Origin of the sequence: Zhihengliuella halotolerans (assembly GCF_004217565.1) — a bacterium.
GTDB lineage: Bacteria > Actinomycetota > Actinomycetes > Actinomycetales > Micrococcaceae > Zhihengliuella > Zhihengliuella halotolerans.
This window is the reverse complement of sequence record NZ_SHLA01000001.1, coordinates 2,175,252-2,231,994: the sequence shown is the minus strand read 5'-3', so window position 1 is coordinate 2,231,994 and position 56,743 is coordinate 2,175,252. Positions and strand designations below refer to the sequence as shown.

The window sequence follows — 56,743 nt, the reverse complement described above, 5'->3', positions numbered from 1 at the left end:
GTGTTCGCAGCGTGCACCGTGAGGACGGGCAGCTTGCCCATCTCGATCTGCCACTGATCGAAGAACAGCCAGTCGCGCCCGGTACGCATCAGCCGGAAGTCTGTGTGGTGCTGGCGGCCGCCGACGTTGTACGAGACGCGGACCGTGGCACGGTCGTCCTCCCGGGAAGTCTCCTCGATCGTGTAGTCGCCGAGGGCGGCGGCCGATGCCCGTAGCGGGCCACCGGAGAGCATCAGCCCGTTGCCGTCGGGAGCTTCCAGACCGAGGTGGCCGAGCGCGGTTGCGCCGTCGCCGGCGACGAGCGTTTGCACGTAGTCGTCGACCGCGGGAGTGGGGCCGAACACTCGTGCGTTGGTGACCGCGATCGCCATGGCGCCGGCGACGAGAACGACCATGAGCGCCATGACCCAGATGGCCGCGACTCTGACGAGATCCGAGCCGGTGCGAGACGATTTTTCCACGGATGACACGTTATCAGCGGCGGCGGCGACGGGTGCCGAAGAGCCCGCGCACGATCTCTTTGCCGAGGATCCCGGCGACCTTCACCGCGGCGTCGACCATCGGATTCTCCTGGCTGTTCGTGCGCGAGGCCGGGCGCGAGCCGGTGCCCCGCGGAGCCGGCCGGGAGGCGGCCCGGCCGGTCGACTCCGGACGACGACGGCTGTCGTCGGGGCGCTCGGGGGCGCCCGCCCGGGCCTTGTCTGCGGCGAGTTTCTCGAAGGCCGATTCCCGGTCCTCGGCGGTCCCGTAGGCCTCGAGCAGCGGCGAAGCCGCCACGACCTCGTCGACGACGTCGGCCGCCGAGGCGCCCATGTGCGATCGGGGGGAGAACATGCGCGTCCACGCGACCGGGGTCGGGGCCCCCTTCTCGTTCATGACCGTGATGATCGCCTCGCCGGTGCCGGCGGCCGTGATGGCCTCCTCGAGGTCGTAGTCGGAGAGCGGGAACGTGGAGGCGGTGGCCCGCAGGGCCTTCGCGTCGGCGGGGGTGAACGCGCGCAGCGCGTGCTGGACGCGATTGGCAAGCTGGCCCAGCACCTCGGCCGGCACGTCCTGCGGGGTCTGGGTGACGAAGAAGACCCCGACGCCCTTGGAACGGATCAGCCGCACCGTCGTCGTGATGGAGTCCATGAACGCCTTCGAGGCGTCCTTGAACAGCAGGTGGGCTTCGTCGAGGAAGAAGACCAGCTTGGGTTTGTCGGCATCGCCGACCTCGGGCAGTTCCTCGAAGAGGTCCGCGAGCAGCCACATCAGGAACGTGGAGAAGAGCAGCGGCTGCTGCAGCAGGGTCGGCAGTTCCAGGCACGAGATCACGCCGCGACCGTCGTCGGCAGTGCGCAGCAATTCGGCCGAGTCGAACTCGGGGGCACCGAAGAAGCGGTCCCCGCCCTGCGTCTCGAGGGTGACGAGGTTGCGCAGGATCACACCCGCTGTGGCCTTGTTCAGCCCGCCGAGTTCGGCGAGGTCTGCTTTGCCTGCATCGCTTGTCAGGTGCGTGATGACGGCACGCAGATCCTTGAGGTCGTCGAGCTCGAGGTCTTTCTTGTCCGCGTAGTGGAAGACGAGCAGGAGCGAGGACTCCTGCGTTTCGTTCAGGCCGAGCACGCGCGCGAGCAGGAGCGGTCCGAACGAGGAGAGGGTCGCGCGGACCGGAACGCCGGTCCCGTCGCCGCCCAGGCAGAGGTAGTCGACGGGGTAGGTCCGCGGTTCCCAGTCCATGCCGACCGAAGCCGTGCGTTCGAGCAGCTTGGGTGAGCCGGTTCCCGCAGTGGAGAGGCCGGTGAGATCACCCTTGATGTCGGCGAGGAACGTGGGCACTCCGGCCTCGGAGAGCTGCTCGGCCATGACCTGCAGGGTGATGGTCTTGCCCGTTCCCGTCGCGCCGGCCACGAGTCCGTGACGGTTCATCATCTGCAGCGGGAGCCCCACTCGGGCGTCCGGGAAGACCTCGCCGTCGACGAGTGCCGCCCCCAGATCCAGTGAGCTGCCGTCGAAGGCGTATCCGGCGGCGATCGTTGCTGCGCGTTCAGCGGGTGACTTCTGTGCCATGGCACCACAGTAGTCGGCACAGACGCGCCCGGGGGAGAGCACGCCGTCGTTGCGCTGCGTCATCACCGCGTCTTGTGACGCCCTTGAGTCTTGTGTGACGCGGAAACCCGTGAAACATTCCGCAGCATTCAGTCACCTGCTGTCATGTGCAGCTCTGTGAAGCACCGGAAGTCTGCGCACTTGTGCCCGCGGTGCCGGTGGGCTCACGATGGATATACCAACCCATCAAGAGCGGCCGAGAGATCTGGATCGACGACGCCGCAGCAACCATCCGATGGACCCGGCCTGTGCCGGGGCTCGGAACGGTGCTACCGCCAGAAGCGATGGAGACGCATCCACGTCGTCCACGCCCTCGGTCGTATCCCGGCCGGTCACGGGCGTTTTTCGTGGTGTCCTCCTTCGCGAATCCAGCGAGGAGATGAAATGACAGAACACGCGGCGACAGCGCCAGCGTTGTCCTACGAGCTCTATCCGCCGCGCAACGAGCAGGCCAAGTCGACGATCGTCGACGTCATCGCGGAGCTCGAGGCCAGCGCCCCGGACTACGTGTCCGTGACCTACAACGGGACCCCGGAACGCCGGCGGGCCTCTGTCGAACTGATCGGTCACCTGATCGAGCACACCCGCCTGCGCCCGCTGGCCCACCTGACGTGCGTCGGGGAGACCCGCGAATCGCTCGACCGCCTCGTCAACCACCTCGTGGCGCTGGGTGTCCGCGGTGTCCTGGCGCTGCGCGGCGACAAGCCCGAAGGCGATGATCCGAGCTCGCACGGCGAGTTGCCCTTCGCCCGATACCTCGTGGAACTGATCCGCGATGTCGAGAACCGCCGCTCCGCCTCGCTGGCCGCCGGACGACTCGCGATCGGCGTGGCCGCCTACCCGAAGCGCCACCCGGAATCGCCGTCGTTCCGTCACGACATCGAGGTGCTGCTCGCCAAGGAGCGGGCCGGCGCCAACTTCGCCATCACCCAGATCTACTTCGACCGGACCGACTACGCGAACCTGGTCCGCCAGGCCCGCGCGGCCGGCGTCACGATTCCGATCGTCCCGGGCATCATGCCGGTGAATAACGAGCGCCGACTGCTGCGGCTGTGCGAACTCTCGGGCCTGGCCCCCGACGAGGAGCTGCGCTCACGGCTCGCCGGCGCCTCCACTGACGCCGAGCGTCACCGCATCGGCGTCGGGCACGCGGCAGAGCTGGCGCAGGCCGCGTTCGACGACGGCGCCCCCGGACTGCACCTGTACACGTTCAACGACGCCCGCAGCCCGCTCGACGTCGTCGACGCCCTGCAGCTGACCGGTGCCGGCACGGCCGACGCCCGCGAAGGCGCCGAGTACGGCGACGCCAACGCCCTCCAGGCCGCGGCCCACCTCGCGCACGCCTGAACACCCCCACAGATTTCACGACTCAACGAACCACTGAGGAGCAACACCATGAGCACGACTGATTTCCCGAACGCCACCATTCTCGGTTACCCGCGCATCGGCCCGAACCGCGAACTGAAGAAGGCCGTCGAGTCCTACTGGAAGGGCGCCAGCACCTACGCCGAGCTCAACGCCGCGGCGGAGGCCCTGCAGGACCGCACGATCGACCGCCTCGTCGAGCTGGGCCTCTCGGCCTCGGACTCCTCGATCCCGGCCGACTTCGCCCTCTACGACCAGGTGCTCGACACCACGGCCGCCCTCGGCGCGCTGCCGACGCGCTTCGCCGACCTGGCCGGCACCGACGGCGAGGTCGACACCGACGCCTACTTCACGCTGGCCCGCGGCGACAAGGAGCGCCAGCCGCTCGAGATGACCAAGTGGTTCGACACCAACTACCACTACCTGGTCCCGGAGATCGGCCCGACCACCACGTTCCGCGCCCTCGCCGACCGCCTCGCCGGCATCGTCCAGCGCCAGTCGGCCCGCGGCAACACGCTGCGCCCGGTTCTCGTCGGCCCCGTGACCTACCTGCTGCTGTCCAAGCCGGAGGAGGGGGCGCCGGAGGGCTTCGACCCGCTCGACCGCCTGGACGACGCCGTCGCCGCCTACCGCGGCATCCTCGCGCAGCTGGCCGCCGCCGGCGCCGAGTGGGTCCAGTTCGACGAGCCGGGCCTCGTCACCGAGCGCGGCAGCGCGCTCGTCCCGCTGGCAGAGAAGGCTTACGCCGCCCTCGCCGGCGACAAGGAGTACGACGGCGTCGCACGCCCGTCGCTGCTCGTCACCACGGGCTACGGCACCGCCGGCGACATCGCGGCTCCGGGCTCCGGTCTGGCCGCGCTGGCCGCGGCCGGCGTCGAGGCCGTGCACGCCGACCTGATCCGCGGCGAGGTCCCGGCCGCCGAGCAGCTGGCCGCCCTCGGCGAGACCCGCTTCGTCGCCGGCGTCGTGGACGGCCGCAACATCTGGCGCAACGACCTCGCCGCCTCGCTGCGCACCCTCGTGTCCCTCGAGGCGTCCGTGCCGGGGACCATCTCCGTGGCCACGACCACCTCGCTGCAGCACGTCCCGCACGACGTGGCGCTCGAGCAGAACCTGCCGGAGCACCTGCCGGGCTGGCTCGCTTTCGCCGACCAGAAGGTCGCCGAGGTCCTCACCTTGTCGAAGGGCCTGTCCGCAGGCTCGGCCGCCGTCGAGGCCGAGATCGCCGCCTCCGACGCCGCGATCGAGCACCGCGCCTCGTTCGCCGGCACCCGCGTGGAGTCGGTCCGGCAGCGCCAGGCCGCCCTGACCGAACAGGACTTCACCCGCGCCCCGTCCGCGGTGCGCGACGAGGCCCAGAAGGCGCGCCTGGGCCTGCCGGACCTGCCGACCACGACGATCGGTTCCTTCCCGCAGACCGGTGAGGTCCGCAAGGCCCGAGCCGAGTTCCGCGCCGGCAAGATCACCGCGGACCAGTACGACGAGTTCCTCAAGGCCGAGATCGCCCGCGTGGTCGAACTCCAGGAAGGGCTGGGACTCGACGTGCTCGTGCACGGCGAGCCCGAGCGCAACGACATGGTCCAGTACTTCGCCGAGAACTTCGACGGCTTCTCCGAGACCGTCAACGGCTGGGTCCAGTCCTACGGTTCGCGCTGTACTCGCCCGTCGATCCTCTGGGGCGACGTGACCCGCCCGGAGGCCTTCACGGTGCCGTGGACCAGCTACGCGCAGTCCCTGACCGCGAAGCCGATGAAGGGCATGCTCACGGGCCCGGTGACGATCCTCGCGTGGTCGTTCGTCCGCAACGACCAGCCGCTCGGCGAAACCGCCGACCAGGTGGCTCTGGCCCTGCGCGACGAGATCGCCGACCTGGAGGAGGCCGGCACGGCCATCATCCAGGTGGACGAGCCGGCACTGCGCGAGCTGCTGCCGCTGCGCGCCGCCGATCAGCCGGCGTACCTGAAGTGGTCGGTCGAGTCCTTCCGTCTCGCCACCTCGGGTGTGCGGACCGACACGCAGATCCACACGCACCTGTGCTACTCGGAGTTCGGCGAGGTCATCGCCGGCATCGACGGCCTAGCCGCGGACGTGACGAGCATCGAGGCCGCCCGCTCCAAGATGGAGGTCGCGGCAGACCTCGCCGAGTTCGGCTTCGGTCGCGGCGTTGGCCCGGGCGTCTACGACATCCACTCGCCGCGCGTGCCGTCCGTCGAGGAGGTCGAGTCCCTGATTCAGACCGCCGTGGCCAGCGTCCCGGTCCCGCAGCTCTGGATCAACCCGGACTGCGGTCTGAAGACCCGCGCGTACGAGGAGACCGTCGAGTCGCTGCGCAACGTCGTCACCGCCACCGAATCGGCCCGCGCTGCGCTGCTGGCCGACGTCACGGCCTAACCACGGCCAACGCCGGGGCCTCGTCCCCGGCCCTCCCGGCGGCGGGAGGATCCCGTCCTCCCGCCGCCGGCCGCACCACTACCATCCGCCGATCGCCCGGCACGTCCCGCGCAACGCGTGATCGACAAGGAGCCCGTCCATGAGTTCAACAGCCAACATCCACTCCGGCTACACGCCGCAGGGTCCGCACTACCCGGTGTCCGTCCCGGTCCTGCAGACCACCGCCTACGAGTTCCCGTCCTACGCGGACGCGCAGCAGATGTTCGCCCAGACCAAGCCGGGCTTCACCTACACGCGCACCGGCAACCCGACGGTCGCGGTGCTGGAGGCGCGCGTCGCCGAGCTGGAGGGCGGCGTCGCCGCCGTCGCGACCTCGAGCGGCCAGTCCGCCGTCGCGCTCGCCCTGCTCGCCCTGCTCGGGCGCGGCGACGCCGAACGCGCAGGGGGAGCGGACCACGACGGCGCCGGCCGCCAGATCGTCGCGGCCCACCAGCTGTACGGGGGCACCATGGACCTGCTCACGGACACGTTCGCCGACTTCGGCTACCAGGTGGACTTCGTCGACCACCAGGATCTCGACGCGTGGCGCGCGGCCGTGACGCCGCAGACGAGGGCCGTGCTGCTCGAGTCGATCACCAACCCGCTCGCCGAACTCCCGGACCTGCCCGCGATCGCTCAGATCGCGCACGCCGCCGGGGTGCCCGTCGTCGTCGACAACACGCTGGCGACGCCGGCGCTGTACCGGCCGATCGAGCACGGCGCCGACGTCGTGGTGCACTCCGCCACGAAGTTCCTCGGCGGCCACGGCAGCACGCTGGCCGGGGTCCTCGTCGACGCCGGCACGTTCGACTTCGCCGCCGACCCCGCCAAGTGGCAGCAGCTCGCCGGGGACAAGGAGCGCTACGCCGCCGGCGCCAGCGCAGGCGCCACTCTCGTGGAGCGCTACGGTAAGTGCGCCTTCGCCGCCCTCGTGCGGACCAAGTACCTGCACGACCTGGGCCCGGCCCTCTCGCCGAGCGCCTCCGCCGAGATCCTGCGCGGGGTCGAGACGCTCGAGCTGCGTGTCGCGCGGCACAGGCAGAACGCACGAGCCGTCGCCGCGCACCTTGCGCAGCACCCGGCCGTTTCGCGGGTCCACCACCCGTCCGTCCTGATCGATCATGACCCGGAGGCCATCACCTCGCGCGTGCTCGCCCGGGACTTCCCGGCCGGCGCCGGTTCGGTCTTCGCCTTCGACCTGGCCGCGGACGTGGACGAGGATCCGGGCGCGGTTGAGCGCTTCATCGACGCGCTCGGGGTGTTCAAGCTGGTCGCCAACCTCGGCGACACCCGGTCGCTCGTCTCGCATCCCGCGGCGATGACGCACTGCCGGATGACCCGCGCGCAGCGGGCCGCGGCGGGGATCGCCGAGACGACGATCCGCGTCTCGATCGGCCTCGAGGAGCCGGAGGACCTGATCGAAGACCTGAACCAGGCCCTGCTGACCGTCAGCGACGCGTCGGCCGGGCTGACCATCACGGAAGGAGGCGTGGCCCGATGAGCGACGCCCGCGGTTTCAACACTCTCGCCATTCACGCCGGTCAGGAGCCGGACCCGCTGACCGGGGCCGTCATCCCGCCGATCTACCAGACGTCGACGTTCGTCCAGGACGGCATCAACGTCCTCCGCGGCGGCCACGAGTACTCGCGCGGCTCCAACCCGACGCGCGACGGCTTCCAGACGCAGCTCGCCGCGCTCGAGGGCGGGCACGCCGGTTTCGCTTTCGCCTCCGGCCTGGCGGGAGAGGACGCGCTGCTGCGTGCCGTGCTTGAGCCCGGCGACCACATCGTCCTCGGCGGCGACGGATACGGTGGGACTAATCGACTTGTCAACCAGTTGCTGGGGCGCTGGGGCGTCTCCAACACGGCTGTCGACATCACGGATCCTGACGCCGTGCGCGCTGCTGTGCGCCCGGGGTCGACCCGCGTGCTCTGGCTCGAGACGCCGTCAAACCCGCTGCTGGGCATCGCCGACATCGCGGCGTGGGCGCAGATCGCCCGCGAGGCCGACGCGCTGCTCGTCGTGGACAACACGTTCGCCTCGCCGTATCTGCAGCGGCCGCTGGCCCTCGGGGCGGACGTCGTCGTACATTCGACGACCAAGTACATCGGCGGCCACTCCGACGTGCTCGGTGGTGCGGTGATCGTCTCCGACCGCGAGTTCCGCGGCCAGAGTCTGGCCGGCGCCGTCGGCTTCCAGCAGTTCGCCGGGGGAGCGGTGGCCGGGCCTCAAGACAGCTACCTCGCGGCCCGCGGCCTCAAGACGCTGGGGCTGCGCATGGAGCGGCACAGCTCCAACGCGCAGGAGATCGCCGAGTGGGCGCGCGAGCAGGACGGCGTCGCGCAGGTCCTCTACCCGGGACTGCCCGAACACCCCGGCCACGAGCTGGCCAAGCGGCAGATGAGCGGCTTCGGCGGCATCGTCTCGCTGCGCTTCGGCGACGAGGCGTCGGCCCGGACGTTCGCCGAGTCGACCCGGCTTTTCGCGCTGTCCGTGAGCCTGGGCGGCGTCGAATCACTGGCCTGCTACTGCTCCGAGATGACGCACGCCTCCGTGCGCGGCACCGAGCTGGCGGTTCCGACGGACCTCGTCCGCCTCTCCGTGGGCGTCGAGGACGTCGCCGACCTCAAGGAGGACATCGCGCAGGCGCTGGCCGCGGTCCGTTCCGCCCGTGGGGCCGTGCCCGCCGCGTAGGGAGCCGTCCCGCCCCGCGGCCTGGCATCGACCCCGGTCGCTGGCGCAGCACAATCCGGACGGCCGGTCCCGTCTCAGAACGGGTTGAGCAGGCGGTGCACGAACTGGCGGGTCCGCTCCTGCTGCGGAGCGCGCAGGACCTGGTCCGGGTGTCCGCGTTCGACGACGACGCCGCCGTCCATGAAGACGACCTCGTCGGCGACTTCGCGGGCGAAGGCCAGCTCGTGGGTCACGAGCACCATCGTCCAGCCTTCCTCGGCCAGCTCCTTGATGACGGTCAGCACGTCGCCGACGAGTTCCGGGTCTAGTGCCGACGTCGGCTCGTCGAAGAGCAGGAGGGAGGGCTTCAGCGCGAGCGCCCGGACGATGCCGACGCGCTGCTGTTGGCCACCCGAGAGTTCGTGTGGGTACGCCGACTTCTTGGCCGCCAGCCCGACTCGTTCGAGCAGCCGCTCGGCCTCGGCGACCGCATCGGCGCGCTTGCGCTTCTGCACCGTCACCGGCCCCTCGATGACGTTCTGCAGCACGGTCATGTGGGGGAAGAGGTTGTAGCTCTGGAACACCATGGCGCTGCGCGTGCGGAGGCTGTCGCGCTCACGCTTGGTGGTCTTGGGGGTGAACGTGACCTGCGGGTCCGGGTCGAAAGCGACCGTGCCGCCGTCGGGTTGCTCGAGACCGTTGAGGCAGCGCAGGACGGTGGTCTTGCCGGAGCCCGACGGTCCGATCAGGGCGAGGACCTTGCCGGTCTCGACGGCCAGGTCGATCGACCGGAGGACCTGGTGGTCCCCGAACGACTTCTGCAGGTTCGACACGTTCAACAGCGGAGTTGAATCAGTGGGCGACATAGCGGTCCAGCCTCTTCTCGATTCGGTTCTGACCGGCGGACAGGACGGTGCAGAACACCCAGTACACCAGCGCTGCAGACAGGTAGACCGTGAGGAATTCGCTGGTCGTCGCCGCGATTTCCTTCGCCCGCTGGAAGGTCTCCGGGACCAGGATGATCGACGCCAGCGAGGTGTCCTTGACCAGCGAGATGAACGTGTTGGACAGCGGCGGCACGGAGACCCTGGCCGCCTGGGGGAGGATCAGCCGGCGCAGCGTCGTCGTGCGGGACATGCCGATCGTGTACCCGGCCTCCCACTGCCCCTTCGGGACCGAGAGGATCGCGGCTCGGATGACTTCGGCCGCGTAGCCGCCCACGTTGAGCGAGAACGCGATGATGGCGCTCGGCCACGGGTCGATCGTCATCCCCAGCGACGGCAGGCCGTAGAAGATCACGAAGAGCTGGACCAGCAGGGGCGTGCCGCGGATGATCGAGATGTAGACGCGGGCCGCCGTCGAGACGGCGCGGTTCTTGCTGATGCGCATCAGCGCGACGACCAGCGCGATGGCCAGACCGAGCGTGAAGCTCGCGAGGGTCAGCGGGATCGTGCCCGTGAGCCCCTGGAGAGCGAGCGGGCCCAGCGAGCTGACGAACAGTTCCCAGTCGATGTCGGTGCCCCTTCCGGGTCAGAGCGCACAGCGGCGCCGGGGGATCGGCGCCGCGGCGCGGAGGTTACTTGGAGACGTCGTCGCCGAAGTACTTCTCGGAGATCTCGGCGAGGGTCCCGTCGGCGGCCAGCTCGGCCAGCGCCTCGTTGAACTTCTCGACCGTGCTCTCCGAGCCGGCGGGGAAGACGAACCCGACGGTCGAGGACTCCTCGGTTTCAGCGGCGATCTTGATCGCGTCGTTGCCCTCGGTGGTGAGGTAGTCGAGCACCGTCAGTTTGTCGTTGACGGTCGCGTCCACGCGGCCCTGCTCCAGGAGGGCGACGGACTGGGCCCAACCCTCGACGGGTTCGATCTGCGCGCCCGACTCCTCGGCGAGGGTGCGCCAGTTGCTCGTCGCCGACTGGGCCGTGCGCTTGCCTTCGAGATCCTCGAAGGTGCTGACGGAGTCGTCGTCGGCCAGCGTCACGACGACGCCGGTGCTGACGGTGTAGGGCGTGCTGAAGAGGTACTTCTCCTCGCGCTCGGGCGTCATGGTGACCTGGTTGGCGATCGTGTCGAAGCGGCCCGCATCCAAGCCGGCGAACATGCCATCCCATTCGGTCTTGGAGAACTTCACCTCGATGCCGAGGTTCTTGCCCACGGCCTCCATGACCTCGACGTCGTAGCCGATGAGGTCTCCGCTGCCCTCCTCCGTATAGGAGAACGGCCGGTAGGTGCCCTCGGTGCCGACCTGAAGTTCACCCGCCTCCTCGACGGATTCCCACGTGACGCCCGAGGCGGAGGATCCGCCGTCGTCGTCCGTCCCGGCGGAGCCGCACGCGGCGAGCGTGAGCGCGACGCCGGCGACTGCGGCGGCGCCGAGCGCGCGGCGGGTGAACGGGGTCGTCGAGCGGAAACGGTTCATGTCGGCAATCCTTCTGCTGATTCTTGCGGTCCAGTGATGGCGTGAGACGCTAACACGCTTAAGCGCGCGGGACGGCCTCGATATTCCGTCCTGTTACCGACACCCTAGCCCGGGCCGTGCTATTGCGGCAGCAGGAGCGGCACGAGCATCATCGCCGGGATCGCGATGATGGTCGTCAGCAGGACCGTGTCCTTGGCGATCACGACGCCGCGCTCGTAGCGGGAGGCGGTCACGAACACGTTCTGCGCAGTCGGCAGGGCGGCCATCACGACGACGGCGAAGAGCGCCGCGCCCTCGAGCCGGAACACCAGTGCGCCGATCAGCCACGCGAGGATCGGGTGGAGGAAGAGCTTGAGTGCGGTGGCGATGATCGTGTCCGTGCGCCGTCCGCCCGACTTCGCCAGCGGCCGCGAGTTCACAAGCGAGATTCCGAAGGCCAGGAGCATGGCGGGGATGGCCGCGCCGCCGATGATCTCGATCGGGTCCGCGACCTGTTGCGGCAGCTCCCAGCCGAAGATCGCGAAAAGTAGGCCGATCATGGAGCCGACGATCATGGGGTTTCGCGCCGTTTGCACGAACATCGCCGTCGGAGTGGTGCGGCGCGTCGACGTCGTCGAGTCCAGCATCGCCAGGAAGAAGGGGCTGAAGAGCGCCAGCTGGAAGAGGATGATCGGGGCCGCCTGGGTGATGTCGTCGAGCACGTAGACCGCGATCGGCAGGCCCAGGTTCGCCGAGTTCACGGTGGCCGCACTCATGGCCCCCATCAGGGCCTCGGCCGGTTCGCGGCGCAGCCACCAGCGGGTGATGAGGATGTACGCGGCGGCGACGAGTGAGGCGGAGAGCAGCGCGACCCACAGGGCGGGGCCGAGGACCGTCGAGGGCTCCGAGTCCGCGAGCGTCGTGAAGAGCAGGGCCGGACTCGCGACGAAGAACGTGAGCCGGTTCAGGACGTAGCGGGCCTGCGGCCCGAGCACGCCGGTCCGGCCGACGGCGTAGCCCACGAGGATCACCGTCCAGACGACGGCGAACCCCGACAGGACCCCGAGCAAGGCTTAGAGTGCGGCGCCGCTGGGTGCGGCCAGGGAGTGGGGCGGACGCGAGACGGAGTCCGCCACGGCCTCGGCCGGGTCGGTCCCGAGCTCGATCATCTCGTTGGCCTCATTAACGTGCACGACGCGCGGGGTGTACGTGCGGGCCTCAGCCGTCTCCATCTCGGCGTAGCTGATGAGGATGACGGTGTCGCCCGGGTTGATCAGGTGGGCGGCGGCGCCGTTGATGCCGATCACGCCACTGCCGCGCTCGCCGGCGATCGTGTAGGTCTCCAACCGCGCGCCGTTGGTCACATCGACGATGTGCACGAGTTCGCCGGGCAGGATGTCGGCGGCGTCGAGCAGATCGGAGTCGACCGTCACGGAACCCACGTAGTGCAGGTCGGCCTGCGTGACCGTCGCGCGGTGGATCTTGGACTTGAACATTGTGCGTTTCATGGCGCCTCCCATTCTACGCCCCACCCGCCGGCCGGGCTGTGGCCCGCGGCACAGGCGCTCTCGGTGGATACGAGAAATCGCGGGAGCCGACGTGGCTTCCCGCGATTCATGGAGCGGCTGACGGGAATCGAACCCGCGTCATCTGCTTGGGAAGCAGAGGCTCTACCATTGAGCTACAGCCGCGCGATAGGCCGTCGTCGGCCGGTGCGTGAACAACGCGATTTACTCTACCGCAGGTGGCGAGCCGGATAGAAATCACGTGCCGGGCGCGCCCTACGCGGGCGATCGCCACCCGTCCTTGCGGTAGAACGTGGTGCCGAACAGGAGCACGACGACGGTCATCGCCACCGCCGCCAGCATCACGGCGGCCATCGCGACCGAGCCGCCCCCGAAGACGCCGACCAGCGGGCTGACGAGACCGGCCACACCGGCCTGCAGGGCGCCGATGACGGCGGCCGCGGTCCCGGCCATGTGACCGTAATCGTTGAGGGCCAGGACGGACGCGTTCGGCGGAATCATGCCCTGGGTGCCGAGCACGAGCCACAGCGCGCCGAGCAGGGCGGGCAACCCGCCGATCCCGGTGATCGCGACGAGCAGGAGCAGGGTCGCGCAGACAAGCTGGACCAGGGCCGCGACACGCAGGATGCGAGCGGGGGAGATGCGCCGTACGAGCGACGCGTTGATCTGGGCCGAACCGACCAGTGCGCACCCGTTCAGAGCGAAGAGCAGGGCGAACTGCCCGGGCGTGAGCCCGAACTCCTCCTGGAAGACGAATGGCGATCCGACGACGTAGCTGAGGATCACGGCCATGCCGAGGCCGGGGACGATCGCGAGAGCGATGAAGCGCCGGTCCCTGAGGAGTGCGCCATAGGAGCGCAGCACTCCGGTGGATTCGCGCGTCCGCCGGGCCTTGGGCGGCAGCGTCTCCGGCATCCAGCGCCACACGATCGCGACGAGCACGACGCCGATCAGTGCGAGCGCGTAGAACACCGCGCGCCAGTGCCACGCGCCGGCGATGGCCTGGCCGATGGTGGGCGCGAAGAGCGGGGCCACGCCGATCACCAGCATGAGCCGGGAGAGCAGGCGGGCGGCGTCCGAGCCGACGAACCGGTCGCGGATGACGGCGATCGCGACGACGCCAGCCGCGGCGTTGAAGAAGCCCTGCAGGCAGCGCAGGGCGATGAGCAGTTCGATGCTGCTCGCCAGCGAGCACAGGATGGAGAAAACCACGTGCAGGGAGATGCCGATCAGGAGCGGCAGTCGGCGCCCGAAGCGGTCGGAGAAGGGGCCGATGACCAGCTGCCCGATGCCGCCGCCGAGCAGCATGGCGGAGATGGTGAATTGAACGGCGGCGTGGCTGGCGTGCAGCTCCGCGGCGACCGTCGGCAGCGACGGGAGGTACATGTCCACCGTCACCGCGGGCAGCGCCGCGAGGGCGCCGAGCATCAGAATGTACTTAAAGCTGGGAACGTAGCGCGGGCGCGGGGAAACGGGCGAGTCATCGGTCACCAGATATACAGTATCGAAAACTCGCCCGCCGCCGCGGACTTTGATTAGTTAAATCCCACTATTACGTGGGGCGGGCGTTCAGGCGCCGGTGGCGCCGTTCTCATCCGCGTCGACCGGACGGAAATCGCGGCGGATCGCCTCGACGCCCTCGGCCGGGATCTCGAAGCCGATCTGGTGGCCGGCGTTGAGCACCAGGCCGGCGCCATTGAGGTTCTGCACGACGGCGGCTCCCGTCACCTTGACGCCGTAGGGGGCGGCCTCGAGGTACTGCTCGGGGACGCGGCGCAGGTCGGAGAAGACCGCGATGCGCGGCTCGCCGTCCGGGTTCTGCAGCACGAGCGGGGCGACGTCTTGGGACTCCTCCGTCACCTCTTCGCTGCTGAGGAAGAAAATCTCCGAGTTGAGGAACGTGGCGATGACCTCGCCAGCCTTCTCGGGGTCCTGCTGGCCGGCCAGGAGGGTGGCCTCCAGGTCGTTCTGGGGCTGCTCCGGGGCGAACTCCGTGGTGTCGGCGGTGGGCGTTTCGTTGGTCTCAGGCGTCTCGCTCATGCCTACACCCGACCACGACTGCCGCCTGTGCGCAACATTGTTCCGCCGCTTTCGTGTCGTGCGCGGTCGCCGCGAGCGCCTAAAGTGGTAGGGCGCCCAGTGCCGGGCCGCCACCGCCAAGCATTCGCAAGGAAGCATGATGACCGAATTCCGCTATGAGGACCTGCTGCCGATCGGCGCCGACGAGACGCCGTACCGCCTGCTGACCACCGAGGGGGTCCGCACCGCGGATGGGCCGGGCGGCCGGAAGTTCCTGGAGGTGGAGCCGCACGTGTTGCAGGAGCTGGCGCGGACCGCCCTGCACGACATCTCTCACTACCTGCGCCCGGCGCACCTGCAGCAGCTGCGCAATATCCTCGACGACGAAGAGGCCAGCCCGAACGACAAATTCGTCGCGCTCGACCTGCTGAAGAACGCCAATATCGCTGCCGGCGGAATTCTGCCCATGTGCCAGGACACCGGAACCGCAATCGTCATGGGCAAGCGCGGCCAGCACGTGCTCACCGAGGGGCCGGACGAGAAGGCCCTGTCGAAGGGCATCTACGACGCCTACACCCAGCTGAACCTGCGCTACTCGCAGCTCGCGCCCCTGACGACGTGGGAGGAGAAGCAGACCGGCAACAACCTGCCCGCCCAGGTCGAGATCTACTCCGATACCGAGGAGGGGCACGAGAACCAGTACAAGTTCCTCTTCATGGCCAAGGGCGGCGGCTCGGCCAACAAGTCGTTTCTGTATCAGGAGACGAAGGCGATCCTGAACGAGAACGCCATGCTGAAGTTCCTGGACGAGAAGCTGCGCTCGCTCGGCACGGCGGCCTGCCCGCCGTACCACCTGGCGATCGTCATCGGCGGCACGAGCGCCGAGTTCGCGATGAAGACCGCGAAGTACGCGTCGGCGAAGTACTTGGACACCCTCCCGACCGAGGGCGCGATCACGGGTCGCGGATTCCGAGACATCGAGCTCGAGGAGAAGGTGCACCAGCTGACCCGCGACTTCGGCATCGGCGCCCAGTTCGGCGGCAAGTACTTCTGCCACGACGTGCGCGTCGTCCGGCTGCCCCGCCACGGTGCCTCGCTGCCCGTCGCGATCGCCGTCTCCTGCTCCGCCGACCGCCAGCTCCTGGCGAAGATCACCGCGGACGGCGTGTTCATCGAGCAGCTCGAGACGGACCCGGTCCGCTTCATGCCGGACGAGTCGCACCCGGCCGTCGCCGCGCACGACGAGGACACCGAGGGTGTGACCGGCACGGGCGGCAGCTCCGTGGTGAAGATCGACCTGAACCGTCCGATGGACGAGATCCTCGCCGAGCTGACCAAGCACCCGGTCAAGACCCGCCTGTCCCTGAGCGGCCCGCTCGTCGTCGCCCGCGACATCGCGCACGCCAAGATCAAGGAGCGCCTCGACGCCGGCGAGGAGATGCCGCAGTACATGAAGGACCACCCGGTCTACTACGCGGGACCGGCCAAGACCCCGGACGGCATGGCTTCCGGCTCGTTCGGCCCGACGACGGCAGGGCGTATGGACTCCTACGTCGACCAGTTCCAGGCTGCTGGAGGTTCGAAGGTCATGCTGGCCAAGGGCAACCGCTCCGGCCAGGTCACCGCGGCCTGCGAGGCGCACGGCGGCTTCTACCTCGGTTCGATCGGCGGCCCGGCCGCGCGTCTGGCCCTCGACTGCATCAAGAAGGTCGAGGTGCTCGAGTACGAGGAGCTCGGCATGGAGGCCGTCTGGCGGATCGAAGTCGAGGACTTCCCGGCGTTCATCGTCGTAGACGACAAGGGTGAGGACTTCTTCGCCGCGACCATGAAGCCGACCTTCACGGGAATCCCCGTGCGCGCGGGCAAGTAGGCTTCACCAGTGACTGTCGACAAGAACACGCGCGCCCTCGAGGCGGAGATCGAGACCGACTTCCGCGACAAGATGAGCTACGGCTCATATCTGGGTTTGGACACGCTGCTGAATTCGCAGCACCCCGTGAGCCGCCCCGAGCACCACGACGAGATGCTGTTCATCATCCAGCACCAGACGTCCGAGCTCTGGCTCAAGCTGATGCTGCACGAGCTCAAAGCTATTGTGAGGCGTCTGCGCGAGGACGACCTGCGGTTCGCACTCAAGCACATCGCGCGGGTCAAGCACATCCAGCGCTCCCTGACGGAGCAGTGGAGCGTGCTCGCGACGCTGACACCAAGCGAGTACGCCGAGTTCCGTGGCGACCTCGGCGCCTCGAGCGGTTTCCAGTCCTATCAGTACCGCGCGGTCGAGTTCCTGCTCGGCAACAAGAACGCGGGCATGGTCAAGGTCTTCGCGTCGGACCCGGAGGCCAGCGAGCTCCTGACCGGCCTGCTCAACGAGCCGAGCATCTACGATGAGTTCGTCCGCCTGCTAGCCCGCCGGGGATTCGACGTGCCGGCGGACCTGCTCGAGCGGGATGTCACGCAGGCGCATGTCTTCTCCGAACCGCTCGTGGCGGTCTACAAGGAGATCTACGAGAACGCGGCCGAGCACTGGGACCTCTACGAGGCGTGCGAGGAGCTCGTCGACCTCGAGGAGAATTTCCAGTTCTGGCGCTTCCGCCACATGAAGACGGTTGAGCGCACGATCGGTTTCAAGCGCGGCACGGGCGGGTCGTCCGGAGTCGGCTTCCTGAAGCGTGCCCTCGAGCTCACGTTCTTCCCCGAGCTGCTGGCCGTCCGCACCGAGATCGGCGCCTGAGGGCTACTCGAACTCGCGCCAGTCCGAGAGCCGGAACAATCCGTCGCTGACGTCGATGCGCAGCGGGCCGAGGGCCGACCCCTCGGGCGGCAGGTCGTCCAGCGGTTCGGCGACGACGTCGGCGGCGGCCTCGAGCGCGTCCACGTACTCCTCGTAGGTGCCCGCCTTCGATGCGGCGAAATCGGCAGTGGTCGCCTCGCCGAGGTAGCGCAGATGCCATGGCTCGTACGAGTACCCCGTCAGCTCCTCGGATCCCTCGGGGTACCGGATGATGAACCCGTACTCCCCGGCGTGCTCGGCGATCCATTGTCCGGCTTCAGTGTCGCCGAAACAGGCCTGCAGGGAGCAGAGACCACTCGTCAGGCCGAGGTCGACCGCCAGCCCGAGCTGGTGTTCGCTGGTCCCGGGCTCAGCCGAGATTCGGGACGCGTAAGCTTCGCCGTAACGGGCGGAGTATTGGTCGAAGAGTTCAGCTTGCCGCGTGTAGGAGCGGTAGCCGCTCTCGACGGCGAGGAAGTGGCCCGCCGAGGCGGCGGCCTCGATGAGTTCGCGTGTGGCGGCAGCAGCTTCGGGCACCAGCTCGTGCCCCGAGCCGGTCACGGGCTCCAGGTGGTTGGGCACGTGGTCCACAGGGTCGAGGGGGCGCGAGGCGTTCACGAGCACCGCGGTCGAGGCCGGGTCCCGAAGCTCGTCCACCGAAGGTGCCGCGGCGGGAGGTGCGTCGCCGGGCCCGGTGGCCTGCGCCGCCGGCGCGGCGGCGAGGGCGCACGCAAGGAAAAGCGCGGCAGCGGGCGCCAGCCACCCGCGCACACGCCTGCGGTTGGGGGCGTCGCGTCCATCGATCATGTCGTGCCAAGCATAGTCGGCCACTCGGGCCGGGCGATAGGGATGTGACTCGACTCAAGGCAAAGGCCCGGGCGAGGGCGATGGTGCGATATTTTGTACGGGTGCTGCTCTCTGATCGCGATATCCGCTCCGAACTCGACTCCGGACGCATCGGGCTGGACCCGTATGAACCGTCCATGATCCAGCCGTCCAGCGTCGACGTGCGCCTGGACCGCTTCTTCCGGCTGTTCGACAACCACAAGTACGCCCACATCGACCCGGCCGCCGACCAGCCCGAACTCACGCGCCTCGTCGAGGTCGACTCCGACGAGGCGTTCATCCTGCACCCGGGGGAGTTCGTGCTCGGGGCGACCTACGAGCAGGTGTCGCTGCCGAACGACGTCGCCGCGCGCCTCGAGGGCAAGTCGTCGCTCGGCCGCCTGGGGCTGCTCACGCACTCCACCGCCGGCTTCATCGACCCGGGCTTCACGGGACACGTCACCCTCGAGCTCTCCAACATGGCGACGCTGCCGATCAAGCTGTGGCCGGGGTCGAAGATCGGGCAGCTGTGCTTCTTCCGGCTCACGTCGCCGGCCGAGCACCCCTACGGTTCAGGGGCCTACGGCAACCGCTACCAGGGCCAGCGCGGTCCGACCGCCTCGCGCAGCTTCCAGAACTTCCACCGCACCGACATCACGCGCTAACGCGCGGCGGGACCGGTATCTGTAGCCACCGCCGTCGGCTTGCGGACCGGAAGCAGCAGCAGCAAGCCGGCAAGCAGCACGACGAGGATCCCGAGGATGCCGAAGCGCTGGGCCTCACCCGTGGCGACGAACGGGATCGCCAGCGCCACGGAGGCCGAGAAGAGCGTCGGCGCGAGGAAGCTCACCGCCCGGCCCGTCGTCGCATAGAGGCCGAAGATCTCGCCTTCACGGCCGTCCTCGGCCATGCGGGCGATGTACGCGCGGGAGGAGGACTGGGCCGGACCGACGAAGAACGTCAGGCCCAGCCCGAAGATCCAGAACCCGGTCGCCGGAGCCGCGAAGAGCACCGGCGAGAAGAACACGCCCAGACCGGAGACGAGCAGGCCCAGCAGCGCGGTGACGATCACGGCCTTGGGGCCCACCCGGTCATCGAGCACCCCGCCGATGAGCGAGCCGAGCGCCGCGACGACGTTGCCGACGATCGCGAAGACGATCACCTCGGACGTTGTGAAGCCGAAGGTCCCGGCTGCCACGATGCCGCCGAACGTGAACACGGCCGCGAGTCCGTCGCGGAAGACGGCGGAGGCGAGCAGGAAGTACAGCGTGTGGCGGCTCGTGAGGTACAGGCGCACGATGGTCCGGCCCAGTTGCCGGTAGCTCTCGGCGATGCTGACCTTCTCGACCGCGACGGTGCGTTTGTTCTCCGACACCGCGAAGAGCACCGGCAGGGCGAACGCGAAGAACCAGACGGCAGAGAAGACGGCGACGAGGCGGAGGTTCAGGGCCGCATCCTCATTGGCCCCGGGCCAGTCGAAGACCGGCTGGACGAAGCCGAAGAGCACGATCGCCAGGGCGAGGATGCCGCCGAGGTAGCCCATCGACCAGCCGAATCCGGAAACGCGGCCGATCGTGGCCGGCGTCGAAATCTGCGGGAGCATTGCGTAATAATTCACTGTCGCGAACTCCGCGAACACGCTCGAGAGGGCGATCAGGGTGATGCCGAAGATCAGGAAGCCCGGTTCCGGGTAGACGAAGAAACACGCCGCCGTCGTCAGGGCGACCAGGACCGAGTTCACGCCGAGCCAGAAACGCCGACGCCCGCCGGCGTCCGATCGCTGCCCCGTGACGGGCGCGAGCAGCGCGATGGCGAAGCCGGCGATCGCCAGCCCCGTGCCGAGCGCGGCGGAGTTGGAGTCCACGTCGCCGAACGTGGAGCTCGTGAGGTAGACGGTGAAGACGAAGGTCGTCATGACCGCGTTGATCGCGGCTGACCCCCAGTCCCACGCCGCCCATGCGAGAACCTGCTTCGAGAAGAGCCGCGGCCGTGTTGTCGTCATGCTCGAAGCATAATGGGCGCACGTCACAGAGGGCGTTGAGGATTTCCAGTTAGACTGGACGGAGTCTAAATTCGAGGGGGCGCGCGTGCTGGTCGTGACGGTCGGGCTCTTCGCAGCAGCCTTTGCCGCCCCGCTCATCTTCCGGCGCCTCGGCCGCAGCACGTTCTACGTTCTCGCGGCGGTTCCCGCGGCCGGCCTCGCGTGGCTCCTGCTCCAGCTACCCGCCGTCCTGGCGGCCGATCAGGCGGCCCCGGCCGGTGCCGCCGCGGCGCCGCCCGGGCTCACCGTCCCGTGGATCCCGGCGCTCGACGTCGAGCTGGCGTTCCGCCTGGACGCGCTGTCCGCCGTCCTCGGAATCCTGGTCCTCGGCGTCGGCGCCCTCGTGCTCTTCTACTGTGCCCGGTACTTCAAGAACGACGACCCGAACATCGGCCCTTTCGGCGCCCAGCTGACCGCGTTCGCGGCTTCGATGTTCGGACTCGTGACGGCCGATGACCTAATCCTGCTCTTCATTTTCTGGGAACTGACGACGGTCCTGTCCTATCTGCTGATCGGATATGCGAGGACGCGTATATACGCGCGTCGATCGGCTCTGCAGGCGCTGATCGTGACGACCTTCGGCGGGTTGACGATGCTGCTGGGCCTCGTTCTCCTCGGCCAGGTCGCCGGAACCTACCGCCTCTCCGAAATCCTCGCCTCCGCCGCGGCCGGTACTCCGGAGCTGATCGGGACTACGGTCGACATCGCGATCCTGCTCATCCTCGTCGGCGCCGTCTCCAAGTCCGCACTCGTCCCGTTCCACTTCTGGCTGCCCGGCGCGATGGCCGCCCCGACTCCGGTCTCCGCCTATCTGCACGCAGCCGCCATGGTGAAAGCCGGCGTCTACTTGATCGCCCGGCTCGCGCCCGGGTTCAGCACGACGGCGTTCTGGCACCCCACGCTCATCACCCTTGGCCTGGTGACCCTTTTCGTCGGCGGCTGGCGCGCGCTGCGCCAGCACGACATCAAGCTGATCCTCGCCTACGGCACGGTCTCGCAGCTCGGCTTCCTAATCGTCGTGGCCTCGATCGGCACGCCGGACGCCGCGCTGGCGGCCATCGCCCTGCTGATGGCTCACGCGCTGTTCAAGGCGGCCCTGTTCCTCGGAGTCGGCATCATCGACCACCAAGCGGGAACTCGTGACGTGCGGAAGCTGTCGGGCCTGGCCCGCAGCGCGCCCAAGCTCTTCGCCGTCTGCTTCCTCGGCGCCGCCTCCATGGCCGGGCTGCCGCCGCTGTACGGGTTCGTTGCCAAAGAGGCCGTCTTCGAGTCGCTTCTGGGCGGCGGCACCGGCCTGGAGGGGACCTTCCTCGGTATCGGAACCGCCGTCTGGGTTGTGGTGGCGATCGTGGCCGGCTCCGTCCTGACCTTCGCCTACAGCGCCCGGTTCGTGTGGGGCGCGTTCGCCACGAAGCCGGGGGTGGCCGCCACGGAGTTCCGCCCCGTGCCCTGGATGTTCATCGCGGCCCCCGCCGTACTCACGCTGGGGACGATCGTCCTCGCCTGGATTCCCGGGGTCGTCGAGACGCTGGCCGCACCTTATGCGGCCCTCTTCGGAGTCTCCGCCGAGCCGATCCATTTGGCGTTGTGGCACGGGCTGACGCCCGCGCTCGGACTCTCCGCCGTCGTCGTGCTGGTCGGGACGGCGATGTTCGCCGCCCGCGGAGCCGTCGCGCGCGCCCAGGACAAGGTCTACCCGCTGATCGACCTGCAGAAGCTCTACCGCTACACGATCGGCGGGCTCGACAACCTGGCCGTGTGGGTCACGGGCCGCACGCAGAGCGGTTCGCTGCAGCACTACCTCATGGTCATCCTCATCGTGGGCGCGGCGACGCCCGCCGCCGCTGCGATCTTCATGGAGCAGCCGGTTCCGCTCTCGGCGCTCGCCTTCGAGAGCCCGGCCCAGCTGGTCATCGGCCTGTGCATGATCGCCGGCGCGCTGCTCGCCGTCCGGGCCAACAAGCGATTCCTCGCGGTGCTCATGGTCGCCGTGACCGGCTACGGCATGGCCACGATCTTCGCGCTGCACGGCGCCCCGGATCTGGCGCTCACGCAACTGCTCGTCGAGACGATCGTGCTCGTCGCCATGGTGCTCGCGCTGCGCAGCCTGCCGGCGCGGCTCTGGGTATCGAACCAGACCGACAAGAAGTGGTTGCGCGCGGCCATCGGCATCGGGTTCGCGGCCGTCATGGTCGCGATCGCCGTCGCCGCGCAGGCCGGCCGGATCGCCGACCCCATCTCGCTGAGCCTGCCGAAGATGGCCTACGAGATCGGCAACGGGCACAACATCGTCAATGTCATTCTGGTCGACATCCGCGCGTGGGACACGTTCGGCGAGATCACCGTCCTCGTCGCCGCGGCGACGGGCGTCGCAAGCCTCATCTACGTGCGCGGTCGGGGCGACGGCGGCCGGGCCCTGGCCGACGTCGAACCGGGCTCCGTGGACCGTGGCTCCGAACACATCCACTCTCCCTCGCGGAAGACCGCCGCGCTGGCCATCGCCCGCTACTTCGCGGAGTCGGCCCGCGAGGCCTGGATCGTGGCCGGGCGGACGCTGGCCCCCGAACGCCGCTCGATTATCTTCGAAGTCGTCACGCGCCTGCTCTTCCACTCGTTGCTGCTGATCAGCGTCTATCTGCTGCTGGCCGGGCACAATCTGCCCGGAGGAGGGTTCGCCGGCGGCCTGCTGGCCGGGCTCGCGTTCGTCATCCGCTATCTGGCGGGCGGGCGCTACGAGCTGGCCGAGGCCACGCCCATCAGCCCCGGCACGCTGCTCGGGCTGGGCCTGGGGATCGCCGCGACGAGCGTCGTCGCCCCCGTAGCGTTCGGCGGCGAGCTGTTCCAATCCGCCGCATTCGAATTCACGCTGCCGATCTTCGGCGATCACAAGTTCGTGACTTCCACCGTCTTCGACGTTGGCGTCTACCTTGTCGTGCTCGGACTGGCCCTCGACGTGATCCGCAGCCTCGGCTCCGAGATCGACGAGCGATCCGAAGGTCGGGGCATCACCGAGCGCCACGACGACGTGCCCGGAACGAACCAGGGGGTGTCCCGATGACCACGACCGCGATGCTGGCAGCTGCGGCCGCAGACGTCGCCGATACCGACGACCCGATGAGCGTCAACGTGCTCCTGCTGCTGGTCATGGCCGTGCTCTTCGCGACCGGCATATACCTGCTGCTCGAACGAAGCCTGACTCGCGTGCTGCTCGGCATCCTCCTCGTCGGCAACGCCGTGAACCTGCTCATCGTGATCGCCGGTGGTCCGGCCGGGCTGGCGCCACTGTACGAGAAGGACATTCCCGCGGAGGAATATGCGGATCCGTTGCCCCAGGCGCTGATCCTGACGGCCATCGTCATCACATTCGCCGTCACCGCGTTCATGCTCGCGCTGATCTACCGCTCCTGGGTCATCGCCAAGCGCGACGAAGTCCTCGACGACCCCGAGGACCTCCGCGTGGCCGAGCAGGGTCACTTCGACGTCGAGGAGGACGCCGACGTCCCCGAGGACACCACCGAGTTCTCCCAGGACGACGCCGAATCGAAGGGGGCGCGCCCATGACCCACACAGTGCTCGCCTTCCTCGCGTCCATCGCACCGCTCGCCGTCGCCCTCCCGATCTTCGGCGCCGCGCTCGCGTTCGTGCTCCGCCAGCACTCCCGCGCCCAGCGCACGATTACGATCACCGCGCTGAGCCTGACCCTGCTGTTCGAGATCACCCTGCTGATCTCAGCCGCCACGCACGGCGCCCAGGTCGTCCAGCTGGGCGGCTGGGAGGCTCCGTTCGGGATCAGCATGGTGGTCGACGAGTTCTCCGCGCTCATGCTGGTGGTCTCGACTGCGGTCTCGCTCGCCGTGCTCGTGTACGCGACGGCGCAGGGCATGGCCGACGGCGACGAAGACGGCCCGATCTCGATCTTCCACCCCACCTACCTGGTGCTCGTGGCGGGCGTCTCGAACGCGTTCCTCGCTGGCGACCTCTTCAACCTGTACGTCGGCTTCGAGATCCTGCTGACCGCCTCATACGTGCTGCTCACTCTCGGCGGCACGGCCCCGCGCATCCGCGCAGGCATCACGTACGTCGTCGTCTCCGTGGTCTCCTCGCTGCTGTTCCTCATCGCGATCGGCATGATCTACGCCGCGACCGGAACGGTCAACATGGCGGACCTGGGCCTCAAGCTCGGCGAGCTCGCCCCGGGCCTGCAGATGGTCCTGCACCTGATGCTGCTGGCGGCGTTCGGGGTCAAGGCGGCGGTCTTCCCGCTGTCCTTCTGGCTGCCCGACTCCTACCCGACAGCCCCGGCCCCGGTGACAGCCGTGTTCGCCGGCCTCCTGACGAAGGTCGGCGTGTACGCGATGGTGCGCACCGAGACGCTCCTGTTCCCGGGTGAGCGCATCAACACGCTGCTCATGTTCGTCGCGCTGCTGACGATGCTCGTGGGAATCCTCGGCGCCATCGCCCAGCAGGACATCAAGCGCATGCTCTCGTTCACGCTCACGAGCCACATCGGCTACATGGTCTTCGGGCTCGCCGTGGGCAATGTGGTGGCCCTCGGCGCGACCGTCTACTACGTCGCCCACCACATCATCGTCCAGACCTCGCTCTTCCTCGTCGCGGGCCTCATCGAACGCCGGGCCGGCAGCTCCAACGTCGACCGGCTGGGATCGCTCGCGAAGCTCTCGCCGCTGCTGGCCGTCCTGTTCTTCGTGCCCGCGATGAACCTGGCCGGCATCCCGCCGTTCTCCGGCTTCCTGGGCAAACTCGGTCTCATGCAGGGCGGCGTCGCCTTGGGCACGCCGGTGGCCTGGGTCCTGCTCGTCGGCGCCGCCGCGACGTCGCTGCTGACCTTGCTGGCCATCGCCCGCGTCTGGAACCGGGCGTTCTGGCGCCGCGCGGCCGACGCCGAAGACCCGGAGCCGCGGCTTCTCGACGCCCTCGAGGAGGGCACGACGACGGCGGTGGCCACCCGCCGTCGTACGCTGCCGCCGACGATGGTGGGCGCGACGGCGGCGCTCGTGCTCCTCGGCGTGGCCCTGACCGTCTTCGCGGGGCCGCTGTTCGAGTTCTCCGATCAGGCAGCGGAGAGCATGTTCGAGCGCACTCCTTACATCGAGGCGGTCCTCGGCCCCGACGCTTTCGACGGTTACGTACCGAACCCCGGCAACCCCGAGACTGTTGGAGGTGGGCGATGACGATGCCCGCCGTGTCCAACCGCCGGCGCAAGCTCCGGCACGTCGCTGCCGTACTGCGGCGACGACGCCGCAGGTTCATGGTCGAGCTGCCGCTCATCGTGGGCATGACGCTGCTGTGGGGTGCGATGTGGATCGACTTCAGCGCCGGAAACCTCGTCTTCGGCTTCCTCATCTCCCTCGGGATCGTCTCCGCGTTCAGGCTGCCGCCGGTGCACCTCTCCGGCAGGTTCAACCTCTGGCAGGCCCTGCTCTTCATCGTCCGTTTCCTCGGCAACGTCGTGGTGGCCAGCATGAACGTGTTCGCCCTGGCGGTCTTCCGCGGGCGGCGCGTCCGCTCCGCCATCGTCGGTGTGCCGCTGCGCAGCCACAACGACCTCATGGTCACCCTCGTCGCGCACACGCTCACGCTCATCCCGGGCTCGGTCGTCGTGGAAGTCGACAGGCGCTCGGCGATCCTCTACATGCACGTCCTCGATGTCGATACCGATGAGGAGGCGGAGGCCTTCCGAGCCTCGGCGCGGGCGACCGAAGCCGGTTTGATCAAGGTCATGGGCACGCGCGCAGAACTCGACGCATTGAAGAAGGAGGACGCCTGATGCTGACCGTTGCCGCCTGGATCTCGGGGATCTTGCTCGGCCTCGCCACGGTGCTCGTGATCGTGCGCATCATGCGCGGCCCGTCCATCTTGGAGCGGGCCATCGCCATGGACGTGCTGCTCGCGATCATCATCGCGGCTCTGTGCATCGACATGGCTGTCGCGGGGCATACTGACCACTTGGCGTTCGTGGTGCTCGCCTGCGTGCTCGGGTTCATCGGCTCCGTGACGATCTCGCGCTACGTGACCGATCGGAGGAACTCGTGATGTGGGAGATGATTCGCGACATCGCGACGGCGATCTGCCTGGTCGTGGGCTCGCTGATGTCCTTCGCCGCGGCGCTCGGCATGCTCCGGTTCCCGGACCTGCTCTCGCGGATGCACGCCGCGACCAAGCCGCAGGTGCTCGGCCTGCTGCTCCTCTTGATGGCGGTCGCGCTGCAGACGGGCAGCTGGGCGACCGTTCCGATCCTGATCTTCGCGTGGCTGCTGCAGCTGGTCACGGCGCCGGTCAGCGCGCACATGGTCAGCCGCGCCGGCTACCGGACCCGGCACCTGAACCGCGAGACGCTCGAGCGCGACGAACTCGACGCCGTCGTGGCCGCGCATTCCGATCGCGAGGACTGACCGGAAGGCCCGAGACCTGAAAGAGGGCGGCGGCCGCACTGCCCGTCTTCGGAGTGTGCGGCCGCCGCCCTCTTGCGTGCTAGACCTCGTCCGCGGTCCGCTTGAAGTAGGTGATGGCGCTCTCGGTGCCGCGCTCGGTCAGGACCTGGATCACCGCGGCCACGATCGCCGACGTCACGGCGAATCCGAGAGCCTGGCGCAGGCTCGACTCCGCTTGGGCTTCCTTGTCGCCGGGTTTCGGCGGCTTCTGGCCGGTGGCTTTGAGCCAGACGCTGTCGACAATCTTCGAGCCGGCGAAACCGGCGCCGAGTGAAACCGCGGTCCCGAGTAGCTTCAGAATCAGGTTCACGTGCATTACTCCCGTCGTGGCAGGGCGATTACCCGCCCAGCATAGCGCGGCGCTAGACTGGCCAGCACATCACTTACGACAGGGGAGCGTTCGCCATCGCGGCGGAACGCTGAGAGTGCGCAACGCGCAGACCCTCGAACCTGATCCGGTTAGTACCGGCGAAGGGAGTCGAGTTCTCTTGGGACGCGTCCAACGCGTCTTCCCCTCCTTGTAGTCCAAGGAGGACCATCATGAAAACAATCACGAAGCCCAGCCGGACCGGCTGGAGCGTCGCCGACATCGTCATCGCTTCCGTCATCGCGGTTGTCTCCGGCGTCATCTTCTGGGCCTGGAACTTCTCCTATGTAGGCATCCAGTTCCTGTGGGCCGGCTTCCCGCCGGCGTCCGGGCTCGTGCTGGGCATGTGGCTGTTCCCGGCCGTGCTCGGCGCCCTGATCATCCGCAAGCCCGGTGCCGCGCTCTACTGCGAGATCGTCGCCGCGGTCGTCGAAATGCTGATGGGTTCGCACTGGGGCATGACGGTGCTGCTCTCGGGACTCGTCCAGGGGCTCGGCGCTGAGGCCGCTTTCGCGGCCTTCCGCTACCGCCGCTTCGGGCTGCCCGCCGCCCTGCTCGGCGGATTCGGCGCAGCGTTGTTCGCGGCCGTCAACGCCCTGTTCATCGTCAACTGGTACCCGGCCTACACGCTGCCCATGAAGTTCGCCTACATGGGCTTCGCCGTCGTCTCGGGCCTGGTTATCGCCGGCTTCCTCTCGTGGGCTGTGACCCGCGCCCTGGCACGCACCGGCGCCCTGTCCTCGCTCGCTTCGCGCAAGGCCGCGCAGGAACCGGTTCGGGGCTGAGGTGACAACCGTCGATCCCAGCACCCGGGTCGCCGGGGCCGAAGTCGTCGCCTCGGGGTGGGGCTGGCGCCATGCGGACCGCACGACGCCGGCCGTGTCCGGCCTGGACCTGCGCGTGTCCCCGGGCGAGCGCGTCCTGCTGGTCGGCCCGTCCGGGGCCGGCAAGTCGACGCTGCTGCACGCCCTCGCGGGGGTCGTGCACGAGGACGATGAGTCCGAGGCCGCCGGCAGCCTGAGTATCGACGGGGTGCCCGCGCACGAGCTGACGGGTGCCACCGGCCTCATGCAGCAGGATCCGGAGACGCAGGTCGTCCAGTCGACGGTGGGAGACGACGTCGCCTTCGGCTGCGAGAACCACGCGGTCCCGCGCGAGCAGATCGGCCCCCGGGTCGACGCGGCCCTCGCGGCGGTCGGACTCGATGTGGACCTGCAGGCGTCGACCTCGGCGCTCTCCGGAGGCCAGAAGCAGCGGCTCGCGCTCGCGGGCCTGCTCGCGATGGCCCCGAAGCTGCTGCTGCTCGACGAACCCACCGCCAACCTCGACCCGGACGGCGTGCTCGAGGTGCGCGACGCCGTCGTGCGCGTGCTCGACGAGACCGGCGCGACGGCCGTGATCGTCGAGCACCGGCTCTCCGCGTGGGCCCCGCACGTCGACCGCGTCCTCGTCCTCGAACCCGGCGGAGGCATCGTCGCGGCCGGTACGCCCGACGAGCTCTTCGCGCCCGGCCCCGTGCGCGAGCGGCTCATCGCCGCGGGCGTCTGGGTCCCGGGCCACGTGCCCGTGCTCCCGCCAGTGTCCCCGGCGACGGGCACGACGACGGCGCTCTCCGCCCGCGGCCTCGCCGTCGGCCGCGGCAAAAACGACGCCCCGAACCTCACGGGCGTCGACCTCGAACTGACGGCCGGCCGCGCGGTCTGCGTGACGGGGCCCAACGGCGCTGGCAAGTCGACGCTCGCGCTGACGCTCGGCGGCCTGCTGCCGGAGTTCGGCGGTGAGCTCACCTACGACGGCGGCTCCGGACCGCTCGCGCGGCCGTACGCGTGGCGCGCGGCGGACCTGGTCAGCCGCATCGGCTCCGTGTTCCAGGAACCGGAGCATCAGTTCGTGGCCCCGAGCGTGCGCGAGGAACTGGAGTACGGTCAGCGTCACGCCCGCGGTGAGGACGGGCGGCCGCTCATGGACGAGGCCGAGATCGCGGCCCGCACCGACGAGCTGCTCGACCGCCTCGGGTTGACGGAGCTCGCCGAGGCCAACCCGTTCACGCTCTCGGGCGGGGAGAAGCGGCGTCTCTCCGTGGCGGCCGTCCTGGCGACCCGGCCGCGCGTGCTGATTCTCGACGAACCGACGTTCGGGCAGGACGCGAACACGTGGCGCGAGCTGGCCCTGCTGTTGCGCGCGGAGCGGGAGGCCGGGACGTCGATCGTCGCGGTCACGCACGACGAGCATTTCGCGCAGGCGATCGGCGCCGAGCAGATCGACGTGCGGGATCTGGGCGACGTCGTCGTGCCAGAGGGTCCGCAGCAGCCGCGGCTCTCGCTGGAACCGAGCCAGCGGGCGGCGCGGAGCTTCCTCGGGCGGGCGAATCCGTTGTCGAAGCTGGCCGCGATCGGGTGCGTGACGCTCGTGCTGATCGTGTCGATGGACTTCGTCAGCGCGGCCGTCGTCGTCGCCGCGACACTCATGCTGCTGCCGCTCTCCGGGGTGCGGATCCGGGATTTCCTTCTTCGTGCCTGGCCGCTTCTGGTGGCGGGTCTGTTCGCGGCGTGGGGGACCACGCTGGTGGGGGAGACTTCCGGGCGGATGCTCGTCGAGTTCGGCCCCGTGACGATCTCGACGGGGTCGCTTGAGGCGGGGCTCGCGACGGGTGTGCGCATTTTCGCCGTGGCGCTGCCGGCGGTGGTGATGATTGCCAGCACGAATCCGACGGATCTGGCGAACGCGCTCTCGCAGAAGCTGCGGCTGCCGCACCGGTTCGTGCTCGGCGCGTTGGCGGCGATGCGGCTCGTCGGGTTGCTGGCCGAGGAGTGGCAGGTGCTGTCGATGGCGCGCCGCGCGCGCGGCGTCGGCTCGCACGGCAGCGCGTGGCAGCGCACCAAGGCCAATGCGGGCCAGGCCTTCGCCCTGATCGTGCAGGCGTTGCGGCGGGCCTCGCGGCTCGCGGTCAGCATGGAGGCCAAGGGGTTCGGCGGCGACGAGCGCACCTGGGCCCGCGAGTCCACGTTCAGGCGTCGGGACGCGGTCATCGTGGTGGCCGGCGCCCTGGTCGGCGCGGCCGCCGTCGTCGCGGCGGTCGCGGCGGGCACGTGGAACGTCGTCTGGACCAACTGAGGAGTTCTGTCAGGCCGGTTGGAGGACGTGGTGCGGCGCGATCGGGCGGGCGTCCTGCCGCTCTTGGCGCGGCTGAGACGAATGCGACTTTCGCCGCGGCCTCGCGCGACCACCATGGGAATCGCGCCGCCGCCGCGAGTGCCACCGCTGCGGTCTCCTTGCCCGCCACCGCGGTCTCCCGCACCACCGCGGTCGCATCTCTTCTCGCCACCGAGACTGCCGTCACTGCTCGCGTTTCCGGTGGGCGCGGCCAGGGCCGTGTCGTTGAATAGTCTGGCGGCGAGCCGTCGAGTCTGGGAGGTCTGGGCGGGCCGGAACACCTCTTCCGGGTCGATCCACTCCGGCGCTTTCACGTAGACGACCCCGGAACGCATCTGGATCTGCCACCCGGAGTCCTCGATCGACCGGTGATGGAAAAAGCACACCAGGGCCCCGTTGTCAGTATGCGTCGGGCCACCCTGCGCCCAGGGCGTCACATGGTGGATCTCGCACCACGACGCGGGAATCATGCAGCCGGGGATGACGCATCCGCCGTCCCGGGCGGTGATCGCCCGCCGCTGATGAGCCGTGAAGACTCGTTCCTTGGACCCCAACCCGACGATACGTCCGGCCCGGTCGAAGACGACTTTCTGCACCGCGCCGGTGCACGCAATTCGGTGCGCGAGTCGCGCCGAAACCGGCGCGTCGATGCCCTCGATCTGCGCGTACCCGTCCGGGTCCGCCAGATCCTGAGCGTTCACGTGCACCAGCAGGGTCGCGGCGTCGCCGCCGAGGTTCGGGGTCTCGGCGCTGCGGGCCGCTGCCTGGAGCAGGGACGTCAACACGTCGTGACGCTTCTGCGCTGCGGTCCGATCGTCCAGCATCGGCTGGTCGGGGCCGATTCCCTCCACCGCGGAAGCATCCGTGCCCGCGGGCAGGAAATCGGGCACACCCGCATCCGCGCCGTCGGTCGGCGTGCCGCCGGTGGAGTTGGCGCGGGTGGCGGGGTTCAAGTAAGCGTCGAGGAGCACTTGCAGCTGCGCGGCGGTTTCGGGCAACAGCAGGGCGTGGACCGACACGAGGCCGTCCTTGGCTGTCCCGATCGTGAGCATCCGCCGACGCTGGGCCTCGTCCTCAGCCGGGACCGGCCCGTCCTGATCGAGCATCGCCTCCCAATGGGCTGCGAGCTTGCGCATCTCCGGGAAGACCAGCGCCAGCATCGGATCCGGCTCGCCGTCTTGCGCGGCTTCGTCCGAGGCGGAACCATCGGCGGGATCAGCACTGTCGGGGTCTACTGCGGGCTCTGGGTCGGTGCCCGCGGCGTTGTTCTCGGCGATGAGGCGGGAGGCGAGGGCACCGGTGGCGGCGTCGACGAGTTCGGCCTCAGCCGCGACGAGTTGCGCCGGGTCGGCCCGGTGGGCGACCTTGGCGAGCATGCCTGCGACCAGGTCAGCGGTCTCTGGGTCGATCTGGCCACGGTGCAGTGCCCCGGCGATGCGGGGGAACCGCGGGGCGATCCGGGCTCCCGTGATGCCGATCGCGGGCCGGGTGTTCTCATCGAGCCCGATCCGCCGCTTGAGCTGACCGTGGGAGCGCCGGGTGACACGTTGCAGCAGCTCGACCTCGTTCCGGCACCCCAGCCTGGCGGAGAGGCGGTCGGCTCCGAGGGACTTGTCGGAACGCAGGGCGAGCTCCCCGGCCGAGCGAACCCGGGCCGCGTCGATCTTCCGGCCCACGGACTCGATCAGCGCGGCGGCCCGCACGAGCCCGGCATCGCCGGCACCGGCGAGTTGTTCGCAGAGCCCGGTGACTTCGGCGTCCAGACTTTGCAAGCGCTCGAGCAGGGCATCGTCGGCGGGTGCGCCGGAGTCGAATGCCAGTGCTGGAGTCATACTCCTATTCTAGAAGAGTTCTTCGAAGAAGTGAAGGGTTGGAAGGAGGTTTTCCGGCGCGGATTCAGGTGTTCCGGGAAGAACCGGCCCGCGCAGGACCGCGACGAAAGACGGCGCGCCCAACTGGTGGTCAGTTGATCGAGTCCACCATCGCGGAGAGCTCGGCCGTGAGCTCGGCGTCGGTGTTGATCGCCTCGCCGTCGAGCGAATTCACGGGCGTCAGCAGCCGCACGCTCGAGACCAGCCAGACACCCGCCGCCTCGCGCAGATGCTTCGGCTCGACGGGCCCGTAGCCCAGCTCCCAGCCCTCGGCCTTCGCGGCCGCGAAGATCGCGCCCTGCGTGGTGCCCGGCAGGATGCCGGTCTCCAGCGTCGGCGTCACGAGGCGCTTGACCTCGCGTCCCGCCTCGTCCCGCTCGCGGGTCGCGAGCAGCACCGTCGACGTCGGGCCCTCGAGAACCCGGCCGTCCGACGACGTGAAGATGACGTCGTCCGCGCCGTTGCGCTTCGCGTGGCGGATCGCAGCCATGTTGACCGCGTAGGAGAGCGTCTTCGCTCCCATCAGCAGCCAGGGGGCGCGCTCGGCGACCGTCGAGTCGTAGCCGCGGTCCAGCAGCAGCACGTCGATGCCCGTCTCGCGCTGGCGCCGGCCCAGCTCCGGGGCGGGGGAGACGGTGACCCACGCGCTGCCGTAGTCGTGCACGCCGTCAGCGGATTCGGCGCCGCGGGTCGCGATCAACTTGACCACGGATTCGGCGGGCGCGGCACCCGGGGAGGCGGCGGCGTCGTACTGCGAGATCGCCGTGGCGATCGCCGCGCGCCACGCGCCGGCCGACGGGATGATCAGGTCGGTGACCTGCGCGGACACGGCCATGCGCGAGAGGTGCATCTCCAGCTTTCGCACCTTCCCGCCCGTGTAGAGGGCGGATTCGAAGACGCCGTCGCCGCGGGTCACGCCCGGATCGAGGACGGAAAGCTGCGGGGCGTCGGGATCGGCCACGCGGCCGCCCGGATGCGCGGGATCGATGAACACCAAGACAGTCATGGGCCTAGGTTACTCGCAACGCCCGCGCGGTCACCCGCCTGACACCGGTTCCGACTAGGCTGGGGAAAGGTCACAGGGTGTTGAACCGGCACGACGACGTCGCCGGCGCCCGCGCGGACCGCGAGGAGGTGCCGGGGTGGTCAGTCTGCTGGAGCGACTGGGCGAGCTGCCGTTCTGGCTCATCGTCTTCGCGTGGATCCTCGACGTGGGCATCCGCGTGGTCATGCTCGGGATCGTGCCCGGCAACAGGCGCCCGACGACGGCGATGGCCTGGCTCCTCGCGATCTTCTTCATCCCCGCGGTGGGCCTGGCCCTCTTCCTGCTGTTCGGGAATTTCCGGCTCTCGGAGCGGCGCGTGCGGCGCCAGCTCGAGATCAACAAGCGCGTGCTCGGCTACACGCTGCACCTCGAGAGCGACGACGCGCTGGAGCAGGTCTCGCCCGCCGTCGCCTCCGCGGTCACGCTCAACCGGCGCCTCGGCGCGTTCCCGCTGGATGCGGGCAATGGTTTCGAGTTCGTCATGGACTACCGGGAGTCGTTGCAGCGGATGACGGAAGCCGTCGATTCCGCCCGCCAGTACGTGCACGTGCAGTTCTACATCATCGGTGACGACCCGGAGTACGTGAGCCCGTTTCTGGACGCGCTGGAGCGGGCGGTCGCCCGCGGCGTGAAGGTCCGTCTGCTCTTCGACCACCTCGGGACCCTGCGGGTGAAGGGCTACCAGGACCTGCTCAAGCGCATGACCGACGCGGGGATCGAGTGGCGGGCGATGCTGCCGATCTCCCCGCGGCGACGCCAGTGGCGCCGACCGGACCTGCGCAACCACCGCAAGATGGTCGTCGTCGACGGCGAGGTCGCGTTCACGGGGAGCCAGAATCTCATCGAACCCGGCTACAAGCGGCCCTCGGCCCACAAGATCGGCCGCGAGTGGGTGGACCTCATGGCGCGCGTGACGGGGCCGATGGTCACGGGCCTCGACGTCGTGTTCGCGACCGACTGGTCGCAGGAGGCCGGCGACGACGACCTGCTCGACGACGTCGTCAGCGGCGGCGTCGCCCCCGACGCAGGCAACGTGACGGCCCAGATCGTGCCGAGCGGCCCCGGGTTCGAGTCGGAGAACAACCTGCGCCTGTTCAACACGCTCATCTACGGCGCGCTCGAGAAGCTGACGATCACCAGCCCGTATTTCATCCCCGACGACTCGCTGCTCTACGCGATCACGACGGCGGCCCAGCGGGGCGTGCACGTCGAGCTGTTCGTCTCCGAGAAGACCGACCAGTTCCTGGTGCACCACGCGCAGCAGTCCTACTACGCGCAGCTGTTGGTCGCGGGCGTGCGGATCTTCCGCTACCGGTCGCCGATCGTGCTGCACACCAAGTGCTTCACGGTGGACGACGACGTCGCGGTCTTCGGTTCCTCCAACATGGACATGCGCTCGTTCTCGCTCAACCGCGAGGTCTCCCTCATGCTGGTCGGCGAGGACGCCGTGCAGGAGCTGGACCGGGTGCAGGCGGAGTACCGGAGGAACTCGAGCGAGCTGACGCTGGTCGAGTGGATGCACCGTCCGCGGCTGTCCAAGTGGGTCGACAACGCGTGCCGGCTCACGGCGACGCTGCAGTAGTCGTCAGGCCGGGAACTCGGCGTCGAGCGCGCTGAGCACCCCGAACGCCTTGGTCCGGACCTCGTCCCATTCCTCCTCGGGCACCGAATCCGCGGTCACGGCGCCGCCGACGCCGAGCGTGAGGGTGCAGCCGGCGTCGTCGTACTGCATGACGAGGGTGCGGATGACGACGGACGTGTCAGCGGCCCCGCCGTCCGCGAAGTAGCCGATCGCCCCCGAGTACACGCCGCGCGGGGAACGGTCTTCGAGCTCGTCGAGGATCGCCATCGTGGAGATCTTCGGGGCCCCCGTCATCGACCCTGGCGGGAACGCGGCCGAGAGCGCCTCGGCGCGCGAGGCGCCCGGGCGCAGGCGCGCGTCGATCGTGGAGACCATCTGGTGCACGCTCGCGTAGGACTCGATGTGGCAGAGCCGCGGCACGTGCAGGGTGGCCGGGTCGGCGTTCTTCACGAGGTCGTTGCGCAGCAGGTCCACGATCATGATGTTCTCGGCGCGGTCCTTCGCGCTCATCGCGAGGTTCTGCTTCAGCCCGGCGTCCTCGGTCGGGTCGGCGGCGCGGCGGCGCGTTCCCTTGATCGGCTCGGCGCGCATCCAGCCGTCCGCGCCCATGCGCAGGAACCGCTCGGGTGAGGTGCCCGCGATCGCGACCGCCCCGAAGCGGGCGAACACTGCGAACGGTGCCGGGCTCTGCACGCGCATGCGCAGGTAGGCCGCCCACGGGTCCCACGCCGGCAGGCGCGTGGTCAGCGCAGTCGTCACGCAGACCTCGTAGCTGTTGCCCTCGGTGATCTGCGCCTGCGCCGCCCGCACCTTCGACAGGTACTGCTCGCGGCTGTCGCGGCACGCGAAGACCGGCGTGGTCTCCAGTGTGGGCGTCAGCGGCACGACGCCGGCGCTCACCCGCAGCGCCTCGCGCGCCCGCTCGCTCCACGCGGCGTCCGCGTCGTCGCCGCGGGCGGTCGTGATGACCCAGGCGCGGCGCTCGTGGTGGTCGACGACGACCGCGCGGTCCGCGCGGAAGAGCGCGGCGTCTGGGGTGGTCGAGGGCAGGGTCGAGCCGCCCGATTCGCGCTTGAGCTCGTAGCCGAGCCAGCCGAGCCAGCCGGTCCGGAAGTCGCAGCCGCTCGCGACCAGGGACGCGGCCCCGTCGCCGGTGAGCGCGGGCGCGGTGGTTTCCCAGGCGCGGTCCAGCCACGCGAAGAACGGGCCGGGCACCCGGGCCGTCGCGCGCCCGGTGGTCACGGTCGTCAGCGCTCCGGCGTCCGTCAGCCGGTGCTCGGCGAGCTGCCGGTGCTCCGCGCCCGACGCGTCGGCGAGGATGCTGTACCGGTTCCGCCCGCTCGGGTCCTCGGCCCCCGGGTTCGACGCCTCGAGCAGGATCGCGTGCTCCGCCAGGTCGTCGTCCGGACCGTTCTCGGGGCTCACCCCCGGGTAGAGCCGCCCGAAGACTTCGGCGGCGACCACCGCCCCGGCGGGGACGCGCAGGTCGGGCTCGAGGCCGCCGTCGTCCAGCGCCCCGGCACCGAGGTGGATCTCCTCCACGGCCACCGGGTGCGCCGAGCGCTCCGCAGCCTCGGCGGCGAGGGCGTCGTGAAGCTGCGGCAGGTGCAGCAGGGCGGCGAGCGCGTCGTCGACCGCGCGGCCGTCCCCGCTCCGGGAGACGACGACGTCGGCCGCCTCGGCGGGAGCCTGCCCCGCCGCGGCCTCGGTCGCGAGCCAGCGGGACTCCTGCGCGGCCCAGGCGTCCCAGTATGGCTCGTAGGTGGCGCCGTCGCGGGCGAGCGCGCGGTCGCGGCGGACGTCGTCGTCCTCGTCGACCCAGATCAGCGCGTCGAGCAGCCCCCGCGCGTTCCGCGCACCCACCCCGACGCCCTCGACGACGATGATCTCCGCGGCCCGGCTGACGCGCTCGGGGCCCGTGGACCCGGTCTCCCAGTCCCACGCGCGCCACACGGCGTCGCGGCCGGCGGCCAGCGCGGGCAGGACCTCGGACGCGTAGGCCTCGACGCCGTCGTCGAGCCCGTCCCACCCGGGGTAGAGGTCCTCGAGGTGGAAGAGCGTGACGGGGCGGTGCCGGCGCAGGCGCGTGACGAGCTCGAGCGCGAGCGTGCTCTTGCCGGCGCCGGAACGGCCGTCGACGGCGATGACCACCGGGCGGGGCGAGCGCGGCGAGCGCGGGTGGGCGGGGTGGCGCGCCGTCGTGGTGGGCATCGTCGCCTCAGGCCTGGGATTCGTGCGAGCCGTCGCTGGTCCGCGCGTCGCGGACGAACTCGACGATGCCGCCCAGAGCGGCGGCGATCAGCTCGTACGTTGTGTCGAAGTCGCCGGCGTCCCCGTACCAGGGGTCGTAGATGCCCTGCTCGGCGGGGCCGCGCTCGGCCACCTCGGGGTCGAACGAGCGCAGCATGCGCACCTTCGCCTCCGCCGCGGCATCGGGCGCGCCGCGGCGCAGGTGCGTGTAGTGGTCGGTGTCGAGGGCGAGGATGAGGTCCGCTCTCGAGTAGTCCGCCGGCGTGAACTGGCGGGCCACGTGCCGGGTCGCGTCGAGGCCGCGTTCGGTCAGCAGGTCGCGGGCGCGGTCGTCGATCGGGTTGCCGACCTCCCACGCGGTGACGGCGCTCGAGACCACCTCGACGTCGTCGACGCCGGCCCGCGCCAGCTCGGCCCGGAGGAGGTATTCGGCCATGGGGGAGCGGCAGATGTTGCCCGTGCAGACGGCGTTGATGCGGAACATGGGTCCAGTCTAGGAAAAGCCGGGCTCGAATGCGCCCTCGCGGCGCCGTTCGGTGCGGAGTCGGTGCTGATCAGGGCCGCGTGCGGCGGGCCGGCCGCCTACGCGTGCACGTCCGCGGCCGCCCGGAACAGCAGGGCCACGCCGGTCGCCCCCGCGTCCGGTTCGCCCGCACCGCGCCCGGCGACGTAGCTGGCCCGGCCTCTCCGAGCCTCCAGGTCGGCGGTCGCCTGCGCAGCGTCGGCGGCAGTGCGGGCGCCCTCGGCGAAGCCGGACCGCAGAGCCTCCGCGGCCGGGTGCAGCACGTCGACGATCGTCCGGTCGCCCGGTTGCGCGCCGCCGACGCGCTGGATCGCGGCGCAGCCCTCGGCCGTTCCGCGGGCCCACGCCGCCGCGCCGTCGGCGTCGTGGTCCCGGTGCGCGCGGTCGAGCCACTTGAAGAGCAGCCCCAGCAGGGGACCGCTGGTGCCGCCGACGCCGTCGAGGAAGGCGCGTTCGGCGGCGGCGAGTCCCGGCTGTCCGTGGTTCATCAGCTGCAGCGCCTCACGCAGCCCGCCGCGGAGGTTGTCGCCGAAGTCGCCGTCGCCGGACACCCGGTCCAGCCGGGTCAGCTCCTCGTAGTGCTCCTCGACCAGTTCGGCGAAGCGCCGGACGACGTCGTCCTGCAGCCGGGGCCGGGCGCGGTCCGCGGGTCCGCCCGTGGATTCGGCCGTCGCCGCGGCGGGTTCGGCGTCCGGGACCGACCGGCGCACGAGGGTCTCCGGTGCCGCCCCGGAATCCGCCAGGCTCGCCGGGAACGACGGCGTGATCGACGGCGCCTCCCAGTACGGCAGCCACTCGGGGCGCAGCCGGGTCAGCGTGATGGAGAACCCGGTCATATCCAGGGCGGCGACGTAGTTGCCGACCAGCCGGGCGTCCACCGTTTCCCCGGCGCCGGACAAGCGGTCGGAGGCCGCCGCGTACACGTTGAGCAGCTCGAGCTGCGTCGTCGCGCCCAGCCCGTTGACGAAGAGCAGGAGGCCCCCGTCCCCGGGCACCTGCTCGAGGACCTCGTCGACCATCTTCGCCACCAGCGCGTCGAAGCCCGGCCGCTCGATCGAGGCGGCCGCCCGCTCGCCGTGGATGCCGACCCCGTACTCGAGGTGTCCGGGATCGAGGTCGAACGTGTCGTCGCCGGTGTGGAAGTCGGTCTGGGCGCGTGCGGCGACGGCGACGCTGCGCGAGTGCTCCGCGACGTCGGCTCCCAGCGCGGCCAGTTCGTCGAGGGACAGCCCGGCGTCGGCGGCGGCGCCGAGGATCTTCTCGACGACGACCGTCGCCCCGGTGCCGCGGCGCCCGGTTTCGGTGTCGTCCCCGCCCGTGGCGACGTCGTCGTCCACGAGGACCGTGGCGACCTCGACGCCCTCCGCGGACAAGCGCTCGGCGGCGATGGCGAAGTTGATGACGTCGCCCGTGTAGTTCTTCACGATGTGCAGGACGCCCCCGGGGCCGGCGACGGCGCGCGAGGCCGCGTGGATCTGCGTGTTGTGCGGGGAGGCGAAGACGGCCCCCGGCACCGCCGCGTCCAGCATGCCCACGCCGAGGAAGCCGGCGTGCAGGGGCTCGTGGCCGGAACCGCCGCCCGAGACCAGGCCGACCTGGCGCCTGGTGCAGCGCCGCACGGACGTGGCGAAGAGCGGGTCCTCATGCACCGCGACCAGGTTCGGGTGCGCTGCGGCGAATCCGCGCAGGGCGGTCTCGACGGGGGTGGAGGACAGGAAGGGCAGGCTCATGTTCGGATCTCCCACGGGTGTGACGACAGCGGTCACTCTCACCGTAGCGGCCGGCGGGCGGGCTGTCAGTGGGTGAAGGCGAGCAGGACCGCGACGAAGATAAAGAGCACCCCGAACGTCAGGTTCATGATGCGCGCACCGCGGGCGCCCCGGGTGAAGCGGCGGAAGGATTTCGCGGCGGCGGCGAAGAAGAACCACATGACCAGGACGTCGACGGCGACGACCGTGCCGATGAACGCCAGGTACTGGGGGATGACGGGGAAATCCGGCCGGATGAACTGCGGGGTGAAGGCGAGGAAGAAGATGATGGCCTTCGGGTTGAGCAGGTTCACCAGCAGGCCGCGGCGGAACATCGAGGCGGCCGGCTCGGCGCCGCGCTGGTCCACGGGAGCGGTGTCCGGCACGGGTTTGGTCAGCAGCAGGCGCACGCCCAGGTACACGAGATAGGCGGCGCCGCCGTAGCGCACGATGTTGAACGCGACCGGGGAGCCGGCCACGAGCAGTCCGACGCCGGCCGCGACCACGAGCACGTGCATCAGCAGGGCCGCCTGCTGGCCGAGGATGCCCCAGAAGGAGCGGCGGAAGCCGGCGTTGATCGCATTGGTCATCGTGTTGATGGCTCCGGCCCCGGGGGTGAAGCTGATGAGGAGGCAGGCGCCCAGCAGGGAGAGCCACACGGAGAAGGTCACCTGAAGATGCTAGGGGCTGCGCCGCCCGGACCGCTATTCCCGACCCTCTGGACCGGAGCGGGCGGGACCGCTGGTAGACTAGGATGATTGTGGCTGTCCCCGCCGACGATCGGCGGGAAGTGTCCGAGCGCGATGACCGCGCCGGCGTCGACACGCCATGCGTCGATAATTCTGCTTTCTTTGCAACGCGCCCCAGCTGCGCGCTCCTAAAGACTTCAGTGTTCTTCGGCGATCCACTGCGGGCCTCTACGGTCCGCCTACCGAAAGCACTTTGATGACTGAAACTTTCTCCTCCCTCGGCGTGCCCGGGTTCCTCTCCTCCGTTCTGTCCGCACAGGGCATCACCGAGGCGTTCCCGATCCAGAAGGCCACGCTGCCCTCCACGCTCGCCGGCCGCGACGTGCTCGGCCGCGGCCAGACCGGCTCCGGCAAGACGCTCGCGTTCGCTCTTCCGCTCGTTGCTCGGCTCGCAGCCGAGGACCGTCCGCGCCGCGCGCGTTTCCCGCGCGCCCTGATCATGGCCCCGACCCGCGAGCTCGCCACGCAGATCTCCCGCACGGTGATCCCGCTGGCCGAGGCTGCCAAGCTCCGCACCGCCGTCGTCTTCGGCGGTGTCTCCCAGGTTCGCCAGGAGAAGGAGCTGAACGCCGGCGTCGACATCCTCATCGCCTGCCCGGGCCGCCTGAACGATCTCATGGGCCAGAAGGTCGTCGACCTTTCCCGCGTCGAGATCTCCATCCTGGACGAGGCCGACCACATGGCCGACATGGGCTTCCTGCCCGTCGTCCGCCGCATCCTCGACCAGGTCCCGTCCGGCATCCAGCACATGCTGTTCTCGGCCACCCTGGACAACGGCGTCGACAAGCTCGTGAGCCGCTACCTCTCCAACCCGATCACGCACTCGGTCGACGCGCCGCAGGCCGCCGTGAACACGATGGAGCACAAGGTGTTCATGGTGGACGCGGACCTGAAGAAGGAGCTCGTCCGCGAGCTCGCCGCCGGCACCGGGCGCCGCATCATGTTCATGCGCACCAAGCACCACGCCAAGAAGATGGCCCTGTGGCTGTCCAAGGCCGGCGTGCCCGCAGTGGACCTGCACGGCAACCTGAGCCAGAACGCCCGCGACCGCAACCTGGCCGCGTTCTCCAACGGCACGGCCAACGTGCTCGTGGCGACCGACGTCGCGGCCCGCGGCGTGCACGTCGACGGCGTCGAGCTCGTCGTCCACATCGATCCCCCTACCGAGCACAAGGCGTACCTGCACCGCTCCGGCCGCACCGCGCGCGCCGGCTCCGACGGCACGGTCGTCACGATCGCGACCCCGGACCAGCGCCGCGACGTGAACCAGTTGCTCAAGGCCGCCGGCATCAAGGTCCCGTTCGAGACCGTGTCCCCGGAGGACGCCGCCGTGGCCGAGGTGCGCGGCACCAAGGCTGCGCACGTCGAGTACGAGGTGCCCGTGCGCCAGCAGCCGGCCCGGCAGCCGAAACGCGCCGCCGGCTCCGAGCGCGGCGCGGCAGCCGAGGCCTCGACGTCGACCGGTGGATCCCGCGGACGTCGCGGCGGGCGGGGCCGCGGTCGCGGTGCCGGCCAGCCGGTCGCCGCACACGAGGGTCGCCAGCCGGGCCAGCGCTCGGGTGAGGCGCGCGGCGCCTCCCAGCGCACGGGCGAGGCACGCGGCGCGGGCCAGCCCGCATCCCGCGGCGAGGGCGGTCGCCAGCGCAGCACGACGGCGGCCGGCGCAGGGCGTCGTCGCGCGCGCAACCGCGGCCGCGCAGCCTGACCAGCCAGGGCCTGACCTGAGAAGGGGCCGCCCGCGAGACTCTCCTGTCTCGCGGGCGGCCCCTTCTCGCGTTGGCGAAGGCGGCGGCCAGGTACCGCTCCTGGGTGGCGGGGTTATCCCGTGTGGGACGCGGCCGCACGTTCAATGGTCGCGGCCGCCCGGGCGAGGAAACCGTCGATCAACCGCAGCTCGTCAGTCGTATAGGCCGAGGACATGGTGCTCAACGCGGCCCCGAGGGGGCGGAACAGGCGCCCACCGGTCGTCCTGGCTTCGTCCGTCGCGAAGAGGGCCACCCGGCGCCCGTCTCGCTTGTCCCGCGCCCGGCGCACGTGACCGTGGTCGACCAGACGATCGATGAGGGCCGTCGTCGCCGGGGCCGAGAGCCCGAGGCGGCCGGCCAATTCGGAAGCGGTGATCGGCGCGTCGGAGTCCTGGTTGCGCAGGATCTCGTTCAGCGCATGCAGGTCCGTCCGATGGACGTGCCCCGACCGGGCCGCGACGTCGACGTAGCGCTCAGACGCCAGCGCGACCTCCTGCAGGTTCTTCGCCACGGACCAGTGCAGTGCCGCGCTCGCGGCATTCTGCTCCGGCCGGGGTGCGGGTTCTTGAGTCACGGGAGGGTCCTGTCGATGGCGTCGACGCCGAGTGGATCGGCAATGCTGATAGCCATCGTCTCGCGAAAGCCGAGAAGTCGATATATTGTTTCCATCATGGAAATAAATTCTACGGAGCAGTGGGGAGACGAACGTGGTTGATCAGGGACAGCACGGTCGACGGGCGCGCGCGTCGGGGGCCACCGCGGCAGTGGCCAGGTCGGTGTTGGCGGTGCTGGCTGTTGCCGTCTGGCTCGGGGTGATGGCCATCGGGGGCCCGACGTTCGGGAAGATCGGCGACGTCCAGAACACGGACCGGACGGCCTTTCTGCCCGCCTCCGCCGAGGCCACACAAGCCGTTGAATGGCAGGAGCGCTTCGCTGATTCCGACTCCGTGCCCGCGATCCTCATCGTCGAGTCGCAGGAGGGTGTCGACCCCTCGACGGCGGCGGATCTCGTGCGCGATCTCGAGCGCGCGGAGATCGCGGGGGCGTCCGTGCTGAGCGGGGACATCGTCGGTCCGCTGCCGTCCGAGGACGGTTTGGCCCTCCAACTCGTGGTTCCGCTCAGTCCCGATGTCGACCTAGCTTCCGGGGTCGATTCGCTGCGAGCCGCTGGAGAGCAGGCGTTGGAGCGAGGTGATTTCGGCGCGGGCGCTGAGATCTTCGTGACCGGGCCGGCGGGATTCTCGGCCGACCTCGTCGAGGCCTTCGGCGGGATCGACGGGATCCTGCTGGCGGTCGCTCTGGCCGCCGTCCTGGTGATCCTGCTCATCGTCTACCGTTCCGTGCTGCTTCCGGTCGCGGTCCTGTCGACGGCCGTGGCGGCCCTGTGCGCCGCGATCGTCGTCGTGTACGAACTCGCGCGGGTCGACGTCATCCGGATCGACGGGCAGAGCCAGGGCATCCTCTCGATTCTGGTGATCGGAGCGGCAACGGACTACTGCCTGCTCGTCGTCGCCAGGTTCCGGGAGGCTCTGACCGGAGGCCTCGACCGGTGGGCCGCGGTCCGGCAGGCGTGGCGGAAGTCCATCGAACCGATCCTCGCCTCGGCGGGCACCGTGATCGTCGGCCTGTTGTGCCTCCTGTTCTCCGACTTGAACTCGAACAAGGCGCTGGGCCCCATTGCGGCCAGCGGAATCGTCTTCTCTGTCCTCGCTGCGATGACTCTGCTTCCCGCATTCCTGGGGTTGTTCGGACGGGCGGCGTTCTGGCCCGTCATGCCGCGCGTTCGCGCAGCCGACGGGGGCGCGGCCGCCCCCGAACGGGAAGGCCGCCAGCTGTGGGCGGTTCTCGCCCGCTGGGTCCGGCGCCGGCAGCGCCCGGTCTGGATCATCACCGCGCTCGTCCTCGCCGTCGGATGTCTGGGGGTCACTCAGCTGCAGGCTTCCGGCGTACCGGAGTCCACGCTCGTACTCGGAGAATCCGATGCGCGGAACGGGCAGGAGGCGATGGGCCGTCATTTCGATGCGGGCGCGGGGTCGCCGACCCAGATCTACGTTGCGGAGTCTGCAGCAGCCGAGGTCCTGCGCGGCGTCGAGGACACCGACGGGGTGGCCTCCGCGTCCGTGACAGCGGCCGACGGCGGACCGGTCCGTCCGGGCGCGGAGCCCAGGGTCGTCGAGGGGCGGGTCCAGATCAACGCGACGCTCGAGCATCCGGCGGATTCGGAGCGTGCCGAGGAGACGGTCATCGAGTTGCGCACGCTCGTGCACGGACTCGACGAGCAGGGTCTCGTCGGTGGCCCGACGGCGACGGCGCTCGACCAGCAGGCGACGGCCCAGGCCGATGTCCAGAAGATCATTCCGCTGGTATTCATCGCGATTCTGCTGATCCTGATGCTGCTGCTGCGCTCGATCGTCGCCCCGGTCCTGCTGGTGCTCACCACGATCCTCTCCTACGGGACCGCGATGGGCGTCGCCGCTCTCGTCTTCAACGAGATCCTCGGCTTCCCCGGCGCCGATCCGACGGTCCCGCTCTTCGGGTTCGTCTTCCTCGTGGCGCTCGGCGTCGACTACAACATCTTCCTGATGAGTCGAGCCCGTGAGGAAGTGCTGACCCGCGGGGTGCACGACGGCCTGACGCATGCCCTGGCCGTCACGGGCGGCGTGATCACTTCCGCCGGAGTGGTGCTCGCGGCGACGTTCGCGGCCCTGGCGGTGGTGCCGATCATGTTCATGGTCCAGCTCGGCTTCATCGTGGCCTTCGGCGTGCTGCTGGACACCCTGGTGGTCCGCACGCTGCTCGTCCCGGCGCTGGGTCACGAACTCGGGAAGTGGCTGTGGTGGCCGTCGCGGCGGATGGCCTCCGGCGCGACGCCGGCTCCCGCGCCGGCGGTGAGTGAGAACCGGACGCTGTGAAACGACGGCGAGGGCCGTCGGCGGGAGGTTGATCCCGCCGACGGCCCTCGCCGCGTTACGCCGTGGCCTTAGTTGGAGGCGGTGGCGTAGGTGTTGTAGATGGTCGAGCCCCAGTACGGGCCGTACATCGTGGTGGAGTTGCTGCCGTAGCCGTAGGAGTTCACGGAGTTCTGGTAGCCGTTCGAGCCCGTGCCGATGAACCACGGGCCGCCCGAGGACCCGCCGGTCATGTTGCAGTCGATGCCCTGCGAGTTGAACTGCGGGTTGTACGGGTCGTTGCTCGAGTCCCCGTCGAGGCACGAGAACAGGTTCTGCCCGTTGAACGGGTTGGCTGCCGGGTAGCCGTAGGCCTTGTAGCCGAGGCCGCGGTCGGCGTTGAACTGGACACCCGAGGCGCCGACGGCGTCGTTCAAGTCCTGGCCGTTGAGCGGGGCGACGACGGCGAAGCCGGTGTCGTAGGTCATGTCGCCGTTGTTGACCCACGCGGACGGGGCGTGAAGCTCGGCGGCCGCCCACTGACCGTAGGGTGCCGCGCCGTCGTCGTACGCGGGCACGAAGACGAAGTTCGTGGCGAACGCGCCCGGGCCCTCGTTGAGGCAGTGGCCGGCCGTGGAGACCGTGTTGGCGTTGCTCGAGATGATCGAGTTGCCCGAGCAGACGTAGTTGTTCCCGCCCATCGTGAAGAACACCTTGCCGATGTGCGAGACCGGGGTCTCCTCCACGGCCGAGGAACTGTTCTTGCCGCCCTTCCCGGCCGGCTTGGCCTTCGGGGTGACACCGGAGATCTTCTTCTCCGCGCCGCGGTCGGCCTTGGAGTTGTCTGCACCGTTGCCGCGCTTGATAGCGCGCTCGGCGAGCACGTCGCCCGGGATCGCGTTGCGCATCTTCTCAGCCGTCCAGTAGCCGGCGGCCGGGGCTTCCGAGCGCTCGACAACGTGGCTCTTGACAGCCTGACCCGGGGCGTTGTCCGGTGCGGCCATCGACGGGACCGCGGTCCCGGCCAGTGTGAGCAGGGCGGCCGCGGCCAGAGCCGTGGTTGATTTCCACTTCTTCATGGATTTCGTACCTTTCCTCGGTGGAGGTCGGCCCCGGTGTTTCCGGGGCACGAGTCTGAACCTAATGTGACGCAGGTCATTCGTAAAGGGGTCGTTGAACATTTTCTTCAGATTTAACACAGATGTTTCACAGGTTGCTTGAAGATCCAAGCAAATGCAGGGCAGGAAGCGCGTCTTTCGGGCGATCAAGGCCGAACTTGAGTGAACTGCGCTCAACTTGGTTTGACAGTTGCGTGTGCCTGAGTAGAGTTGAGTACAGAACGCTCAACCGTTCCCTTCGGGTCTTTCTCGAGGTCGGTAGGGCGCCAGGAATCCATCGTCAGAAAGAAGGAACCCTCATGTCACGTGCAGTAGGCATCGACCTCGGCACCACGAACTCGGTCGTCTCCGTCCTCGAGGGCGGCGAGCCGACCGTTATCGCCAACGCTGAAGGCGCCCGCACCACCCCGTCCGTCGTCGCCTTCTCGAAGGGCGGCGAGGTCCTGGTTGGCGACATCGCCAAGCGCCAGGCCGTCAACAACATCGACCGCACGATCGCCTCCGTCAAGCGCCACATGGGCACCGACTGGACGATCGACGTCGACGACAAGAAGTACACGCCGCAGGAGATCTCGGCCCGCACGCTGATGAAGCTCAAGAACGACGCCGAGTCGTACCTGGGCGAGAAGGTCACCGACGCCGTCGTGACCGTCCCGGCCTACTTCAACGACGCCGAGCGCCAGGCCACCAAGGAGGCCGGCGAGATCGCGGGCCTGAACGTGCTGCGCATCGTCAACGAGCCGACCGCGGCCGCCCTCGCCTACGGCCTCGACAAGGGCCAGGAGGACGAGCTCATCCTCGTCTTCGACCTCGGCGGCGGAACCTTCGACGTCTCCCTGCTCGAGGTGGGCAAGGACGAGGACGGCTTCTCGACCATCCAGGTCCGCTCGACCGCGGGCGACAACCGCCTCGGCGGAGACGACTGGGACCAGCGCATCGTCGACTGGCTGCTCGCGCAGGCCAAGTCCAAGGGCGCCGACCTGTCGAAGGACAAAATCGCCCTCCAGCGCCTGAAGGAGGCCGCTGAGCAGGCCAAGAAGGAGCTGTCCAGCGCGACCAGCACCAACATCTCCCTGCAGTACCTCTCGGTGACCCCGGAGGGCCCGGTCCACCTGGACGAGCACCTCTCCCGCGCCAAGTTCCAGGACCTGACGTCCGACCTGCTGGACCGCACCAAGAAGCCGTTCCACGACGTCATCGCCGAGGCGGGCGTCAAGGTCTCCGATATCGCGCACGTCATCCTCGTCGGCGGCTCGACCCGTATGCCGGCCGTCGCCGAACTGGTCAAGGATCTGGCCGGCAAGGAAGCGAACAAGGGCGTGAACCCGGACGAGGTCGTCGCCGTCGGCGCCGCACTGCAGGCCGGTGTCCTCAAGGGTGAGCGCAAGGACGTCCTGCTCATCGACGTCACCCCGCTCTCGCTCGGCATCGAGACCAAGGGCGGCGTGATGACCAAGCTCATCGAGCGCAACACGGCCATCCCGACCAAGCGCTCCGAGACCTTCACCACGGCCGACGACAACCAGCCGTCCGTGTCCGTGCAGGTCTTCCAGGGCGAGCGCGAGTTCACCCGCGACAACAAGCCGCTCGGCACGTTCGAGCTCGGCGGCGTCGCCCCGGCCCCGCGCGGCGTCCCGCAGATCGAGGTCACCTTCGACATCGACGCCAACGGCATCGTGCACGTCTCCGCCAAGGACAAGGGCACAGGAACCGAGCAGTCGATGACCATCACGGGCGGCTCCTCGCTGTCCGAAGAGGACATCGAGCGCATGGTCAAGGAAGCCGAGGAGCACGCAGCCGAGGACAAGACCCGCCGCGAGGCGGCCGAGACCCGCAACGCCGCCGAGCAGTCCGCGTACTCCGTCGACAAGCTCATCAAGGACAACGAGGACAAGCTGCCGGAGGAGGTCAAGACCGAGGTCCAGGCCGACGTCGACGCCCTCAAGGCTGCACTGGAGAACCAGGACAACGACGACGAGGTCAAGGCCGCGTTCGAGAAGCTCCAGGCCTCCCAGGTCAAGCTCGGCGAAGCGATCTACTCCCAGGCCCAGGCCGAAGGCGAGGCCGGCGCCGCCGGTGCTGAGGACGCCGCGGCGCAGGACGAGGACATCGTCGACGCCGAGGTTGTCGACGAGGACGAGAAGAAGTAAGGACGGTTCATTCCATGCCGCACCACGGTAACGAGGAGGAGCACGGCGACGAGCCCGTGAACTTCACCGACAAGCGGAAGATCGACCCGGAGACGGGCCAGCCGCGCGGCACGGAAGACGCTGCGGCGGAGTCGGACGACTCCGCCGCGGCGGACGCCGGCGCCGACGCCCTCGCCGAGGCCGAACGCATCATCAACGAAGCCGGCGGGGACGACGCGCCGGTCGAGGACGAGGTGCCGGCCGAGGAGGTCGCCACGAGCGACGTCGAGGCCGAGCTCCGCAACGACCTGCTGCGTCTGCAGGCCGAGTACGTGAACTACCGCAAGCGCGTCGAGCGCGACCGGGAGCAGGTTCGCGAGCTCGCCGTGCAGTCCGTGCTCGGCTCGCTGCTTCCGGTCCTCGACGACCTGGACGCGGCCCGCGCCCACGGCGACCTCGAGGACGGGCCGTTCGCGGCCGTCTCCCGCAAGCTCGCCACGATCCTGGAGGGCCACGGGCTCGAGCGCATCGAGGAGGCCGGGGCCGAATTCGACCCGAACTTCCACGAGGCGCTCATGCAGCAGCCGAACGCGGAGGTCCCCGCGGACCACGTCGCGCAGGTGTTGCGGGTCGGCTACAAGAAGGGCGAGCGCGTCCTGCGCGCCGCCGGCGTGATCGTCTCCACGGGGGAATAGCCCGCGGCGGATCACGCACCCGGGCGTGGCGCCGCCGTCGTACAGCACGACGGCGGCGCCCGCGCCCCGCGGGCGGCCCCAGAGCCGTCCGCCCCAAGTTTCAACGACACGAACAGAGAATGAGGAGGCGCCTGATGGCCAGTCAGGACTGGGTCGATAAGGACTTCTACGCGATCCTTGGCGTCTCCAAGGATGCGACCGACGCCGACATCAAGAAGGCGTACCGCAAGCTCGCCCGCAAGCACCACCCGGACACCAACCCCGGGGACACCGCGGCGGAGCAGAAATTCAAGGACATCGCCGAGGCGAACACGGTCCTCTCCGACCCCGAGGAGCGTCAGCAGTACGACGCGATCCGCGCGATGGGCTCCGGCGCCCGCTTCCAGTCGGGCGGTCCGGGCGCCGGCGGCGCCGGCTACGACGACGTCTTTGCCGACCTCTTCGGCGGCGGTCGCGGCGGCGGCTTCGGCGGGGGAGGCCGCAGCAGTGGTTTCGGCGGCGGAGGGCAGGTCCCGCCCGACTTCGCCGATCTCTTCGGTGGCGGTTTCGGCGGCGGCTTCCAGCAGGCCCCGCGCAAGGGCGCGGACCGCACGGCGAACACGTCGATCTCCTTCGGCGGATCGATCAAGGGCACCGTGGTCAACCTGCGCGAGCCGAGCGGCGAGATCATCGAGGTGCGCATCCCCGCGGGCATCAAGGACGGCCAGAGCGTGCGCGTGCGCGGCAAGGGCCAGGCCGGCCCGGCCGGGAACGGCGACCTGTTGGTGAAGGTTTCGGTCAAGCCGCACTCCTTCTTCTCTCGCGAGGAGAACAACATCCGTGTGCATGTGCCGGTCTCGTTCGCCGAGGCCGCGCTCGGCGGGCAGATCGAGGTCCCGACGATCACCGGTGATACGGTCAAGTTGAAGGTGCCCGCCGGGTCGAACTCGGGGCGCACGCTGCGGCTCAAGGGCCGTGGCGTGGAGACCAAGAAGGCGACGGGGGACCTGCTGGTCACGCTCGACGTGGTGGTGCCGCAGAACCTCAGCAGCGCCGCGAAGGACGCCGTGAAGGCGTTCGCCGAGGCGACCGCCGACGCCGACCCGCGCGCCGGCCTGGCGGCCAAAGCCGCCCTGTAGGAGGTAGCCATGACGGACGAGTTCTCCCCCGTATTCGTGATCTCGGTTGCGGCCGAGCTCGCCGACATGCACCCGCAGACGCTGCGCCAGTACGACCGGCTCGGGCTCGTGCGGCCTCAGCGGCAGCGGGGAAAGCATCGCCGCTACAGCCAGCGCGATGTCCAGGCCCTGCGCGAGATCCAGCGCCTGTCCAAGGACGGTGTCTCGCTCGAGGGCATCAAGCGCATCATCGAGCTCGAGAACCAGGTTGCGGCCCTGCGCTCGCGCGTCACCGAACTGAGCAACGAGCTCGAGCAGACGCGCCTGGCGACCCGCGGACACCCCGACCTCTCCCGCGTGTTCGCGGCCGGCGCCGCCGGCGACGTCGTCACCCTGGCCCGCGGCCAGCGTCCGCGTGCACGCAGCCAGGCGCTAGTCATCTGGCAGCCCTCCCGCAAGAACGGGCGCTGACCCAGGTCACGATGCGGCCTCGATCCGGTCCCCGTCGGCCGTAGCCCCTTCCCCGCGCCCGATCTCGGCACTACCGTGAGCGCTGAGGGAAGGGGCCCGCGATGCGCACAGCACGCCGCAGGCCCGCCCGCGCGGTCGTCGCGGCCGTCGTCGTGCTGCTCCTCGCCGCTTGCGGCGGCACTCCGGAACCCGACAACGGTGCGGCACCGGCGCCCGTCCTGCCCGGCGCCTACGACACCGCGGACCGGCAGAGCAAAGGTTTCCCGGCGGCCGTGCGCCCACCCGACAACGAGCAGCACCTCCTGCTCGACGTCGTGCGCACCGGCGACCACCCCGGGTACGACCGGATCGTGTTCGCCCACTCCGGCGACGGTCTGCCCGGGTGGCGCACCGAATACGTGGATCAGCCCGTCTCGCCCGGCAGCGGGCACGACATCACCATGGCCGGCGACGCCTATCTGGCGATCTACGTGACCGGCCTGCAGCCCGGGATGGCCGGCGCCGAGCACGGTCACGCCGTCGTCGACACCGAGTGGACCGGCCAGAGGATCGCCATTGCACAGACCGTGACGACCGCCGTGTTCGAGGGCGCGGCCAGCTACTTCGTCTCGCTCGACGCCCAGCGCGCGTACTCCGTGGTCATGTACGACGACGGCCGGCTCGTCATCGACTTCGAGGAGTAGTGCCGGCGATGCCCCGGGCTGGCGCCCGTGGCCGCCCTACCGGGCCGCAATCGCCAGCGGCAGCTCACCGCAGCCGGTGAGCTGCACGCGGGCCCCGCCCTCGCGCGCCGCGACGTCGTGCTGCCCGGGGACCCACGTGTCGGTGAGGACGGTGCCCGCGGCGATGCGCGGGTCGGCTGAGACGAGCACGCGGCCGGAGCGGTTCACCAGCGATGCGGTCGGGGAGATGCTGGCGAGAAGCGGGCCGACCGTCGGCTCGAGCTGCGCGACGAACATGTCCGCGCCGACGATCCCGTAGGGTTGCGGCGCGAGCAGGGGCACGGAGAGGGTGACCGTGTACTCGTCTGTGCAGAGGAAGTCGACGTAGGGGCCGGTGATGTGCGGGCGGCGCAACTCCAGCGGAGTGGTGAACCACTCGCGCCGGACGTAGATCTCCCCGGCCTCGGCCGGCGAGACGGACATCAGCCGGACCTTTGCCGCGCCCTGCCACCAGGCCATGTGCCAGCGGGCGTTGGCCAAGACGTCCTCCGCGGCGATGAAGCCGGCGCCGACGAGTACGGATCCCGGCGCTTCGAGGGCCGAGCCGGCGAGCGGCTCGATCACGGCGTCGGCCTCCTGATGTGTCGGTCGCCGCTCGTCCGACGCGCCGAACAGCGCGCCGAGCGGACCGGTCCAGTCTTTGAGCATGTCGATGACGCGCGTGAAATGCGCGGTGATGTCGGCCGCGGCGGGGTGCGATGCTGCCACGATGCCTCCTTCGGTGACCTCGATGGGTACGCCCTCGCGGGCGATGAGTGGATGAGTGCTTATGGTGACGATCGTGCGGCGAGCGCGCTGTGCTCGCGGATGAGCCAGTCCAGCAGCTGTGCGACGTATCCGTCCGTGAGCTCGCGGGCCTGCGTGCCGTCGCCCGCCTCGATGGCGGAGGCGATGCGCTCGCAGCAGCCCAGGACCTCGGCGCCCAGCGCGTGGTCGTGTTCGGCGCCGAGGAGCAGCATGCCGAACTCGGCGTGCAGGCGGACGTATTCGCGGGTCAGTCGCGCCGACTGGCTGAGGGCGGCGAGCTCGAGCAGGAAGTTGCCGGTCGCGTGCATCCACGAGTCGCCGGCGAGCAGGCTGCGCAGGAGGGCGACGTCGTTCACGTCGGCGAAACGCGCCGCCAGGCCCGCCGCGGTGGAGGCGATGGCGCTGTAGTGGATGGCGGTGTCGCGCAGCTCGACCCGCGAGAGGTGGTTGAGGCGTTCGGCGACAAGCCGGAGGCGGTCCTCGGGGCGGACGGTGATGAAGCTGCCGCCGTCGCGCCCGCGGCGGGTCGCGAGCAGGCCCCGCGCGCGCAGGCCCACGAGCGCCTCGCGCGCCGTGACGGTGGCGACGCCGAGCGAGGTGGCGAGTTCGGTCTCGCGGGGGAGGCGGTCCCCGTCGGAGAGGATGCCGGCGATGATGCCCTGCAGCAGGCGGTCCTCGACCTGATCTGCTTTGCCGTTCTCGCTCAGGGGTGAGAACACGGCCGCCCGCAGGCGGTGATGCGGCGTCGTCGGCTGGGGCATGAGTCGATCTTTGCAGATCGGCGGCGCCCTTCCCATCCGCGGCGGTCATGTTGGGCGGTTCTCGAGAAATCCTGGCAAAAGCCTAGACATTTAAAGTCTGGGTTCATATCTTTAACCCAGATCACGTGAGCCGGGCCACATCGACGGGTGTCGAGGACTCGGGAATCCAACAGCGGAAGGCACAGCGATGACAGCAGTGGAAACGATCCGGGCCACGGCGGCCGACGGGGTCAACGAGGCCGGCGCGGCGATCCGCCTGACGAATGTCGTCAAGACCTTCGGCGACTTCACGGCCGTTCAGGGACTGGACCTGACGATTCGGCAGGGTGAGTTCTTCTCGCTGCTCGGGCCTTCCGGCTCGGGCAAGACCACAGTCCTGCGGCTGATCGCCGGCTTCGAACTGCCCACGACGGGCACCATCCACCTGGGGGAGCGGGACGTCACCGACGCGCCCCCGTTCGACCGGGCAGTGAACACGGTCTTCCAGGACTACGCCCTCTTCCCGCACATGAGCGTCGCCAGGAACATCGAGTACGGGCTCACGCTGCGCCGGGTCTCGAGGCCCGAGCGACGACGCCGCGTGGCCGAGGCGCTCGAGATGATCCGGCTGCCGCACGTGGCCGATCGGCTGCCGTCGCAGCTTTCCGGTGGCCAGCGGCAGCGGGTCGCGCTCGCGCGGGCGCTCGTGCTCGAGCCGGAGGTCCTGCTCCTGGACGAGCCGCTCGGCGCCCTCGACAAGCAGCTGCGCGAGCAGATGCAGATCGAACTCAAGCAGATCCAGCGCGACGTCGGCATCACGTTCGTCTTCGTCACCCATGACCAGGAGGAGGCGCTGACGCTCTCCGACCGCGTCGCGGTCTTCAACGAGGGCCGCGTGGAGCAGATCGGCACACCCGAGGACCTCTACGAGCGCCCCTCGACCCGGTTCACCGCGACGTTCCTCGGGACGACCAACCTCATCGGCGGCGAGCTGGCGCGAGCCATCGGCGTCGGCGCGGACCTCGTCAGTGTCCGCCCCGAACGCGTCCGGTTGCGCCCCGTCGACAGCGTCCCGGCCGACGGCACGACCCACGTCGAGGCGGTGCTGGAGGAGTTCGTCTACACCGGCCCCGCCACTCGCTTCGTCGCCACGACCAGCGGCGGGGACCGGATCGTGTCGCTCGAACCCAACGACGCGTCCCGGCCGGCCCCCGTCCGCGGCGAACGAGTCCGCCTCGAATGGGACCGCAGCCACAACTACCCCGTCTCCGGCCAGTAGCCGGGACCCGGACCCTTCAGCGAGAACCACCCGCATCGATCAAGGAGAACATCATGAAGAACCGCAAAGCACTCCTGCCGCTGGCCGTCCTGGCCGCCGGCGTCCTGACCCTCAGCGCGTGCGGATCGGACAGCGGTGACGCCGGAACAGGGGGCATCACCGTCCCGGACATCCCGATGGCCACGGAGATCGGCGAGGGCGAGGGCGAGGTCAACATCGTCGCCTGGGCCGGATTCGTCGAGGACGGCACGACCAACCCGGACGCCGACTGGGTCACGGCCTTCGAGGAGGAGACCGGCTGCATGGTCAACCGCAAGGTCGGGGCCACATCCGACGAGATGGTCCAGCTCATGCGCACGGGGGAGTACGACGTCGTCTCCGCCTCGGGCGACGCGTCCCTGCGGCTCATCGCGGGCGGTGACGTGCAACCGCTGAACACCGATCTCGTGCCCAACTTCGGCAATCTCGTCGAGGGCTTGAAGGGGCAGGTCTACGACACGCTGAACGGCAAGAGCTACGGAGTTCCCATCGGGCGCGGCGCCAACGTGCTGATGTACAACACCGAGAAGGTGACCGAGGCGCCGGACTCGTGGGCGCCGACGTGGGAGGCGGACAGCGAGTTCGCCGGCCAGGTCATGGCTTACGATTCGCCGATCTTCATCGCCGACGCGGCCGTGTACCTCATGGCGACCGAACCCGACCTGGGCATCGAAAACCCCTACGCGCTCGACGAGGAGCAGCTGGCAGCCGCCGTCGAACTCCTGAAGAAGCAGAACGAGATCGCCGGTGAGTACTGGAACGACGCACTCAAGGCAGTCTCCTCGATCTCGACTGGTACCGCGTCGATGGGCACCGGCTGGCAGGTCATCGTGAATCTGGCACAGGGCGACGGCGGCCCGGTCGAGGCGGTCCTGCCGCAGGAGGGCGCGACCGGGTGGTCCGACACGTGGATGGTGCACGCCGAGGCGAAGAACCAGAACTGCGCCTACCAGTGGATCGACTACGCCTCTGCGCCGGACGTCAACGCGTCGATCTCCCAGAACTTCGGCATGGCCCCGGCGAACGAGCTTGCCTGCGAGGGCAGCGAGGCGAACATCGCGCACTGCGAGACGTTCCACGCCACCGACGAGGAGTACTACGAGAACGTGTGGATGTGGACGACCCCGGTCGAGCAGTGCATCGACGGCCGGACCGACGTCACGTGCACCAACTACCAGCAGTGGACCGAGGCCTGGACCGCGGTCAAGGGCTAGACCCGCCGGCGCCCCGCGCCGGAAGGGCCGACCGGAGGGGTGCGGCGGCCGTCGCACCCCTCCTCCTCCTCCCACAGAAAGATCCTCCCCATGACTGACACGACGCAGACGACGACGGCGCCCGGCAGCGGCGCCAGCACGTCGCACCGCGCGCTCTCGCGCTGGTTCTACAGCCGGCCGCGGGCACGGCTCGGCGCGCTGCTGGCCTTCCCGCTGCTCTGGCTGGGCGTGCTGTACATCGGCTCGCTCGTCCTCCTGTTCATCACGGCGTTCTGGAAGGTCGACACCTTCACTTCGAAGGTCATCCCGTCCTTCACCCTCTACAACTTCACTCAGATCCTCACTCAGCCGGCCTACCAGCTCACGGCCCTGCGGACGATCGGCATCGCGCTCGCGGTGACGCTGCTGTGCGCGGCGCTGGCCCTGCCGCTGGGCCTCTACATGGCGAAGATCGCCTCGCGCCGGGTCCGGATGATCCTCGCGATCGGGATCACCCTGCCACTGTGGGCGGGGTACCTCGTGAAGGTGTACTCGTGGCGGCTCTCGTTCACCAACGGCGGGCCGCTGGACTGGCTCCTCGCGCCGCTGGGGGCGACCGGACCCGGCTACGGGCTCGGCGCGCTGGTGATCACCCTGGCGTACCTGTGGTTCCCCTTCATGGCCGTCCCCGTGTACTCGGCCTTCCGGCAGATCCCGCAGAACCTGTTCGAGGCCTCGGCCGACCTGGGTGGGCGCGGCTGGGCGACGGTCTGGCATATCGCGCTGCCGCTGCTGAAGCCGGCCATCATCGCCGGCTCCATCTTCACCTTCTCCCTGAGCCTCGGCGACTACATCGCCGCCCAGTTCGTCGGCGGGAAGACGCAGGTCATCGGCACGGTGATCGCCTCTAACATCAACCTCAACCCGCCCCTGGCGGCGGCGTTCAGTACGGTGCCTCTCGTCGTCGTGATCATCTACCTGTTCCTCGCCCGGAAGTCCGGCGCGCTCAACCACTTCTAGGAGAAGCCATGCAGTTCACTCCCGTGTCCAAGAACGTCCTGCGCGTGGTGGCCGGCGTGGTGATGGCCGCGATCTACCTGCCGCTGCTGCTGGTCATCGCGAACTCCTTCAACGCGACGACGGCGGGCAGCTTCCCAATCGCGGACTGGAGCACCAAGTGGTGGGCGGCCGCCTGGCACAACGAGGGGGCGCGGGAGGCGATCGCGACCTCGCTGAAGGTCGCCGCCGTCTCGACGGCGATCGCGCTGGTGCTGGGAACGCTGATCGCGTTCGCGCTCTCGCGATACACCTTTTTCGGCAAGAACACCGTCAATCTGCTCGTCGTGCTGCCCATCGCTCTGCCCGGCATCGTGACCGGTGTCGCGCTGTCCAACACGTTCAAGACGGTCCTGACCCCGCTGGGCATCGGGCTGGGGCTGTTCAGCGTCATCGTCGGGCACGCGACGTTCTGCGTCGTCATGGTCTTCAACAACGTGCAGGCCCGGCTCTCGCGGATGAACATGAATCTCGAGGAGGCGGCCATGGACATGGGCGCCACGTCGTGGCAGACGTTCTGGCACGTGACCTTCCCTGGGTTCCGGTCGGCGATCGTGGCCGGCGGGCTGCTGGCGTTCGCCCTGAGCTTCGACGAGATCGTCGTGACGACGTTCACCGCGCCCCCCGGCACGGAAACCTTGCCCGTGTGGATCTTCAACAACATGGCCCGGCCGAACCAGGCTCCGGTGGTCAACGTCATCGCCGCGGTGTTGATCCTCGTGTCGATGATCCCCGTCTACCTGAGCCAGCGGCTGACCGGCGACGACCGCAAGTGAGGCCTGCCGCCCACCGGCGACGGGTGAGAGACGATGACCGTCGTGTGGGTGGTTCGTAGTAGTTTCTCCTTGTGAGCGTCACGAACTATGCCGAACTGACCGCCGAAGCCCAGCGGCGCTTCTGGCGTATCCACCGGCGCCGCGAGTCGTTGCCACCCCAGCATCGCCGGGCG

The 56,743-nt window shown here is 69.5% G+C and carries 49 protein-coding genes, 1 tRNA gene, 1 pseudogene and 2 riboswitches (2 of these 53 only partly in view); of the genes and pseudogenes, 28 read left to right on the top strand and 23 right to left on the bottom strand.

Features of this window, described 5'->3' with window-relative positions; translation table 11 throughout:
- A protein-coding gene (locus tag EV380_RS10150; protein ID WP_130451046.1) for a hypothetical protein crosses the window boundary here: on the bottom strand, nt 1-461 show its 5' portion. 538 nt of this gene lie to the left of the window's left edge; only the first 461 of its 999 coding nucleotides appear in the window; the start codon lies at nt 459-461; its stop codon lies off the left edge, out of view.
- Between the two features lie 13 nt (nt 462-474).
- Nucleotides 475-2,049 (bottom strand): helicase HerA-like domain-containing protein, encoded by a 1,575-nt coding sequence (locus tag EV380_RS10145; protein WP_130452181.1) that lies wholly within the window; start codon nt 2,047-2,049, stop codon nt 475-477.
- 219 nt (nt 2,050-2,268) lie between these two features.
- Nucleotides 2,269-2,379: riboswitch (SAM riboswitch) on the top strand.
- 93 nt (nt 2,380-2,472) lie between these two features.
- Between EV380_RS10145 and EV380_RS10140 the strand changes: the two genes are divergently transcribed.
- The 4 genes from EV380_RS10140 to EV380_RS10125 all read left to right on the top strand — a co-directional run bounded on the left by EV380_RS10140 (nt 2,473) and on the right by EV380_RS10125 (nt 8,577).
- Nucleotides 2,473-3,435, top strand: coding sequence for a methylenetetrahydrofolate reductase (locus EV380_RS10140; protein ID WP_130451045.1), 963 nt, complete (start codon nt 2,473-2,475; stop codon nt 3,433-3,435).
- A 48-nt stretch (nt 3,436-3,483) separates the two neighbouring features.
- The gene (gene metE, locus EV380_RS10135; RefSeq protein WP_130451044.1) at nt 3,484-5,844 is read left to right on the top strand and encodes a 5-methyltetrahydropteroyltriglutamate--homocysteine S-methyltransferase; all 2,361 of its coding nucleotides are present in this window, start codon (nt 3,484-3,486) and stop codon (nt 5,842-5,844) included.
- A 139-nt stretch (nt 5,845-5,983) separates the two neighbouring features.
- On the top strand, nt 5,984-7,384 hold the full coding sequence (locus EV380_RS10130) for an O-acetylhomoserine aminocarboxypropyltransferase/cysteine synthase family protein (protein WP_130451043.1): 1,401 nt from the start codon (nt 5,984-5,986) through the stop codon (nt 7,382-7,384).
- On the top strand, nt 7,381-8,577 hold the full coding sequence (locus EV380_RS10125) for a cystathionine gamma-synthase (RefSeq protein WP_130451042.1): 1,197 nt from the start codon (nt 7,381-7,383) through the stop codon (nt 8,575-8,577). Before EV380_RS10130 ends, EV380_RS10125 begins: the two co-directional genes overlap by 4 nt.
- Nucleotides 8,578-8,651: 74 nt before the next feature.
- On the opposite strand, the gene EV380_RS10120 is transcribed toward EV380_RS10125, so the two are convergent.
- The 8 genes from EV380_RS10120 to EV380_RS10085 all read right to left on the bottom strand — a co-directional run bounded on the left by EV380_RS10120 (nt 8,652) and on the right by EV380_RS10085 (nt 14,517).
- A complete protein-coding gene (locus tag EV380_RS10120) occupies nt 8,652-9,422 on the bottom strand; it encodes an amino acid ABC transporter ATP-binding protein (protein WP_130451041.1) in 771 nt (256 codons plus the stop codon).
- On the bottom strand, nt 9,409-10,068 hold the full coding sequence (locus EV380_RS10115; RefSeq protein WP_102157936.1) for an amino acid ABC transporter permease: 660 nt from the start codon (nt 10,066-10,068) through the stop codon (nt 9,409-9,411). Before EV380_RS10115 ends, EV380_RS10120 begins: the two co-directional genes overlap by 14 nt.
- A 64-nt stretch (nt 10,069-10,132) precedes the next feature.
- Nucleotides 10,133-10,972: a transporter substrate-binding domain-containing protein gene (locus tag EV380_RS10110; protein WP_102157935.1), complete on the bottom strand. Its 840-nt coding sequence runs from the start codon at nt 10,970-10,972 to the stop codon at nt 10,133-10,135.
- Nucleotides 10,973-11,091: 119 nt separating this feature from the next.
- Entirely contained in the window at nt 11,092-12,021 is a 930-nt protein-coding gene (locus tag EV380_RS10105; protein ID WP_102157934.1) for an AEC family transporter, read from the bottom strand.
- 3 nt (nt 12,022-12,024) lie between these two features.
- A complete protein-coding gene (gene panD, locus EV380_RS10100; RefSeq protein ID WP_102157933.1) occupies nt 12,025-12,459 on the bottom strand; it encodes an aspartate 1-decarboxylase in 435 nt (144 codons plus the stop codon).
- Nucleotides 12,460-12,568: 109 nt separating this feature from the next.
- Nucleotides 12,569-12,642, bottom strand: a tRNA-Gly gene (locus tag EV380_RS10095).
- Nucleotides 12,643-12,732: 90 nt separating this feature from the next.
- On the bottom strand, nt 12,733-13,968 hold the full coding sequence (locus EV380_RS10090) for a multidrug effflux MFS transporter (protein ID WP_242607576.1): 1,236 nt from the start codon (nt 13,966-13,968) through the stop codon (nt 12,733-12,735).
- A gap of 78 nt (nt 13,969-14,046) precedes the next feature.
- On the bottom strand, nt 14,047-14,517 hold the full coding sequence (locus EV380_RS10085; RefSeq protein ID WP_165391933.1) for an SseB family protein: 471 nt from the start codon (nt 14,515-14,517) through the stop codon (nt 14,047-14,049).
- Between the two features lie 139 nt (nt 14,518-14,656).
- Here EV380_RS10085 and EV380_RS10080 point away from each other — a divergent pair, with 139 nt between their 5' ends.
- Nucleotides 14,657-16,366, top strand: coding sequence for a fumarate hydratase (locus EV380_RS10080; protein ID WP_130452179.1), 1,710 nt, complete (start codon nt 14,657-14,659; stop codon nt 16,364-16,366).
- A 9-nt stretch (nt 16,367-16,375) separates the two neighbouring features.
- A complete protein-coding gene (gene kynA / locus EV380_RS10075) occupies nt 16,376-17,230 on the top strand; it encodes a tryptophan 2,3-dioxygenase (protein ID WP_207219389.1) in 855 nt (284 codons plus the stop codon).
- Between the two features lie 3 nt (nt 17,231-17,233).
- Here kynA and EV380_RS10070 read toward each other — a convergent pair whose 3' ends face one another.
- Complete coding sequence (locus EV380_RS10070) at nt 17,234-18,076, bottom strand: M15 family metallopeptidase (RefSeq protein ID WP_130451040.1); 843 nt, start codon at nt 18,074-18,076, stop codon at nt 17,234-17,236.
- Nucleotides 18,077-18,177: 101 nt separating this feature from the next.
- Between EV380_RS10070 and dcd the strand changes: the two genes are divergently transcribed.
- Nucleotides 18,178-18,759 carry a dCTP deaminase gene (gene dcd, locus EV380_RS10065; RefSeq protein ID WP_130451039.1) on the top strand — a complete coding sequence of 194 codons (582 nt, stop codon included), beginning with the start codon at nt 18,178-18,180 and terminating at the stop codon, nt 18,757-18,759.
- Here the strand turns inward: dcd and EV380_RS10060 are convergent.
- Nucleotides 18,756-20,096, bottom strand: coding sequence for an MFS transporter (locus tag EV380_RS10060; protein WP_207219387.1), 1,341 nt, complete (start codon nt 20,094-20,096; stop codon nt 18,756-18,758). The two genes, dcd and EV380_RS10060, sit on opposite strands and share 4 nt — an antisense overlap.
- An 85-nt stretch (nt 20,097-20,181) precedes the next feature.
- Between EV380_RS10060 and EV380_RS10055 the strand changes: the two genes are divergently transcribed.
- Genes EV380_RS10055 through mnhG form a run of 6 tightly spaced genes read left to right on the top strand, consistent with a single transcriptional unit; the run spans nt 20,182 to nt 26,548 of the window.
- Nucleotides 20,182-23,193 carry a Na+/H+ antiporter subunit A gene (locus EV380_RS10055; protein ID WP_130451037.1) on the top strand — a complete coding sequence of 1,004 codons (3,012 nt, stop codon included), beginning with the start codon at nt 20,182-20,184 and terminating at the stop codon, nt 23,191-23,193.
- A 56-nt stretch (nt 23,194-23,249) separates the two neighbouring features.
- The gene (locus tag EV380_RS10050) at nt 23,250-23,696 is read left to right on the top strand and encodes a Na(+)/H(+) antiporter subunit C (protein ID WP_130452178.1); all 447 of its coding nucleotides are present in this window, start codon (nt 23,250-23,252) and stop codon (nt 23,694-23,696) included.
- Nucleotides 23,693-25,327: a Na+/H+ antiporter subunit D gene (locus tag EV380_RS10045; protein WP_130451036.1), complete on the top strand. Its 1,635-nt coding sequence runs from the start codon at nt 23,693-23,695 to the stop codon at nt 25,325-25,327. Before EV380_RS10050 ends, EV380_RS10045 begins: the two co-directional genes overlap by 4 nt.
- Nucleotides 25,324-25,923 (top strand): Na+/H+ antiporter subunit E, encoded by a 600-nt coding sequence (locus tag EV380_RS10040; protein WP_242607575.1) that lies wholly within the window; start codon nt 25,324-25,326, stop codon nt 25,921-25,923. Before EV380_RS10045 ends, EV380_RS10040 begins: the two co-directional genes overlap by 4 nt.
- The gene (locus EV380_RS10035; RefSeq protein WP_130451035.1) at nt 25,923-26,189 is read left to right on the top strand and encodes an MrpF/PhaF family protein; all 267 of its coding nucleotides are present in this window, start codon (nt 25,923-25,925) and stop codon (nt 26,187-26,189) included. Before EV380_RS10040 ends, EV380_RS10035 begins: the two co-directional genes overlap by 1 nt.
- A complete protein-coding gene (gene mnhG, locus EV380_RS10030; protein ID WP_130451034.1) occupies nt 26,189-26,548 on the top strand; it encodes a monovalent cation/H(+) antiporter subunit G in 360 nt (119 codons plus the stop codon). Before EV380_RS10035 ends, mnhG begins: the two co-directional genes overlap by 1 nt.
- 79 nt (nt 26,549-26,627) lie before the next feature.
- Here mnhG and EV380_RS10025 read toward each other — a convergent pair whose 3' ends face one another.
- Nucleotides 26,628-26,897, bottom strand: coding sequence for a DUF4235 domain-containing protein (locus EV380_RS10025; RefSeq protein WP_102160029.1), 270 nt, complete (start codon nt 26,895-26,897; stop codon nt 26,628-26,630).
- Nucleotides 26,898-26,967: 70 nt separating this feature from the next.
- Nucleotides 26,968-27,081, top strand: a riboswitch (TPP riboswitch).
- Nucleotides 27,082-27,127: 46 nt separating this feature from the next.
- Between EV380_RS10025 and EV380_RS10020 the strand changes: the two genes are divergently transcribed.
- Nucleotides 27,128-27,739 carry an ECF transporter S component gene (locus EV380_RS10020; RefSeq protein ID WP_130451033.1) on the top strand — a complete coding sequence of 204 codons (612 nt, stop codon included), beginning with the start codon at nt 27,128-27,130 and terminating at the stop codon, nt 27,737-27,739.
- 1 nt (nt 27,740) lies between these two features.
- The gene (locus EV380_RS10015) at nt 27,741-30,068 is read left to right on the top strand and encodes an ATP-binding cassette domain-containing protein (RefSeq protein WP_130451032.1); all 2,328 of its coding nucleotides are present in this window, start codon (nt 27,741-27,743) and stop codon (nt 30,066-30,068) included.
- A gap of 593 nt (nt 30,069-30,661) precedes the next feature.
- Here EV380_RS10015 and EV380_RS17035 read toward each other — a convergent pair.
- Nucleotides 30,662-31,939: pseudogene (locus EV380_RS17035) on the bottom strand (DUF222 domain-containing protein); the annotation flags it as partial.
- 130 nt (nt 31,940-32,069) lie between these two features.
- Nucleotides 32,070-32,984, bottom strand: a complete 915-nt coding sequence (locus EV380_RS10005) for an aminodeoxychorismate lyase (protein WP_130451031.1) — start codon at nt 32,982-32,984, stop codon at nt 32,070-32,072.
- 223 nt (nt 32,985-33,207) lie between these two features.
- Between EV380_RS10005 and cls the strand changes: the two genes are divergently transcribed.
- Nucleotides 33,208-34,605 carry a cardiolipin synthase gene (gene cls / locus EV380_RS10000; protein ID WP_242607731.1) on the top strand — a complete coding sequence of 466 codons (1,398 nt, stop codon included), beginning with the start codon at nt 33,208-33,210 and terminating at the stop codon, nt 34,603-34,605.
- A 3-nt stretch (nt 34,606-34,608) separates the two neighbouring features.
- Here cls and EV380_RS09995 read toward each other — a convergent pair whose 3' ends face one another.
- The 4 genes from EV380_RS09995 to EV380_RS09980 all read right to left on the bottom strand — a co-directional run bounded on the left by EV380_RS09995 (nt 34,609) and on the right by EV380_RS09980 (nt 39,797).
- On the bottom strand, nt 34,609-36,816 hold the full coding sequence (locus EV380_RS09995; protein WP_130451030.1) for a chorismate-binding protein: 2,208 nt from the start codon (nt 36,814-36,816) through the stop codon (nt 34,609-34,611).
- Between the two features lie 7 nt (nt 36,817-36,823).
- A complete protein-coding gene (locus tag EV380_RS09990) occupies nt 36,824-37,339 on the bottom strand; it encodes a low molecular weight protein-tyrosine-phosphatase (RefSeq protein WP_130451029.1) in 516 nt (171 codons plus the stop codon).
- Nucleotides 37,340-37,437: 98 nt separating this feature from the next.
- Nucleotides 37,438-39,108: a dihydroxyacetone kinase subunit DhaK gene (locus EV380_RS09985; protein ID WP_130451028.1), complete on the bottom strand. Its 1,671-nt coding sequence runs from the start codon at nt 39,106-39,108 to the stop codon at nt 37,438-37,440.
- 65 nt (nt 39,109-39,173) lie between these two features.
- Nucleotides 39,174-39,797 carry a LysE family transporter gene (locus EV380_RS09980; protein WP_102160025.1) on the bottom strand — a complete coding sequence of 208 codons (624 nt, stop codon included), beginning with the start codon at nt 39,795-39,797 and terminating at the stop codon, nt 39,174-39,176.
- A 274-nt stretch (nt 39,798-40,071) separates the two neighbouring features.
- Between EV380_RS09980 and EV380_RS09975 the strand changes: the two genes are divergently transcribed.
- On the top strand, nt 40,072-41,580 hold the full coding sequence (locus tag EV380_RS09975; protein ID WP_130451027.1) for a DEAD/DEAH box helicase: 1,509 nt from the start codon (nt 40,072-40,074) through the stop codon (nt 41,578-41,580).
- 113 nt (nt 41,581-41,693) lie between these two features.
- Here the strand turns inward: EV380_RS09975 and EV380_RS09970 are convergent, their stop codons facing one another.
- Entirely contained in the window at nt 41,694-42,194 is a 501-nt protein-coding gene (locus tag EV380_RS09970; RefSeq protein ID WP_165391932.1) for a MarR family winged helix-turn-helix transcriptional regulator, read from the bottom strand.
- Nucleotides 42,195-42,327: 133 nt separating this feature from the next.
- Here EV380_RS09970 and EV380_RS09965 point away from each other — a divergent pair, with 133 nt between their 5' ends.
- The gene (locus tag EV380_RS09965; RefSeq protein ID WP_242607573.1) at nt 42,328-44,532 is read left to right on the top strand and encodes an MMPL family transporter; all 2,205 of its coding nucleotides are present in this window, start codon (nt 42,328-42,330) and stop codon (nt 44,530-44,532) included.
- Nucleotides 44,533-44,600: 68 nt separating this feature from the next.
- Here EV380_RS09965 and EV380_RS09960 read toward each other — a convergent pair whose 3' ends face one another.
- Complete coding sequence (locus EV380_RS09960) at nt 44,601-45,587, bottom strand: trypsin-like serine peptidase (protein ID WP_130451025.1); 987 nt, start codon at nt 45,585-45,587, stop codon at nt 44,601-44,603.
- A 338-nt stretch (nt 45,588-45,925) separates the two neighbouring features.
- Between EV380_RS09960 and dnaK the strand changes: the two genes are divergently transcribed.
- The 5 genes from dnaK (at nt 45,926) to EV380_RS09935 (ending at nt 50,701) form a co-directional block, all read left to right on the top strand.
- Nucleotides 45,926-47,776 (top strand): molecular chaperone DnaK, encoded by a 1,851-nt coding sequence (dnaK, locus tag EV380_RS09955; RefSeq protein WP_130451024.1) that lies wholly within the window; start codon nt 45,926-45,928, stop codon nt 47,774-47,776.
- Nucleotides 47,777-47,790: 14 nt separating this feature from the next.
- A complete protein-coding gene (locus EV380_RS09950) occupies nt 47,791-48,450 on the top strand; it encodes a nucleotide exchange factor GrpE (RefSeq protein WP_130451023.1) in 660 nt (219 codons plus the stop codon).
- A 134-nt stretch (nt 48,451-48,584) separates the two neighbouring features.
- A complete protein-coding gene (locus EV380_RS09945; protein ID WP_130451022.1) occupies nt 48,585-49,568 on the top strand; it encodes a DnaJ C-terminal domain-containing protein in 984 nt (327 codons plus the stop codon).
- A gap of 9 nt (nt 49,569-49,577) precedes the next feature.
- Nucleotides 49,578-50,018: a heat shock protein transcriptional repressor HspR gene (locus EV380_RS09940; RefSeq protein WP_130451021.1), complete on the top strand. Its 441-nt coding sequence runs from the start codon at nt 49,578-49,580 to the stop codon at nt 50,016-50,018.
- Between the two features lie 101 nt (nt 50,019-50,119).
- Nucleotides 50,120-50,701: an AMIN-like domain-containing (lipo)protein gene (locus EV380_RS09935; RefSeq protein ID WP_130451020.1), complete on the top strand. Its 582-nt coding sequence runs from the start codon at nt 50,120-50,122 to the stop codon at nt 50,699-50,701.
- 36 nt (nt 50,702-50,737) lie between these two features.
- Here the strand turns inward: EV380_RS09935 and EV380_RS09930 are convergent, their stop codons facing one another.
- On the bottom strand, nt 50,738-51,448 hold the full coding sequence (locus EV380_RS09930) for a cache domain-containing protein (RefSeq protein ID WP_130451019.1): 711 nt from the start codon (nt 51,446-51,448) through the stop codon (nt 50,738-50,740).
- A 59-nt stretch (nt 51,449-51,507) separates the two neighbouring features.
- On the bottom strand, nt 51,508-52,248 hold the full coding sequence (locus EV380_RS09925; protein ID WP_130451018.1) for a FadR/GntR family transcriptional regulator: 741 nt from the start codon (nt 52,246-52,248) through the stop codon (nt 51,508-51,510).
- A gap of 187 nt (nt 52,249-52,435) precedes the next feature.
- Between EV380_RS09925 and EV380_RS09920 the strand changes: the two genes are divergently transcribed.
- From EV380_RS09920 to EV380_RS09900, 5 genes are all read left to right on the top strand, one after another.
- Entirely contained in the window at nt 52,436-53,506 is a 1,071-nt protein-coding gene (locus EV380_RS09920; protein ID WP_130451017.1) for an ABC transporter ATP-binding protein, read from the top strand.
- Between the two features lie 53 nt (nt 53,507-53,559).
- Complete coding sequence (locus tag EV380_RS09915; RefSeq protein WP_130451016.1) at nt 53,560-54,759, top strand: extracellular solute-binding protein; 1,200 nt, start codon at nt 53,560-53,562, stop codon at nt 54,757-54,759.
- A gap of 90 nt (nt 54,760-54,849) precedes the next feature.
- Entirely contained in the window at nt 54,850-55,758 is a 909-nt protein-coding gene (locus EV380_RS09910) for an ABC transporter permease (protein WP_102159062.1), read from the top strand.
- A gap of 8 nt (nt 55,759-55,766) precedes the next feature.
- Nucleotides 55,767-56,570, top strand: coding sequence for an ABC transporter permease (locus tag EV380_RS09905; protein WP_130451015.1), 804 nt, complete (start codon nt 55,767-55,769; stop codon nt 56,568-56,570).
- A gap of 71 nt (nt 56,571-56,641) precedes the next feature.
- Nucleotides 56,642-56,743: the beginning of an alpha/beta hydrolase gene (locus EV380_RS09900; protein ID WP_130451014.1), read on the top strand. It continues 867 nt past the right edge of the window; 102 of the gene's 969 nt are visible here — the first part of the coding sequence; the start codon lies at nt 56,642-56,644; its stop codon lies off the right edge, out of view.

What these genes read in the sequence shown, in the direction of transcription:
- panD (WP_102157933.1), bottom strand. Translation starts at nt 12,459, where the DNA reads ATGAAACGCACAATGTTCAAGTCCAAGATCCACCGCGCGACGGTCACG.
- EV380_RS10060 (WP_207219387.1), bottom strand. Translation starts at nt 20,096, where the DNA reads ATGACGACAACACGGCCGCGGCTCTTCTCGAAGCAGGTTCTCGCATGG.
- EV380_RS10045 (WP_130451036.1), top strand. Translation starts at nt 23,693, where the DNA reads ATGACCCACACAGTGCTCGCCTTCCTCGCGTCCATCGCACCGCTCGCC.
- EV380_RS10040 (WP_242607575.1), top strand. Translation starts at nt 25,324, where the DNA reads ATGACGATGCCCGCCGTGTCCAACCGCCGGCGCAAGCTCCGGCACGTC.
- EV380_RS10035 (WP_130451035.1), top strand. Translation starts at nt 25,923, where the DNA reads ATGCTGACCGTTGCCGCCTGGATCTCGGGGATCTTGCTCGGCCTCGCC.
- EV380_RS09960 (WP_130451025.1), bottom strand. Translation starts at nt 45,587, where the DNA reads ATGAAGAAGTGGAAATCAACCACGGCTCTGGCCGCGGCCGCCCTGCTC.
- EV380_RS10020 (WP_130451033.1), top strand. Translation starts at nt 27,128, where the DNA reads ATGAAAACAATCACGAAGCCCAGCCGGACCGGCTGGAGCGTCGCCGAC.
- dnaK (WP_130451024.1), top strand. Translation starts at nt 45,926, where the DNA reads ATGTCACGTGCAGTAGGCATCGACCTCGGCACCACGAACTCGGTCGTC.
- EV380_RS09940 (WP_130451021.1), top strand. Translation starts at nt 49,578, where the DNA reads ATGACGGACGAGTTCTCCCCCGTATTCGTGATCTCGGTTGCGGCCGAG.
- EV380_RS10080 (WP_130452179.1), top strand. Translation starts at nt 14,657, where the DNA reads ATGACCGAATTCCGCTATGAGGACCTGCTGCCGATCGGCGCCGACGAG.
- mnhG (WP_130451034.1), top strand. Translation starts at nt 26,189, where the DNA reads ATGTGGGAGATGATTCGCGACATCGCGACGGCGATCTGCCTGGTCGTG.
- EV380_RS10070 (WP_130451040.1), bottom strand. Translation starts at nt 18,076, where the DNA reads ATGATCGATGGACGCGACGCCCCCAACCGCAGGCGTGTGCGCGGGTGG.
- EV380_RS10120 (WP_130451041.1), bottom strand. Translation starts at nt 9,422, where the DNA reads ATGTCGCCCACTGATTCAACTCCGCTGTTGAACGTGTCGAACCTGCAG.
- EV380_RS09975 (WP_130451027.1), top strand. Translation starts at nt 40,072, where the DNA reads ATGACTGAAACTTTCTCCTCCCTCGGCGTGCCCGGGTTCCTCTCCTCC.
- EV380_RS09910 (WP_102159062.1), top strand. Translation starts at nt 54,850, where the DNA reads ATGACTGACACGACGCAGACGACGACGGCGCCCGGCAGCGGCGCCAGC.
- EV380_RS10145 (WP_130452181.1), bottom strand. Translation starts at nt 2,049, where the DNA reads ATGGCACAGAAGTCACCCGCTGAACGCGCAGCAACGATCGCCGCCGGA.
- EV380_RS10110 (WP_102157935.1), bottom strand. Translation starts at nt 10,972, where the DNA reads ATGAACCGTTTCCGCTCGACGACCCCGTTCACCCGCCGCGCGCTCGGC.
- EV380_RS09945 (WP_130451022.1), top strand. Translation starts at nt 48,585, where the DNA reads ATGGCCAGTCAGGACTGGGTCGATAAGGACTTCTACGCGATCCTTGGC.
- EV380_RS09920 (WP_130451017.1), top strand. Translation starts at nt 52,436, where the DNA reads ATGACAGCAGTGGAAACGATCCGGGCCACGGCGGCCGACGGGGTCAAC.
- EV380_RS09950 (WP_130451023.1), top strand. Translation starts at nt 47,791, where the DNA reads ATGCCGCACCACGGTAACGAGGAGGAGCACGGCGACGAGCCCGTGAAC.
- EV380_RS10125 (WP_130451042.1), top strand. Translation starts at nt 7,381, where the DNA reads ATGAGCGACGCCCGCGGTTTCAACACTCTCGCCATTCACGCCGGTCAG.
- cls (WP_242607731.1), top strand. Translation starts at nt 33,208, where the DNA reads ATGCTCGGGATCGTGCCCGGCAACAGGCGCCCGACGACGGCGATGGCC.
- EV380_RS09915 (WP_130451016.1), top strand. Translation starts at nt 53,560, where the DNA reads ATGAAGAACCGCAAAGCACTCCTGCCGCTGGCCGTCCTGGCCGCCGGC.
- EV380_RS09990 (WP_130451029.1), bottom strand. Translation starts at nt 37,339, where the DNA reads ATGTTCCGCATCAACGCCGTCTGCACGGGCAACATCTGCCGCTCCCCC.
- EV380_RS10130 (WP_130451043.1), top strand. Translation starts at nt 5,984, where the DNA reads ATGAGTTCAACAGCCAACATCCACTCCGGCTACACGCCGCAGGGTCCG.
- EV380_RS09995 (WP_130451030.1), bottom strand. Translation starts at nt 36,816, where the DNA reads ATGCCCACCACGACGGCGCGCCACCCCGCCCACCCGCGCTCGCCGCGC.
- EV380_RS09935 (WP_130451020.1), top strand. Translation starts at nt 50,120, where the DNA reads ATGCGCACAGCACGCCGCAGGCCCGCCCGCGCGGTCGTCGCGGCCGTC.
- EV380_RS10140 (WP_130451045.1), top strand. Translation starts at nt 2,473, where the DNA reads ATGACAGAACACGCGGCGACAGCGCCAGCGTTGTCCTACGAGCTCTAT.
- EV380_RS10005 (WP_130451031.1), bottom strand. Translation starts at nt 32,984, where the DNA reads ATGACTGTCTTGGTGTTCATCGATCCCGCGCATCCGGGCGGCCGCGTG.
- EV380_RS09925 (WP_130451018.1), bottom strand. Translation starts at nt 52,248, where the DNA reads ATGCCCCAGCCGACGACGCCGCATCACCGCCTGCGGGCGGCCGTGTTC.
- EV380_RS10085 (WP_165391933.1), bottom strand. Translation starts at nt 14,517, where the DNA reads ATGAGCGAGACGCCTGAGACCAACGAAACGCCCACCGCCGACACCACG.
- metE (WP_130451044.1), top strand. Translation starts at nt 3,484, where the DNA reads ATGAGCACGACTGATTTCCCGAACGCCACCATTCTCGGTTACCCGCGC.
- EV380_RS10050 (WP_130452178.1), top strand. Translation starts at nt 23,250, where the DNA reads ATGAGCGTCAACGTGCTCCTGCTGCTGGTCATGGCCGTGCTCTTCGCG.
- EV380_RS09985 (WP_130451028.1), bottom strand. Translation starts at nt 39,108, where the DNA reads ATGAGCCTGCCCTTCCTGTCCTCCACCCCCGTCGAGACCGCCCTGCGC.
- EV380_RS09905 (WP_130451015.1), top strand. Translation starts at nt 55,767, where the DNA reads ATGCAGTTCACTCCCGTGTCCAAGAACGTCCTGCGCGTGGTGGCCGGC.